Annotated in this window: 53 protein-coding genes and 1 pseudogene (2 of these 54 cut by a window edge); 22 read left to right on the top strand and 32 right to left on the bottom strand. The window is 74.2% G+C overall.

All coding sequences use genetic code 11. The features are described 5' to 3' along the window. Together SM573_RS16050 and SM573_RS16045 are read left to right on the top strand one after the other, a co-directional pair. On the top strand, positions 1–283 hold the 3' portion of the coding sequence (locus SM573_RS16050; RefSeq protein ID WP_474610191.1) for a DUF1996 domain-containing protein. 611 nt of this gene lie to the left of the window's left edge; only the last 283 of its 894 coding nucleotides appear in the window; its start codon lies beyond the left edge, outside the window; it ends in the stop codon at positions 281–283. Positions 284–355: 72 nt separating this feature from the next. Further along, positions 356–979: a DUF305 domain-containing protein gene (locus tag SM573_RS16045; protein WP_474610192.1), complete on the top strand. Its 624-nt coding sequence runs from the start codon at positions 356–358 to the stop codon at positions 977–979. A gap of 26 nt (positions 980–1,005) precedes the next feature. Here the strand turns inward: SM573_RS16045 and SM573_RS16040 are convergent, their stop codons facing one another. After that, a complete protein-coding gene (locus tag SM573_RS16040) occupies positions 1,006–1,545 on the bottom strand; it encodes a winged helix-turn-helix transcriptional regulator (RefSeq protein ID WP_474610193.1) in 540 nt (179 codons plus the stop codon). Between the two features lie 84 nt (positions 1,546–1,629). Between SM573_RS16040 and SM573_RS16035 the strand changes: the two genes are divergently transcribed. Next, entirely contained in the window at positions 1,630–3,063 is a 1,434-nt protein-coding gene (locus tag SM573_RS16035; protein ID WP_474610194.1) for an MFS transporter, read from the top strand. Between the two features lie 94 nt (positions 3,064–3,157). On the opposite strand, the gene SM573_RS16030 is transcribed toward SM573_RS16035, so the two are convergent. From SM573_RS16030 to SM573_RS15955, 16 genes are all read right to left on the bottom strand, one after another. After that, a complete protein-coding gene (locus tag SM573_RS16030; protein WP_474610195.1) occupies positions 3,158–3,979 on the bottom strand; it encodes an HpcH/HpaI aldolase/citrate lyase family protein in 822 nt (273 codons plus the stop codon). Then, entirely contained in the window at positions 3,979–5,181 is a 1,203-nt protein-coding gene (locus SM573_RS16025) for a CaiB/BaiF CoA transferase family protein (RefSeq protein ID WP_474610196.1), read from the bottom strand. The genes SM573_RS16030 and SM573_RS16025 overlap by 1 nt, the downstream gene beginning before the upstream one ends. Further along, the gene (locus SM573_RS16020; protein WP_474610197.1) at positions 5,178–7,343 is read right to left on the bottom strand and encodes an alpha/beta hydrolase-fold protein; all 2,166 of its coding nucleotides are present in this window, start codon (positions 7,341–7,343) and stop codon (positions 5,178–5,180) included. Before SM573_RS16020 ends, SM573_RS16025 begins: the two co-directional genes overlap by 4 nt. Positions 7,344–7,347: 4 nt before the next feature. Further along, the gene (locus SM573_RS16015) at positions 7,348–9,297 is read right to left on the bottom strand and encodes a formylglycine-generating enzyme family protein (RefSeq protein ID WP_474616414.1); all 1,950 of its coding nucleotides are present in this window, start codon (positions 9,295–9,297) and stop codon (positions 7,348–7,350) included. Continuing rightward, on the bottom strand, positions 9,294–10,232 hold the full coding sequence (locus tag SM573_RS16010; protein WP_474610199.1) for a ribokinase: 939 nt from the start codon (positions 10,230–10,232) through the stop codon (positions 9,294–9,296). Before SM573_RS16010 ends, SM573_RS16015 begins: the two co-directional genes overlap by 4 nt. A gap of 64 nt (positions 10,233–10,296) precedes the next feature. Beyond that, on the bottom strand, positions 10,297–11,643 hold the full coding sequence (locus SM573_RS16005; RefSeq protein ID WP_474616413.1) for an ADP-ribosylglycohydrolase family protein: 1,347 nt from the start codon (positions 11,641–11,643) through the stop codon (positions 10,297–10,299). Then, positions 11,640–12,863, bottom strand: coding sequence for an ADP-ribosylglycohydrolase family protein (locus tag SM573_RS16000; RefSeq protein WP_474610201.1), 1,224 nt, complete (start codon positions 12,861–12,863; stop codon positions 11,640–11,642). Before SM573_RS16000 ends, SM573_RS16005 begins: the two co-directional genes overlap by 4 nt. A gap of 4 nt (positions 12,864–12,867) precedes the next feature. Beyond that, on the bottom strand, positions 12,868–14,163 hold the full coding sequence (locus tag SM573_RS15995; RefSeq protein WP_474610202.1) for an ABC transporter substrate-binding protein: 1,296 nt from the start codon (positions 14,161–14,163) through the stop codon (positions 12,868–12,870). Positions 14,164–14,198: 35 nt separating this feature from the next. After that, positions 14,199–15,038, bottom strand: a complete 840-nt coding sequence (locus SM573_RS15990; RefSeq protein ID WP_474616412.1) for a carbohydrate ABC transporter permease — start codon at positions 15,036–15,038, stop codon at positions 14,199–14,201. A gap of 58 nt (positions 15,039–15,096) precedes the next feature. Further along, positions 15,097–16,032 carry a carbohydrate ABC transporter permease gene (locus tag SM573_RS15985; RefSeq protein ID WP_474610204.1) on the bottom strand — a complete coding sequence of 312 codons (936 nt, stop codon included), beginning with the start codon at positions 16,030–16,032 and terminating at the stop codon, positions 15,097–15,099. Continuing rightward, positions 16,029–17,210: a LacI family DNA-binding transcriptional regulator gene (locus SM573_RS15980; RefSeq protein ID WP_474616411.1), complete on the bottom strand. Its 1,182-nt coding sequence runs from the start codon at positions 17,208–17,210 to the stop codon at positions 16,029–16,031. Before SM573_RS15980 ends, SM573_RS15985 begins: the two co-directional genes overlap by 4 nt. A 227-nt stretch (positions 17,211–17,437) precedes the next feature. Beyond that, complete coding sequence (locus SM573_RS15975) at positions 17,438–17,626, bottom strand: hypothetical protein (RefSeq protein ID WP_474610206.1); 189 nt, start codon at positions 17,624–17,626, stop codon at positions 17,438–17,440. A gap of 51 nt (positions 17,627–17,677) precedes the next feature. Beyond that, complete coding sequence (locus SM573_RS15970) at positions 17,678–18,388, bottom strand: hypothetical protein (protein WP_474610207.1); 711 nt, start codon at positions 18,386–18,388, stop codon at positions 17,678–17,680. Between the two features lie 121 nt (positions 18,389–18,509). After that, positions 18,510–19,694, bottom strand: a complete 1,185-nt coding sequence (locus SM573_RS15965) for a snapalysin family zinc-dependent metalloprotease (RefSeq protein ID WP_474616410.1) — start codon at positions 19,692–19,694, stop codon at positions 18,510–18,512. A 180-nt stretch (positions 19,695–19,874) separates the two neighbouring features. After that, on the bottom strand, positions 19,875–20,573 hold the full coding sequence (locus SM573_RS15960; RefSeq protein ID WP_474616409.1) for a LysE family translocator: 699 nt from the start codon (positions 20,571–20,573) through the stop codon (positions 19,875–19,877). Beyond that, positions 20,570–21,316, bottom strand: coding sequence for a phosphodiesterase (locus tag SM573_RS15955; RefSeq protein WP_474616408.1), 747 nt, complete (start codon positions 21,314–21,316; stop codon positions 20,570–20,572). Before SM573_RS15955 ends, SM573_RS15960 begins: the two co-directional genes overlap by 4 nt. 97 nt (positions 21,317–21,413) lie before the next feature. Between SM573_RS15955 and SM573_RS15950 the strand changes: the two genes are divergently transcribed. From SM573_RS15950 to SM573_RS15920, 7 genes are all read left to right on the top strand, one after another. Beyond that, entirely contained in the window at positions 21,414–22,016 is a 603-nt protein-coding gene (locus SM573_RS15950; RefSeq protein ID WP_474616407.1) for a CGNR zinc finger domain-containing protein, read from the top strand. 160 nt (positions 22,017–22,176) lie between these two features. Further along, positions 22,177–22,758, top strand: coding sequence for an AMIN-like domain-containing (lipo)protein (locus tag SM573_RS15945; protein ID WP_474616406.1), 582 nt, complete (start codon positions 22,177–22,179; stop codon positions 22,756–22,758). Positions 22,759–22,853: 95 nt separating this feature from the next. Next, positions 22,854–23,534 (top strand): response regulator, encoded by a 681-nt coding sequence (locus SM573_RS15940; protein ID WP_474610213.1) that lies wholly within the window; start codon positions 22,854–22,856, stop codon positions 23,532–23,534. A 15-nt stretch (positions 23,535–23,549) separates the two neighbouring features. Further along, positions 23,550–24,980, top strand: a complete 1,431-nt coding sequence (locus SM573_RS15935) for an ATP-binding protein (protein ID WP_474616405.1) — start codon at positions 23,550–23,552, stop codon at positions 24,978–24,980. Further along, positions 24,977–25,900, top strand: a complete 924-nt coding sequence (locus tag SM573_RS15930; RefSeq protein ID WP_474616404.1) for a Gmad2 immunoglobulin-like domain-containing protein — start codon at positions 24,977–24,979, stop codon at positions 25,898–25,900. Before SM573_RS15935 ends, SM573_RS15930 begins: the two co-directional genes overlap by 4 nt. Positions 25,901–26,195: 295 nt before the next feature. Then, positions 26,196–27,686: an MFS transporter gene (locus SM573_RS15925; protein ID WP_474610216.1), complete on the top strand. Its 1,491-nt coding sequence runs from the start codon at positions 26,196–26,198 to the stop codon at positions 27,684–27,686. Positions 27,687–27,924: 238 nt separating this feature from the next. Further along, positions 27,925–28,302 carry a UBP-type zinc finger domain-containing protein gene (locus SM573_RS15920; protein ID WP_474610217.1) on the top strand — a complete coding sequence of 126 codons (378 nt, stop codon included), beginning with the start codon at positions 27,925–27,927 and terminating at the stop codon, positions 28,300–28,302. Between the two features lie 32 nt (positions 28,303–28,334). Here SM573_RS15920 and SM573_RS15915 read toward each other — a convergent pair whose 3' ends face one another. Beyond that, complete coding sequence (locus SM573_RS15915) at positions 28,335–29,375, bottom strand: hypothetical protein (RefSeq protein ID WP_474616403.1); 1,041 nt, start codon at positions 29,373–29,375, stop codon at positions 28,335–28,337. Positions 29,376–29,432: 57 nt separating this feature from the next. Between SM573_RS15915 and SM573_RS15910 the strand changes: the two genes are divergently transcribed. Further along, the gene (locus tag SM573_RS15910; protein ID WP_474616402.1) at positions 29,433–30,029 is read left to right on the top strand and encodes a TetR/AcrR family transcriptional regulator; all 597 of its coding nucleotides are present in this window, start codon (positions 29,433–29,435) and stop codon (positions 30,027–30,029) included. Between the two features lie 18 nt (positions 30,030–30,047). Here SM573_RS15910 and SM573_RS15905 read toward each other — a convergent pair whose 3' ends face one another. Then, positions 30,048–30,506 (bottom strand): DUF6223 family protein, encoded by a 459-nt coding sequence (locus SM573_RS15905; protein ID WP_474610220.1) that lies wholly within the window; start codon positions 30,504–30,506, stop codon positions 30,048–30,050. 275 nt (positions 30,507–30,781) lie between these two features. Here SM573_RS15905 and SM573_RS15900 point away from each other — a divergent pair, with 275 nt between their 5' ends. The 6 genes from SM573_RS15900 to SM573_RS15875 all read left to right on the top strand — a co-directional run bounded on the left by SM573_RS15900 (position 30,782) and on the right by SM573_RS15875 (position 36,274). Then, positions 30,782–32,023: a sensor histidine kinase gene (locus SM573_RS15900; protein WP_474610221.1), complete on the top strand. Its 1,242-nt coding sequence runs from the start codon at positions 30,782–30,784 to the stop codon at positions 32,021–32,023. Further along, positions 32,020–32,718: a response regulator transcription factor gene (locus SM573_RS15895; RefSeq protein ID WP_474610222.1), complete on the top strand. Its 699-nt coding sequence runs from the start codon at positions 32,020–32,022 to the stop codon at positions 32,716–32,718. The genes SM573_RS15900 and SM573_RS15895 overlap by 4 nt, the downstream gene beginning before the upstream one ends. A 30-nt stretch (positions 32,719–32,748) precedes the next feature. Then, a complete protein-coding gene (locus SM573_RS15890; RefSeq protein ID WP_474610223.1) occupies positions 32,749–33,171 on the top strand; it encodes a VOC family protein in 423 nt (140 codons plus the stop codon). 7 nt (positions 33,172–33,178) lie between these two features. Beyond that, a complete protein-coding gene (locus SM573_RS15885; RefSeq protein WP_474616401.1) occupies positions 33,179–34,063 on the top strand; it encodes a fructosamine kinase family protein in 885 nt (294 codons plus the stop codon). Between the two features lie 320 nt (positions 34,064–34,383). After that, a complete protein-coding gene (locus SM573_RS15880; protein WP_474616400.1) occupies positions 34,384–35,166 on the top strand; it encodes an LPXTG cell wall anchor domain-containing protein in 783 nt (260 codons plus the stop codon). A 286-nt stretch (positions 35,167–35,452) separates the two neighbouring features. Continuing rightward, positions 35,453–36,274 carry an alpha/beta hydrolase gene (locus SM573_RS15875; protein ID WP_474616399.1) on the top strand — a complete coding sequence of 274 codons (822 nt, stop codon included), beginning with the start codon at positions 35,453–35,455 and terminating at the stop codon, positions 36,272–36,274. Between the two features lie 5 nt (positions 36,275–36,279). On the opposite strand, the gene SM573_RS15870 is transcribed toward SM573_RS15875, so the two are convergent. The 6 genes from SM573_RS15870 to SM573_RS15845 form a co-directional block, all read right to left on the bottom strand. Beyond that, positions 36,280–37,182 (bottom strand): M15 family metallopeptidase, encoded by a 903-nt coding sequence (locus SM573_RS15870; RefSeq protein ID WP_474616398.1) that lies wholly within the window; start codon positions 37,180–37,182, stop codon positions 36,280–36,282. A gap of 12 nt (positions 37,183–37,194) precedes the next feature. Beyond that, a complete protein-coding gene (locus SM573_RS15865; RefSeq protein ID WP_474610228.1) occupies positions 37,195–38,193 on the bottom strand; it encodes an acetylxylan esterase in 999 nt (332 codons plus the stop codon). A 2-nt stretch (positions 38,194–38,195) separates the two neighbouring features. Further along, the gene (locus SM573_RS15860) at positions 38,196–40,568 is read right to left on the bottom strand and encodes a beta-xylosidase/alpha-l-arabinosidase (protein ID WP_474610229.1); all 2,373 of its coding nucleotides are present in this window, start codon (positions 40,566–40,568) and stop codon (positions 38,196–38,198) included. Positions 40,569–40,658: 90 nt separating this feature from the next. After that, positions 40,659–41,516: a carbohydrate ABC transporter permease gene (locus SM573_RS15855; protein WP_474610230.1), complete on the bottom strand. Its 858-nt coding sequence runs from the start codon at positions 41,514–41,516 to the stop codon at positions 40,659–40,661. Between the two features lie 2 nt (positions 41,517–41,518). Next, a complete protein-coding gene (locus tag SM573_RS15850) occupies positions 41,519–42,517 on the bottom strand; it encodes a carbohydrate ABC transporter permease (protein WP_474610231.1) in 999 nt (332 codons plus the stop codon). Then, positions 42,514–43,821 (bottom strand): ABC transporter substrate-binding protein, encoded by a 1,308-nt coding sequence (locus SM573_RS15845; RefSeq protein WP_474610232.1) that lies wholly within the window; start codon positions 43,819–43,821, stop codon positions 42,514–42,516. The genes SM573_RS15850 and SM573_RS15845 overlap by 4 nt, the downstream gene beginning before the upstream one ends. Before the next feature lie 137 nt (positions 43,822–43,958). Here SM573_RS15845 and SM573_RS15840 point away from each other — a divergent pair, with 137 nt between their 5' ends. Further along, the gene (locus SM573_RS15840) at positions 43,959–45,029 is read left to right on the top strand and encodes a LacI family DNA-binding transcriptional regulator (RefSeq protein ID WP_474610233.1); all 1,071 of its coding nucleotides are present in this window, start codon (positions 43,959–43,961) and stop codon (positions 45,027–45,029) included. Positions 45,030–45,042: 13 nt separating this feature from the next. Here the strand turns inward: SM573_RS15840 and SM573_RS15835 are convergent, their stop codons facing one another. From SM573_RS15835 to SM573_RS15820, 4 genes are all read right to left on the bottom strand, one after another. Further along, positions 45,043–45,921 (bottom strand): alpha/beta fold hydrolase, encoded by an 879-nt coding sequence (locus SM573_RS15835; RefSeq protein ID WP_474610234.1) that lies wholly within the window; start codon positions 45,919–45,921, stop codon positions 45,043–45,045. A gap of 106 nt (positions 45,922–46,027) precedes the next feature. Then, on the bottom strand, positions 46,028–46,825 hold the full coding sequence (locus tag SM573_RS15830) for a peptidylprolyl isomerase (protein WP_474610235.1): 798 nt from the start codon (positions 46,823–46,825) through the stop codon (positions 46,028–46,030). A gap of 150 nt (positions 46,826–46,975) precedes the next feature. Beyond that, complete coding sequence (locus SM573_RS15825; RefSeq protein ID WP_474616397.1) at positions 46,976–48,223, bottom strand: D-alanyl-D-alanine carboxypeptidase family protein; 1,248 nt, start codon at positions 48,221–48,223, stop codon at positions 46,976–46,978. Positions 48,224–48,565: 342 nt separating this feature from the next. Further along, on the bottom strand, positions 48,566–49,288 hold the full coding sequence (locus tag SM573_RS15820) for a MerR family DNA-binding transcriptional regulator (protein ID WP_474616396.1): 723 nt from the start codon (positions 49,286–49,288) through the stop codon (positions 48,566–48,568). A gap of 176 nt (positions 49,289–49,464) precedes the next feature. On the opposite strand from SM573_RS15820, the pseudogene SM573_RS15815 reads away from it, so the two are divergent. From SM573_RS15815 to SM573_RS15805, 3 genes and pseudogenes are all read left to right on the top strand, one after another. Beyond that, positions 49,465–51,736, top strand: a pseudogene (locus SM573_RS15815) (ATP-binding cassette domain-containing protein). An 885-nt stretch (positions 51,737–52,621) separates the two neighbouring features. Then, a complete protein-coding gene (locus SM573_RS15810) occupies positions 52,622–53,215 on the top strand; it encodes a hypothetical protein (protein WP_474616395.1) in 594 nt (197 codons plus the stop codon). Between the two features lie 492 nt (positions 53,216–53,707). Further along, entirely contained in the window at positions 53,708–54,127 is a 420-nt protein-coding gene (locus SM573_RS15805; RefSeq protein ID WP_474614209.1) for a protein-tyrosine phosphatase family protein, read from the top strand. Positions 54,128–54,278: 151 nt separating this feature from the next. On the opposite strand, the gene SM573_RS15800 is transcribed toward SM573_RS15805, so the two are convergent. Genes SM573_RS15800 through SM573_RS15790 form a run of 3 tightly spaced genes read right to left on the bottom strand, consistent with a single transcriptional unit; the run spans position 54,279 to position 56,835 of the window. Then, a complete protein-coding gene (locus SM573_RS15800) occupies positions 54,279–54,923 on the bottom strand; it encodes a response regulator (RefSeq protein ID WP_474614208.1) in 645 nt (214 codons plus the stop codon). Next, the gene (locus SM573_RS15795) at positions 54,914–56,047 is read right to left on the bottom strand and encodes a sensor histidine kinase (RefSeq protein ID WP_474616394.1); all 1,134 of its coding nucleotides are present in this window, start codon (positions 56,045–56,047) and stop codon (positions 54,914–54,916) included. The genes SM573_RS15800 and SM573_RS15795 overlap by 10 nt, the downstream gene beginning before the upstream one ends. Next, the gene (locus SM573_RS15790; RefSeq protein WP_474614206.1) at positions 56,044–56,835 is read right to left on the bottom strand and encodes a DedA family protein; all 792 of its coding nucleotides are present in this window, start codon (positions 56,833–56,835) and stop codon (positions 56,044–56,046) included. Before SM573_RS15790 ends, SM573_RS15795 begins: the two co-directional genes overlap by 4 nt. Before the next feature lie 112 nt (positions 56,836–56,947). On the opposite strand from SM573_RS15790, the gene SM573_RS15785 reads away from it, so the two are divergent. Further along, on the top strand, positions 56,948–57,203 hold the 5' end (the start) of the coding sequence (locus SM573_RS15785) for a carbon-nitrogen hydrolase family protein (RefSeq protein WP_474616393.1). 425 nt of this gene lie beyond the right edge of the window; 256 of the gene's 681 nt are visible here — the first part of the coding sequence; it begins with the start codon at positions 56,948–56,950; its stop codon lies beyond the right edge, outside the window.

Raw genomic sequence — 57,203 nt, 5'->3', positions numbered from 1 at the left:
CTGGAACGGCCGCGACCTGGACTCCCCGGACCACAAGAGCCACATGGCGTACCCGGTCAACCAGGCCTGCCCGGCGAGCCACCCGGTGCCGGTGCCGAAGCTGCGACAGGTCCTGCGCTATCCGGTCAACGGCGACCCGGCGCAGTTCCGGCTGGCCTCGGGGCCGGGCTACACGATGCACGGCGACTTCTTCAACGCGTGGCCGGTCGCGGAGATGGCCCGCCGGGTCAACGACTGCATCCGCCCGGTGGTCAAGTGCGGCCACGACGGGCGACCGCTCTGATCACTCGCCCCCGTCCGGGAGCGGGCCCACTGGCACGGGGCCCGCTCCCCCCGGGCGCGAAAGGGAGAATGCATGCGCACCGTGGTCGCACCGTCCGCCGTGCTCGCCGCGGCGCTGCTGGTCGCCGGCTGCGCCGCCGGCGACGGCGCCGCCCCGTCGCGCGCCGGCACCGCCCCCACCCCCACCGCCGCCCCGCCGGTGGGCGCGCCGCCCTCCACCGCCGGGCCGTTCAGCCCCACCGACGTGGCCTGGCTCCAACTCCACGTGGCGATGAGCGAGCGGCTGCTGCCGGTGCTCGACCTGGTGCCGGGCCGAAGCACCGATCCGGGCTGGCACGGGCTGGCCGCCCGGATCGAGGCCGCCGACGGGCGCACCCTGACCCGGTCCCGCCGGCTGCTGGTCGACGCCGGCGCGCCCGCGACCAACCCCCACGAGGGTCACGACATGCCGGGCATGGTCACCACCGACGAACTGACCGCGCTACGCGCGGCCACCGGCCCGTCGTTCCACCGGCTGGCCGGCCGGCACCTGCGGGCGCACCTCACCCAGGCCGTCCGGATCGCCCGCGCCGAGCAGGCCGCCGGCGCGCATCCCGCGGTCACCGCGCTGGCCTCCGCCGTCGTCCGGGACGGCACCGACGCCCTGGCCCGCCTCGACCGCCTCGACCGGCCGCCGGTCACCGCCCCGCGGCGGTAGCACCCGCCCCGCCTGGCGCCGCCCGGTCAGCCGCGGTCGTTGAGCAGCGGCTGGAGGAGCCGGTGCGGGCGCTGGCGCAGCGCGACGCTGACCGGGTCCTGGCGCGGCGCGGCCGGGACGCCGGGCCCGGCGAGGGTCTCGACGTCGCCCGGTGCCACGTCGAGGTTGCCGCAGGCCGGGCAGCGGCCGGCCGGGTCAAGTTCGGTGCCGCACCCGGCGTGGCGGAAGGTCCGCGTCGCGGTGCCGTCGGCGAAGTGCCGCTCACCCCAGCGCATCAGCGGGTAGATCACGGACCAGAGTTCCGCGCCCCGGTCGGTGAGCAGGTACTCGTCGCGGGGCGGGGAGTCCTGGTAGCGATGGCGAACCAGGATGCCCGCCTCGACGAGGCTGGCCAGCCGGTCGGCGAGCACGGCCCGCGGGATGTCCAGGTGGGCGAGGAAGTCGCCGTAGCGGCGTACGCCGTAGAACGCGTCGCGGACGACGAGCAGCGTCCACCGCTCGCCGACCAGTTCCAGCGCCCTGGCGAGGTAGCAGTGCTGCCCTTCGTAGCTCTTGCCGAGTGCCACGCTGTGATCCTACCCTCGGGTCGGTTCATTCAACGAACCGTCACTGCTATTGTCGGTTCATTCACTGAACCGAGAGGTTTCCGCATGTCGACATCCGCCGGTGTCACCGCACCGTCCGCCGTCCCGGCCCCGGACACGACCCGCTCCGGTTCCCGGGCCCTGTTCGCGGTCTGTGCCGCGACCCTGCTCGTCCTCATGAACTACACCGCGCCGGTGGCCGTCCTGCCGCAGACGGCGCAGAGCCTCGGGGCCGGCCTCACCACGCAGACCTGGCTGATCAACGCCATCACCCTGGGACTCGCGGCCACCCTGCTGGTGGCCGGCAGCCTCGGCGACGACTTCGGGCGGCGCCGGATCTTCCGGGCCGGCCTCGTCCTGCTGGCCGTCGGCACCGTGGGCACCGCCGTCGCCCCCGACGCCGGCACCTTCATCGCCGCCCGGGTCGTGCAGGGCGCGGCCAGCGCCGCCATCCTCGCCGCCGGGCTGGGCCTGCTCGGGCACGCCTTCCACACCCACCACGGGCGCGCCCACGCGACGGCCCGCTGGGCCTCGATGCTCGGCGCCGGCATCGCCCTGGGCCCGCTGGCCTCGGCCGGCCTGACCGCGCTCGGCAGTTGGCGCTGGCTGTACCTGGTGCTCGCCGCACTGGCCGCCGTGCTGGCGGTGTGGGGCGGCCGGCTGCTCGCCGAGTCCCGCGCCGAGCGCGCCGCCCGCGTCGACGTGCCGGGAGTGCTCACCCTGGGCGCCGGCCTGGCGCTGCTGCTCGTCGCCGTGACCGCGGGGCGCACCGGCTGGCTGCGGCCCGCCGTGCTGATCCCGCTCGTGCTCGGGGCGCTGCTGCTGGCCGCCTTCGTGGCGGTCGAGGCGCGCGGCCGCGCGCCGATGCTCGACCTCGCGCTGTTCCGGCGAACGGACTTCCGGATCGCCACCCTCGGCGCGCTCTTCACCGGGCTCGCCGCGCTCGGCCCGAGCACGGTGCTGCCCACCCTCGTGCAGCAGCTCGTCGGGGTGAGCGCGCTCGGCGCGGCCGGACTGGCCTTCGTCTGGGCGGGGTCCTCGTTCGTGGTCAGCAACCAGATGCGCCACCTCGGTACCCGCGTCTCGCCCACCCGACAGCTCGCCCTCGGTTTCGCCCTGACCGCCGCCGGCTACCTGGCGATGCTCGGCTACGCCGACGCCCACTCCTGGGCGCGCACCGTTCCCGGGCTGCTGATCTCCGGCGCCGGCAGCGGCCTGCTGAACGCGGCGCTGGCCCGGATGGCCGTCGCCAGCGTCCCGGCGGACCGGGTCGCGATGGGCTCCGGCGCGAACAACACGGCCCGCTACGTCGGCTCCGCCCTCGGCGTCGCCGCGAGCATCACCGTGGCGTCCAGCCTGCTGCCCGCCGGGCAGACCGCCGGCTTCTCGGCCCACGGCGCCGACGCCGTCCTGCTCCTCGGCGCCGTCGTGGCCCTGCTCGGCGCCGCGCTGGCCCTGGTCCGCCGGAGGGCCGCCGCGCCGGTCCCGGCCACGAGCTGAGCCGCGACCCCCGCGGCGGCGGGCCGACCGGGTCGGTCCGCCGCCGCGGGGCTGAAGCGTCCGTGCCCGGTGCGGCGTGACGGACCGCTCGCGGTCAGGCGGCGTAGCGGGCAGCCAGGTCGACGACGCGCCGGGCAGCCGCCACCATGGCCCGGTCGGCGAAGCGCCCGTCGGGCAGGACCACCGTTCCCGAGTCCCGCCGTTGCGCGTCGGCGACCGCGGCGAGCAACTCCTCGGCCCGGGCCACCTCCCGCTCGCTCGGCCGGAACGCCTCGACGATCACCGGCAGCTGGCGCGGGTGGATCGCGGCGCGGCCGAGGAAGCCGAGCCGCCGGCCCCGCGCACAGGAGGCAGCCAACCCGTCGGCGTCGGCGACGTCGGCGTACACGGACATGGCCGGCGGAGGCAGGCCCGCCGCGCGGGCCGCCACGACCACCCGGCCGCGCGCCCAGAGCAGGCCGTCCTCGTCGCTCACCCCGAGGTCCGAGCGGAGGTCGGCCTCCCCGAGCCCGATCGAGGCCACCGCCGGGTGGGCCGTGGCGACGGCGTACGCGGCCTCCAGCCCGAGCGCCGACTCGACCAGCGGGTGCAGGGGCACGTCGGCCCGGGCAGCGATCGACGCGACGGTGTCGGCCGACTCGACCTTCGGCAGCCGCAGCCCGGCCAGCCCGGGCCGGCCGGCGACCGCGGCGAGGTCGGCCGCCACGTCCGGCCCGGTCAGCTCGTTGACCCGCACCTGCACCGGCACCGGGTGCTCCTCGGCGAGGAACTCGGCGACGGCGTCACGGGCGTACGCCTTGCGCCCGGCCACCACCGCGTCCTCCAGGTCGAGGATGACCGCGTCGGCGCCCGAGGCGACCGCCTTGGCGAAGCGGTCCGGCCGGTCACCGGGCACGTAGAGCCAGGTGAGCCGCATCAGATCACGCCCCGCTCGCGCAGCGCGGCCAGCTCGTCGGCGCCGACCCCCAGCGCGCCGAACACCGCGTCGGTGTCCTGCCCGTGCCGCCGGCCGGCGTGCCGGATCTCGCCCGGGGTCCCGGAGAGCCGGAACGGCACGTTCTGCATCCGCACCTCGCCCAGCTCCTCGTCCGGCACCGTCCGCACGGTGCCGAGCGCCGCGTACTGCGGGTCGGCGAGGATGTCCCGCACGTCGTAGACCGGGGCGACGGCCGCCTGCGCCTCCTCGAACGCGGCCACCACCTCGTCCCGGTCGCGGCTGGCCACCCAGGCGCCCACGGCCGCGTCCAGCTCGTCGGCGTGCGCGGCCCGGCCGCTGCCGGTGGCGAACCACGGCTCGTCGACCAGTTCGGGCCGGCCGACCAGCCGCATCACCCGCTCGGCGATGCTCTGGGCGCTCGTGGACACCGCCACCCAACGCCCGTCGGCGCAGCGGTACGTGTTGCGCGGCGCGTTGTTGTTGGACCGGTTGCCCAGTCGCGGCTGGATGTAGCCGAGCTGGTCGTACCAGGTGATCTGCGGGCCGAGCATCGCCATGATCGGCTCGATGATGGCCAGGTCGACCACCTGACCCGCGCCGGTGAGGTCACGTGAGCGCAGGGCCAGCATCACGGCGTAGGCGGCGGCGAGCGCGGTCACCGAGTCGGCCAGCCCGAACGGGGGCAGGGTGGGCGGCCCGTCCGGCTCCCCGGTCGCCGCGGCGAAGCCGCTCATCGCCTCGGCGAGTGTGCCGAAGCCGGGGCGGCGCGCGTACGGGCCGACCTGCCCGAAGCCGCTGATCCGGGCGACCACCAGACGCGGGTTGACGGCGTGCAACTCGGCCGGGCCCAGCCCCCACCGTTCCAGGGTGCCGGGGCGGAAGTTCTCCACCAGCACGTCGGCGTCGGCGAGCAGCCGGCGCAGCAGGTCGGCGCCGGCGGGGTCGGACAGGTTGCAGGTGACGGTCCGCTTGTTGCGGCCCAGCACCTTCCACCAGAGCCCGACGCCGTCCTTCGCCGGGCCGTGCCCGCGCGACGGGTCCGGCTTCGTCGGATGCTCCACCTTGACGACGTCGGCGCCGAAGTCGCCGAGGAACGCCGCCGCGAGCGGCCCGGCGAAGAGGGTGGCCAGGTCGACCACCTTCACGCCGTCGAGCGGGCCCCGGCCCGCGCCGGCCGTCACGGCGTCCCCTTCGCCGGGTCGACCGCGGCGAGGAAGACGTCCCCGTTGCCGAGTGCGCCACCGCCCACCGGCGCTCCCGCGGTGAGCCCGCTGACCAGCAGCCGGCCGTCGGTGCCGAGGGCGGCGTAGACGTTCTCCTCTCCGAACGCGTCGGCCGCGTCGTCGCGGGCGGTGCCGTACTGGGCGACGCCCACCTGCCGGCCCCGGGAGTCGAGTCGCAGGGTCAGCACGTCGGCGCCGCCGACCGGCAATCCGAGCCGACTGCCCGTGAAGCCGACCACGGCCAGCGAGCCGTCGGGCAGCGGCACGACGTCCGCGCCCGCGTCGGTGCCGGTCCCACCGGTGACGGTCCGCCACCGCTGCCGGCCGGCCGAGGTGTACGCCACGGTCAGCACGTCGGTGCCGCCGGCGGTAGCCTCGCCGCCGGTCGATCCGGTGGCGACCACCGTCCCGTCGGCCGTCACCGCGACGCCGCCGAGCAGGTCGTCGCCGGCGCCACCGACGGCCGTCACCCAGCCGGGGGCGCCGTCGGGGCCGAACCGGGCCAGCCAACCGTCCGCGGCACCGAGCGGCGTCGCCCCGGGCAGCCCGGCCGAGGTGCTCCCGGCCACGTAGACACCCTTCGCGTCAGCCGCGACCGCGTACGCCTTGTCCTCACCGGGGCCGCCGAGCTGCCGGCTCCACACGATCCGGCCGTCCGGGGCGACCCGGGCCAGCACCGCGTCCTTGTCCCCGGCCGCGCCCTCCCCCGCGAACGAGCCGCTGGTGTAGCCGGCGACGTACGCGCCGCCGTCCGGCGCGGGGGCGAGCGCGTAGAACCGGTCGGCCTTGGCCGGGTCGCCGGCCTGCGTGAGCCAGGCCCGCTGGCCGGTGGCCGACAGCCGGGTCACGAACCCGTCGTCGGCGGGGCTGCCCGGGTGCCGTCCGTCGAGGTCACCGCGGGTGTAGCCGGCCGCGAGCACGCCGCCGTCGGCCAGCGGCACCACGCCGTGGAGGCGATCGTTCGCGCCGGTGCCGAACTGGGTCGTCCACCGCGTCGTGCCGTCCGCGGCCCGCCGGGTCAGCACCGCGTCCAGCCCGCCCGCGTACGGCTGCCCGGCCACCGGACCGGAGGCGGCGTACCCCAGGGTGGTGGTGCCGTCCGGGTGCGCCGCGACCCCACCGGCCCAGTCGGCGCCGGACGTGCCGTGCAGCGGCCCGGGCAGGCCGGCCGGCGGGGTGACGCTCAGCGTGCCGGCGAGGTGCGTCAACCCGTCCACGAAGGCCGGTCGCCACACGTCCCAGTCGTGGCCCCCGTCGAGCACCCGGAGCTCGGCGGCCACCCCGTCGGCGCGGCGCACCGTGTTGTAGAGGGTGGCGGCCTCGTAGTCGAGGTCGTGCGCGGCGTCGGCCGGGTCCGGGTTGGCCCACTCGTCGTCGCCCACCGCGATGTACAACCGCACCGGCGTCTCCGGGTCGAGCCCGGGCAGCAGGGCGGGGTAGTTCAGCCGCTGGTACACCTCGTCGGAGAACCGCTGCGCACCGACGCCGAACGCGCCGAACTCCCGCGCCGACGAGTCGGCGGGCGGCAGCGGACGGTAGACCGCCGGGCTGAGCACCAGCGCGTTGGCGAACAGATCGGAGTGGGCGAGGGCGTACCGCAGCGCGCCGGCCCCGCCCATCGAGTAGCCGCCCACCAACCGGGCGCCGCGGTGCGCGGCGGTGCGGTAGGTGGCGTCGACGTGCGCCACCAGGTCACGGGTGAGCGCCGTCTCGACGGGACGGCCCGGGTCGTCCGCCCCGGTGTAGGCGGAGTCGACGTACCAGTTGCCGCGGCTGCTCCACGGCGCGTCGGGCAGCACCGCGATCACCGGCGGCACCTCGCCGTCGGCGATCATCCGGTCCAGGTCGGCCTTCACCCGGGTCCAGGCCTGCATCGTGTCGCCGCGCCCGTGCAGCAGGTACAGCACCGGGTAGCGGGTGGCGGTCGCCTTGGCGTACCCGTATGGCAGGTAGACGGTGTAGTCGATCGTGGCGCCGAGCGCGGGGGACGGCGCGGTCGCCGTGGTCAGGGTGCCCGCGCGGGTCTTCCCCGCGTCCGCCGTGCCGGGCACGGCCCCGGCGAGGCCGAGCGCCAGGAGCACGGCGGCCACGCCGCCGCCGATCCGCCAGCGTCTGCTCATCGATTCACTCCTCGGGGGTGGGGAGGTCGGCCGCGCAGCGGAAGCCGACCTGGTCGGAGCGGGTGAGTCCGGCCCCGGTGAGCAGCAGCTTCACCGAGACCTCCGGCGGCTGCGGGCCGCCGTCGAAGTACCAGTCGGAGCCCTCGGCCCGGTACGCGGCGCCGCCCTTGAGGATCGCGAAGCGGGTGCGCCCGTCGGAGTGCTCGCTCTCGGTCAGGTTCCACACCAGCGGCTCCCGGCGGGCGAGCAGCCCCGCCTCGGCGGCCACCTGCCACTCGTCCTCGGTGGGCAGCCGCAGCCCGGCCCAGTCCGCGTACGCCCGCGCGTCGGCCAGCTCCACGCCGGTGACCGGGGCGTCGGCCGGCCCCTGACCGGCGGTGAACCGCTCGGGGCGCACCGGCCGGTAGCCGGTGGCGCGCAGGAACTCGGCGTACTGGCCGTGGGTCACCTCGTGGGTGGCGATGGCGAAGCGGCCGAGCGCGACGGTGCGGCGCAGGGTGCCCGTGTGGTGCAGGCGGGGCGGCAGTGGCTTCCACTCGTCGACGTACGGGGTCTCCCCGTACAGCCCGGTCTCCCGCACCCGGTGCCGGACCACCAGGTCCCGCCGGCCCGCGGCGACGGCCACCATGCCGGCCGGCACGGCGGCCACCGGCGCCCACGGGGTGCGGCTACGCACGGCGGCGCGGGCCGGGAAGGACGGGTCGCCGACGGGCGGCGTGTGCCGTGCGACGGCGGCGTCGGTGACGACCACCGCGGCGACGGCCCCGGCCGGCAGCGGCCCACCCACCGTCACCCGCCCGTCGCCGGCCTCGGTCACGGTCAGCTCGGCGCCGGTGACCAGGTCGACGAAGCGCCGGCCGGGTCGGGCGTCGGTGACCAGCCAGGGCCCGTCGTGGTCGCCGCCGGTGTTCGCCACCGTCCACAGCGGCTCACCGCCGTGCGTCCACCGGGACGCGTACACCTGGCCGGAGCCGGGATAGTCGGCCAGCGGCACCCAGTCCTCGGCGCGCAGCCACGCGGCGTGGCTGGCCTGCACGCGGCGCATGGCGCGCAGCACCGCCCGGTCCCGCTCGTTCCACCCCACCCAGACACCGAAGACGCTCTCCCAGACCAGCACCCCGACCCCGTTGAGCCAGGCCGAGTGCAGCTCCTGGAGGTGGTCACGGTGCCACCGGCGGGTGTGGTGCAGGACGTGGCGGCGCTCGAACCACTTGGCGCGCAGCACGCCCGGCACGTCGGAGTCGGCGAACCACTGCGCCCAGGACATGGCGTGGTCGCCGACCCGGGCCAGCGGGACGCGGCTCTCCCCCTCCAGCACCAGGCCGGGACGCACGGCGTCGAGCGCGGCGCGCAGCTCGCCGGCGCCCTCCTTGAGGGTGTCGAGGAAGACGCCGTCCACGCCGAGCTTCCCGGCCAGCGCCGCGACCTCCTCGGCGTCGGTGCCCGGCTCCCGGCGGGTGCCGGTGTCCCACGGGTTGTAGTCGACGAAGACCCGCACCCCGCGGGCCTGGAACGCCCGCACCACCTCGGGCAGCTCGGGCACGTCCCGGTACCAGTCGAACTGGTTGCGGTCGTCCAGCCCGATGACGGGGTAGGCGTGCCACAGCACGATCCCGTCGAAGCCGCCGAAGTCCCGCTGCGCGCCGTCGAGGAACTCCTCGACGGTGAAGACGCCCCGCTCGTGGTCGTAGAGCGTCTCGTCCCAGAGCCAGGCGAGGCAGACCGTGAAACAGTCGCCGGTGATCTCGTCGTAGTGGCTGCCGGTGTAGCCGATGCGCTTGCGGGCGTCGGCCCGCCAGCGGGTCAGCTGCTCCCGCCAGGCCGGCCACCGCGCCGGGTCGTCCGGCGCCGCGAAGATCTTCGCCTCGTCCAACGTGGTCAGGTCGGCGTCAGCGCCGAGCGGCACCTCGGTGGGGCGGTCGATCGGGCGGGGGACGTACGGGTTGAAGCTCACGGGTTACCTCGGTAGGTCGAGTCGTGCAGAGCGTCGATGGCGGCCCGCTCGGGCAGCGCGGTGGAGGCGCCGGGGCGCTGGGCACAGGCCGCGCCCGCGGCACACGCCCAGCGCAGGCTCGCGGTGACGGTCTCCTCGCTGATCGCGCCGCCGCGCTCGGCCCAGGCGACCGCGAGCGCGCCGGTGAACGCGTCACCGGCGGCGGTGGTGTCCACCGCCTCGATCCGCGGCGCCGGGATCTCCAGCCGCAGGCCACGCCGGTCGGCGTACACGGCGCCGCGCGCGCCGAGCGTCAGCACCACGCGGGGCACCAGCTCCAGCAGGGCGTCGAGCAGCACGGCCGGCTCGTCGGCGAAGACCCCGCCGACGATCGCCGCCTCGTGCTCGTTGACCACCAGCACGTCGACCAGGTCCAGCAGCTCCACCGGGAGCGCGGCGGCCGGCGCGGCGTTGAGCACGACCGTCGTGCCCTCGGCCCGGGCCCAGTCGGCCGCCCGCACGACCGTGGGCAGCGGCACCTCCAACTGGAGCAGCAGCACATCGGCCGCCCCGATGGCGGCCCGGTCCTCGGTGCCGAGGTCGGTGAGCGCGCTGTTGGCGCCGGGTGCCACCACGATGAAGTTCTCCGCCGCCCGGTCCACCGCGATCAGCGCGACGCCGGACGGGCCGGGCACGGTACGCAGCCGGCCCACGTCCACACCGGCGCCGACCAGGCTCGCCCTGAGCTGCGCGCCGAAGTCGTCGTCACCGACGGCGCCCACGAAGCCGCAGGCCGCCCCGGCCCGGGCGGCGGCGACCGCCTGGTTGGCGCCCTTGCCGCCGGGCACGGTGCGGAAGTCCTCGCCGAGCACCGTCTCGCCGGGGCGGGGCAGCTGCGGCGCCGTGACCACCAGGTCCAGGTTGGTGCTGCCCACCACCACCACGCGTGCACTCATCCCCTGCTCCCTTCCGCGCCCGCCGCCCCGGGCGTCCTGGCCGGGACCGGCCGGCGCCGCCCCCTCATGACCCGGCACCGACCAGCGCGCGCGTGCGCTCCGCCAGCTCGTCGAAGCCGATCCCGTCGAAGCCGGCGATGCTGCTCGCCAGCCGGTTGCGCAGCGGGGCGACCCACCGGGCGGGCAGCCCGGACGCGCCGCCGAGCGCGCCGGTGACCGCCCCGACGGTCGCGCCGTTCGAGTCGGTGTCCCAGCCGCCGCTGACCACCGCGCAGATCGACCGCTCCAGGTCACCCCGCCCGTACGCGAGCGCGGCGGCCACCAGGGCGGCGTTGTTGCGCACGTGCACCCAGTGCAGGTGGCCGTGCCGCGCGTACAGCTCGTCGACCACGCCCTCCCAGTCGGTGGCGCCGTCGCCGAGCGCCCGCGCCTCCCGCACCGCGACCGCGAAGCGGCTGCGGGGCGGGAGCACCGCCTCGGCGGCGTCGAGCACCTCGTCCACGGTGGCCGCGACAGGTGCGGCGGCGGCGAGGGCGGCCGCCCACAGCGCGCCGTGCGTGCCGCCGCGCACGTGGCTGACCGTGGCGTCCCGGAACGCCAGTTCCGCGGCGCGGTCCGGCCGGCCCGGGTTGACCCAGCCGTACACGTCGGTGCGGATCTGCGCGCCGATCCACTCCCGGAACGGGTTGTGCCGGCGGGCGCTCCGCGGTGGCGCGAACCCGAGTAGCAGGTTGCGGTACGCCACCCGCTCGGCGGTGAACACCCGACCGCCGGGCAGCCAGTCCAGCCAGGACTGCGCCACGTCGGCGCTGGTGAAATCCCGCCCGTGGGTCTCCAGCACCCGCAGCGCCAGCAGCGGGTAGTTCAGGTCGTCGTCCTCGGGCATGCCGTCGATGTTCTCGGCGAGGCTGGTCGGGGCGCTGCGCCGGTTCCACGGCCAGCGGGCCGCCACGTCGGCCGGCAGCCCCTTCGCGGTGAACCAGTCGGCGAGCGGCCAGCGGCCCGTCGCGGTCAGGATCTCCCGGATGCCCTCCCGGGGGATCTTCTCCACCGGCTTGCCGAGCAGGCAGCCGGCGGCCCGGCCGAGCCAGGCGCCGTGCAGCCGGTCGTAGGTCACGTCGGTCGGCAGCGACCAGCTCTGCGGCCAGGTCGCCCGGATGGCGGCGAGGTCGTCCGGCTCGTCGGCGGCGGCGACGGCCGGCAGCGCGTCGGCGGCGTCCAGCAGCTCGACGGCGAGGGCCCGCAGGTGCGGTGCGGCCGGGGTCGGCGAGGCGCCGCTGACCGGCGGGGTGAGGTCCCCGCCGGCCGCGGCCCACCGCTGCGCCAGGGCGGTGACGTCCCGCCCCTCGTCCCGGCTCGCCGCCAGCTCGTGCGGCAGCAGATCCTCCGGCTGCACCCAGGTGATCCTCACCGGGCCGGCTCCCCCTCGCCGGCCTGCCCCGCGAGGCCGGCGGACGTCTCGGGCGCCCGGGGCGGGCCGGCGGGCTGCCCCGGGCCGCCGGCCAGCCCGGCGAACCGCTCGGCCCGCCGGGTGAAGCGGGCGCGGTCGCGCTCGAAGACCTCACCGGCCACCGCGGCGAGCACCCGGCCGGGCTCGACGAGGTCGGTCCGGGAGGCGGTGGCGACGGTCTCGGCCCACTCGGCCGGCACCGCCCCGGGACCGCCCAGGGCACCGGCGATCGCGCCGGCCATGGTCGCGGTGGAGTCGGCGTCCCGGCCGTAGTTCACGGCGCCGAGCACCGCGGGGCGGTACTCGCCGCCGGCCACCACGAGCATGCCGATGGCCACCGGCAGCTCCTCGATGGCGTGCAGCCGGCTCGGCCGCCGCGCGCCCAGGCCGGGGCTGCGGTACTCCTCCCCGACCGTGTCGTACGGGGCCACGGCGGCGCGCAGCGCCGGGATCGCGGCCTTCCAGTCGTGGTGCGCCCGGGCCTCCTTCACCACCGCGTCGATGGCCGCCCGGGTGCCGTCGCGGGCCAGGTCGAGCGCCGCGGTGACGACGTCCTCGACGGTCGCGCCGGGGGTGGCCGCCGCGGCGACCGCGGCGGCGAACACCGCCGCGGCCTCCCGCCCGTAGCTGTGCTGGTGCGCCCCGGCGATCTCCACCGCCTCGGCGTACGCCCCGGCCGGATCGCCGGCGTTGACGATGCCGACCGGGGCCATGTACATGGCCGCGCCGCAGTTGACGATGTTGCCCACCCCGGCCTCGCGCGGGTCCGCGTGCGCGTGGTGCAGGCGGGTGACCAGCCACCGCTCCGCGGCCGCGAGACGGTGGAAGGTCACCCCCTCCCGCTCCAGGTCCGGGATGTAGACCACCCGCTCGATCAGGTCGGGGACCAGGAGCTCCACCACGTCGTACGCGTCGAGGTGGTCGCGCTTGGCCGCGTAGGCGCGGACCAGGGCGTGGGTCATCAACGTGTCGTCGGTGATGTGTCCGTCGCCCTTGTGGTACGGCGCGAGCGGCCGCGCGGTGGCCCAGTCGGCGTGGTACGGGGGCACGATGCCCTCGACCCAGCCGCCGAACCGCGCGCGGATCTGCTCCGGTAGGGCCGTCTCGGTCGCGCCTCCGAGAGCGTCGCCGACGGCCGCGCCGACCAGGCATCCGACCGATGTGTCGAGCAAGAGTGACATTGTCTTACCTCAGAACCTGCTTGCCACCGTCGACCAGCTGCGTGGCGAGCTGGTCCAGGGTGATCTTGTTGGCGAAGTACTGCTGGAGGGCCGGGGTGGCGTACTTGGTCTTCCACTCCGGGTAGCCGTCGGCCATCTGGAACGGGGCGACGGTCAGGTCGGCGGCGCTGTCGGCGGCGACGTCCCAGCCCTGCTTGCCACCGGTGAGCTTCACCAGCTCCTCGTTGGCCTGCTTGCCGGTCGGCACCAGCCAGTCGCCCTTGGCCAGCGCGGCCATGTTGGTCGGGTTGAGGAAGTACTCGAGGAACTGCGCGGCCTGCTTCTTGTGCGCGGAGTCCTCGGAGATGGACAGCGTCTGCGGGTTGGCCGCCTGCTTGCTGGACAGCCCCTTGACCGGCGGGAGGGTGACCCACTCGAAGTCGGCGGGCGCCTGCTCGACCATCTGCTGGCGCAGCGACACCGAGCCGGGCAGCATCGCGTACTTGCCGCCGAAGAAGCCGGGCAGGGTGTCCGCGCCGCTCATGCCGAGCGCCTCCGGGGAGGCGGACTTCGTGCCGTAGATCATGTCGTGGATCCGCCTGGGGATCTCCTTCTCCGCGTCGCCGACCTTCACCTCGGTGCGGCCGCCGTCGTCGTAGAAGAACTTGCCGTCGAAGTTGAGCGCCAGGTTCAGCACCCGGTTGGTCGGCGACTTGAGCGCCCAGGCCACGCCGTACTGGCCGGGCTTGGTGAGCTTCTGCGCGTTGGCCTGGAACTCGTCCCAGGTCCAGCCGCCGTCGGCCGGCGGCACCGCGATGCCGGCGGCGTCGAGCAGCTTCTTGTTGGCGATGACGACCTGGGACTCCAGCAGGAACGGCACGCCGGTGACCTTGTCGTCGTAGGTGACGGTGTCCCAGACGCCCTGGTCGATCTGGCCCTTCAGGTCGTCGGAGAGCAGCCCGGAGAGGTCGGCAAGGTAGCCCTGCTTGCTGAACTCGCCGATGGCGGACGCCTCGTAGTGGACGATGTCCGGCGCGTCGCCGCCCTCGAACGAGGTCAGCAGCTGGTCGTGGACGGAGTTCCAGTCACCCTGGACGTACTCGACCTGGATGTCGGGGTGCTCGGCGTTCCACTTGGCGACCAGGTCCTTGTTGGCCTGCAGCGACTCCTTCTGCCAGGCGAGGCTGAGGAAGCGCAGCTTGACCGGGCCGGATGTGGCCTCGTCGTCGCCGCCGTCACCGCACGCGGCGAGGGCGCCGAGGCCGACGACCGCGACCGCGGCGGCCGCGGCGAGTCGACGGAACCGGGTAGTGCGGAGCATGGGGGTGTACCTCCTTGGTGGTGGTGGGGGACGGATCAGCCCTTGACCGCGCCGGCGAGCGACCCGGACGAGAGCCGGCGTTGCATGAACGCGAAGAAGATCAGGCTGGGTAGCGTGGCCAGCAGCGAACCGGCGGCGAGGGGCCCGAGCCGCGCCGTGCCCTCGATGCCGACGAACCGGGCCAGCGCGACCGGCAGGGTGGCCAGCTCGGGCGTCTTGATGAGCACCAGGGCGAAGAAGAACTCGTTCCACGCCGAGATGAAGGAGAACAGCGCCGTCGCCACGAGGCCGGGAGCGAGTAGCGGGAAGACCACCCGGCGCAGGATCTGCGGCCGGGTCGCGCCGTCGACGGAGGCGGCTTCCTCCAGGTCGCGCGGGATGTTGCGGACGAAGCCCTGCAGCATCCAGAGCGCGAACGGCAGCGCCCAGACCACGTAGATCAGCACCAGCCCGGCGTGCGTGTTGGCCAGCCCGACCTGCCGCAGCACCAGGAAGATCGGGATGATCAGCAGCACGAACGGGAACAGCTGGGACAGCAGCACCCAGCCCAGCGCCGCGGTGCCGAGCTTCGAGCGGAACCGGGCCAGCGCGTACGCCGCCGGCATGGCGACCAGCACGGTCAGCACCGCCGAGGCGAGCGAGACCTGGAGGCTGTTAAGCGCGGCGCGCCCCAGCTCCTGCTCGGTGAAGGCCTGGACGAAGTTCTGCACCGTCGGGTTGCTGGGGATCAGGGTCGGGTGCAGCTGCACCAGCTCCCGCGGCGGCTTGAACGCCGTCGAGAGGAGCCAGACCAACGGGAACCCGAGGAAGACCAGGTAGCCGGCGAGGGCCAGGTACTGCATGACCCGGCCGGTGCGGCTCGGTTTGCCGATCATTGCCGTCCTCCGATCGGGGCTGCGGGGCGGGCGGGCTCACTCCACACGCTGGTCACGACTAGTTCGCCTCCCTCAGTCGGCGGCGGAGGTAGACGGCGAGCAGCACCACGATGATCACGACCATGGCGTTGCCGAGGGCCGCCGCGTAGCCGTAGTTGCCGTAGCGGAACGCCTCCTCGTACGCGAAGAGCATCGGCAGCATCGTCTTGCCGCCCGGCCCGCCCGCGGTGAGCACGTAGACCAGGCCGAACGAGTTGAAGTTCCAGATGAAGTCCAGCGACGTGATGGCGACGATGACCGGCGCCAGCGCGGGCAGCGTCACGTGCCGGAACCGGTGCCAGCTGCTGGCGCCGTCGACGGCGGCCGCCTCGTGCAGCTCGCGGCCGACGCCCTGCAGGCCGGCGAGCAGGACGACGGTCGTCTGCGGCATGCCGGCCCAGACCCCGACGATGATGACGGCGGGCAGCGCGGTGCTGAAGTCACCGAGCCAGTTGGCCCGCAGGCCGTCGGCGCCGATGCGGTGGAAGAACTCGTTGAGCAGGCCGGCGTCCGGGTGGTAGACGAGCTTCCAGAGGATGCCGACCACGACGGGCGGCATCGCCCACGGCACCACCGCGAGCACCCGCGCCACTCCCCGGAACCGCAGCTGCTGGTTGAGCAGCAGGGCGAGCCCGAGGGCGAGCAGGAACTGGAGCACGGTCACGCCGAACGCCCAGAACAGACCGATCTTGAAGGAGTTCCAGAACAGCTCGTCGCCGAGGAGCTGGCGGTAGTTCTCCAGGCCGGTGAAGGTGACCTCGACGTTGCGTCCGGCGCGGGCGTCGGTGAAGCCGAGGTACATGCCGCGCAGCAGCGGGAAGACCGACAGCACCAGGATCGGCAGCAGCGACGGCAGCAACAGCAGGTAGATGGTGGTGCGGTCGGATCGCGACCGGCCCGGACGGTGGGAGCGCCCGCGACGGCCGACGTCCGGACGTTCGGCCAGCGTGGTCATGAGGTCCCCCCTTCACTGGACGGGTGGGAGGGCGCGGGCCGCCCCGACCCGGAGGTCGGGTCGGTCGGCCCGGCAGGCGGGTGGGTGGAGAGGTCGTCCCCGTCCACGTGGGACCGGGGAGACGGGTCGACGGCCGGACGGGGGCCCGGCAGCGGCACGCCGCTGGAGGCGCGGACCGCGAGGCTGGGGGGCACCTGCTCGCGCCGTGGCGGCAGGGCGGGGTCGGCGATGCGTTGCAGGAGCAGTTCCGCGGCGCGCCGCCCCCGCTCGGCCGACCCGAGCGACACGCTGGAGAGCTGGGGAAACATCATCTGGGCCAGTTCCGTGTCGTCCATGCCGACCAGCGCGACGTCGTCGGGCACCCGTCGCCCCGCGGCCAGCAGGGCGTGCAGGGCGCCGACCGCGATCAGGTCGTTCGCGCAGAGGAGCGCGTCCGGCCGGGCCCGGGCGAGCAGCCGCTCGGCGGCGGCGCGGCCGGCCGCGTACTGGAAGTCGCCGACCTCGACCAGCTGCTCGTCGAGGCCGATGCCGTGGCCGGCGAGCGCGGCCCGGAAGCCGGCGTCGCGGGCGGCGCCCGGAACGGTGTCGAGTGGGCCGTTGACGAAGCCGATCCGGCGCCGGCCGGTGGCGAGGAGGTGGTCGACGGCCAGCGCGACGCCGTGCCGGGAGTCGGTCCGGACGTTGTCGACCGGGGCGTCCGCGCCGAGCTGCCCGACCACGACCACCGGGACCGGGCTGTCCACCAGGGCGGCGAGGTGGTCGTCGGTGACCCGGATCGGCGAGATGATCATGCCGTCGACGTAGCGGTTGGCGAGCCGTCGCAGCAGGGCGGTCTCGTTGTCGATGCGCCCGCCCGTGGCGTGCACCAGCAGTTGGCGGCCCGAGGAGGCCACGACGGACTCGATGGCGCGCATCATCGCCACGTACACCGGGTTGCCGATGTCCTCGACGGCGAGCGCCACGAGACCGGTGCGCTGCGACTGCAGGGAGCGGGCGATCGCGTTCGGTACGTAGCCCACCTCGGCCGCCGCGGCGCGCACCTTGCGCACGGTCTCCGGGCTGCCGCCGACGCCGTTGAGGACGCGGGAGGCGGAGGCGATGGAGACGCCGGCGCGGGCGGCCACGGTGTGCACGGTGGGACGACCGTCGGACGGCTCCTGTAAACGTTTACGAGCCACGCCCCGCACCTCCACTCGAATTCCTGTAAACGTTTCCGGGGAGTCTGCGCCGCGCTCCGGCGAGAGGTCAAGGGCTCGTTACGAAAACGTTTCCAACCTCCACCGGGCAGGCAGCCGGCCCGCGAACCCGACGGTCACCGGAGGGCTCACGCGCCGCCCGCTGCCGGCCGATGGACGCGTCGGGACAACGGCACGGGCACGGACCAGCCGGCAGTGGCGCGCCGCCGTCACCGGCCCCGGATGGCCGCCTCGATGCGCAGGCCGAGGCCGGTCAGGACGAGGAGGGCCGCGATGACGTGCGGGTCGGGCCGCGCCACGTCCGCCGAGACGGTGACCAGCGAGGTGAGCAGGCCGGCGACCAGCGCGACGGTGCCGACGAGACGGAGGGTGCCGATCCGCTGCGACCGAATGTCCACCGCCGGACCCTATCCGGGGCGTCGCCGCCGTGGTCGCCCGCGGGCACGCGGTCAGGACTTGCGCTCGCGCTCCTGGGCGAGCCGCTCGTCGAGTCGGCCCAGCTCGTAGATCGCGTTCAGGTTCGTCGGCAGGCGGGTCACGTTGCCGGACGTGTCGTCGGGTCCGGGCGGGACCGCGCCGTCACCGGTCGCCACGGGCGCCGGAGCGGGTGCCGGGGCGGCGGGGGCGGGACGTCGGCGGAAGAGCAGGGCCGCCGCCACGCCCAGGACGCCGATGGCGAGCAGCAGCACGGACCACCGCAGCAGCGGGTCGCTCTGCGCGACGGGGGGCGCGGCGAGCTGGTCACCGGTGGACGGCGCCACGCCGGGAGCGCCGCCGGGCTGCGGCACGACGGTCACCACGACGACGGGGCTACCGTTTCCACCGCGCGGGGTGACCTGCCCCGGGGTGCCCGCGGGGACGCTCGTCGACCCGCTCGGCGCGGTCGTCGCCCCGCTGGGCGGGACCGGCGGCACCGCGGCGGACGGGACGCCCGTTCCGGGTGCGGGCACCGAGGTGGCCGACGGGCTCGGCGTCGGCGGCGCGACGGTCGGGGACGGCGTCGGGGTGCCGCCGCCACCCGCGCCGAGCAGGCCGTCGACGAGACCACCGAGACCGCCGACCAGGCCACCCACGAGGCCCGGGTTGGCCGTCGCGGACGGCGACGGGTCGGGCGCGGGCGCCAGTGCGAGCGTCAGGGCGAGCGCGGCCACGACAGCCATGGGTCACCTCGGAAAGGGGTCGATATGTGAGGCACGGTACCGCACGAGGCCCTCGACCGGGGTGACGCCCACGCCGGAGCGGGAGAGACGGTCGCCTCTCCCGCTCCGGCGTACCGTCCGGTCAGGACGGCAGGCCACCGACCTGGGTGTTGATCCAGGACCGGATCGAGGGCAGGTCGCCGTAGATCGACGGGCCGGTCGCGCAGGTCGAGTTGTTGTTGCCGGCGCGGCTGGTGGCGCCGATCAGGTTCCACACGCCGTTGACCCGCCGCACCTGCGGGCCGCCCGAGTCGCCGTAGCAGGCGCCCGAGTTGCCGTTCGTGTTGTTGGTGCAGATCTCGTACGGGCCGTTGATGCCCAGGCAGCGGCTGTCCGAGACGATCGAGGTGTCCAGTTCGTACGCCACGGTCGGCGCGGACCCGCAGCCCCGGGTCGGGCAGGTCTGGCCCCAGCCGATGATCCGGGTCGCCGTGCCGACCGCGCCCGAGGTGCTCGGGATCGGCGCCGGGGCGTGGCTCACGGAGCTGGCCAGCTGCAACAGCTTGACGTCGATGCTCGGGTGGTTCACCGCCCGCGTCACCCGGACGACCGTGCCACCGCTGGTGCGGTTGGTGCTGCCGACGCGCACCGAGGAGGGGGTCGGGCAGTGCTTGGCGGTGACCGCCCAGTTCGCCTTGATAAGCGAGCCGGTGCAGCCGGAGAGGTAGACGAGGAACGAGTAGTTCTCGCTGGCCGGCCGCCCGCCGACGACGAGCGGGCTCACGTCACCGTCACCGCTCCACGTGTACGTCCGGGCGGCCGTGGACGCGACCAGGGCACCGGCGAAGAGCTGGTTGACCCGAGCCGCCTCGGTCGAGTTGGGGTACGCGTTGGTGCAGGACACCGGGGCGCTGCTGCCGGACATCAGGTCCGCGCAGAGCCCCGTGCGGCGGTCGGGCAGGCCCAGGATGTGGCCGAACTCGTGGGTCGCGATCCGGGTGCGGTGGTAGCCCTGGTTGACCGCGGTGCGGCCCATCCAGATCCGACCGGAGCCGAGGCCGGTCACCTGCGCCCGCGGCCAGCCGTCGTCGACGTGGATGGTGACGCTGGCCGGGGTGCCCGGCAGCAGGCGCACGGTGCTGACCCGGCTGTTCCAGATCTGCGCGGCCTGGTCGAAGTTGGTCCGGAACTCGCCCGTGCGGCTGGCGTCGTAGTAGACGGTCCGTACCGCGGAGGCCCCCGCGCCGGTGGCGACCTGCACCCCGGCCACGGCGAGGACCCCCACCAGCACGGATACCGCCGTGCGCAGCAGCTGTCGTCGGAACATCACGCACTCCCCTGGTTCCTGGGCGGCCACACCGCCACACATCGATGTACGTGAATGTTAGAGGGACGTTCGTCGATGTCCGTCATAACGGATCCGTCATAACGGGCCGGCGCGACCGGGGGCGGCGTGCCGGACGATCGGATCGGAGCAGGCAAGCCCCGGCCGGGCGGACCGCCCCGCTCAGGCCACCGCGCTCCGCACGCCGAGACCGACCAGGATCACACCGGCCAGGCGGTCGAGCACGCGTCGGGCGGCGGGCGTACGCAGCAACGCGGCGGCGGCGCCGGAGAGCACCGTCCACCCGGCCAACCAGCAGGTGTGCAGGGCGGCGTGCCCGGTGGCGAGCAGCAGCATCGGCCCGAGCACCGGCCGGTCCGGGTCGAGGAACTGCGGCGCGAGGGTTAGGTACACGGCGGCGGCCTTGGGGTTCAGCACGTTGCCGAGCAGCCCTTGCAGGTAGGGGTGGCCCACCCGCCACGGCGACCGGGGCAGGCGGTCGCGGGCCGAGGGGGGCGCGGGCGTGACGTCCACCGGTGAAGCCGACCGGCGGCGCCGGTGACGCACCCACCGGGTGCCACCCGGGCGACGGGTGGCGGGCCGGAGCAGCCACAGCCCGAGCCCCACCAGGTACGCGGCGCCGACCAGCTTGACCGCCCAGAACGCGCGGGAGGAGGCGAGCACCAGGGCGGCGAGCCCCACCGCGGCCAGGGTCGCGTGCAGGTAGAGCCCCGTCACCGTGCCCAGGATGACCCACCAGCCCTGCCGCCGCCCGCCCGCGGTGACCCGCGAGACGACCAGGGTCAGGCTCGCCCCGGGCGTCGCGGTGATCGGCGCGACGGCCACGACGAACCCGAGCAGGGCGACACCGTGGACGCTCACCCCACCACCCGGAAGTGGGTCGTGAGCAGCCCCGTGTCGTCGTACACGTGGAACGCGACCCCGGGCGGCTGGGCCTGGGTGGTCAACCGCCCCGGCCCCTCCCAGGGCATTCGCAGGGTCGAGACGACGCCGGGCGCGATGCGCAGCGGGCGGCCGGCGAAGGTGCTCGCCGCCGGGGTGTGGAAGTGGCCGGTCAGCACGGCGACGACCTGCGGGTGGGCGGCGACCAGGTCGGCCAGGGGCTCGGCCGGGAGCAGCCGGGTCGGGTCGATGGCCGGGTGGTGCAGCGCCACCGGCGGATGGTGGAAGGCGATGAACGCGGGGGTGTCGGCCGGCACGGAGGCCAGCTCGGCGGCGAGCCACCCCAGGGTCTCCTCGTCGAGCCGGCCGTCGTCCTCGCCGGGGACGGTGGAGTCGGCGAGGAGGAAGACCGCACCGGCCACGTCGTGCCGGGCGTTGACCGGCCCGGTCGCGCCGGAGTCGTCACCGAGCAGCCCCTTGCGGTACGCGGCGCGCACGTCGTGGTTGCCGGGGCAGAGCAGGACCGGCGTCGGGGAGGCGAGGAGTCTCGCCGCGAGCTCGTACTCCGCCACCTCGCCGTGGTCGGCGATGTCACCGGTCACGAGGATCACGTCGACCGGCCGCGGCAGGCCGTTCAGGTGGTCCATCACCCGGGCGGTCCGCTCGGCCGACCGCGGGTGGCTGTCGAGGTGAGTGTCACTGAGGTGGGCGATGACCAGCACCGGGCCGCTCCCTAATGGTTGTTCGCGTTTCAAGCGTTAGGGACGCTACAGTTGATCTCGCTGCCGGCGCAAGCCGGTTCCCGGAGGGAGGCGAAGCATGGAACAGCACCTCGCGCTGGCCCTGGCCGGCACGATCCGGCACGACGGCAACGGCGGGGTCGCCGACGACCTCGACGACGTCGCCGGCCTGGCGGCGTGGCTGCGCGACCAGACCCGATCGCTGCGGCCGTACGTCGGCGACCTCGACGGCCTCGACACCGCCGACGAGCGCACCCGACGCGACGTCGTGGCGCTGCGCCGCGCGCTCCGCACGCTCTTCGCGGAGGCCGTGCGACCGGGCCCGCCGAGCCGGGCCGACTCCGCGTCCCTCCTCTCCCCCCGGGAGGCCGTCGACCGGCTCAACGAGGCCGCCGCGGCGGTGCCGGTGTCGCCGGTGCTCACCTGGGCGCCCGACACCCCGCCGACACTCGGGTGGCGAGCCGGTGCGGCCGACGCCCGGCTGCGGCTCGTCGCCGGGCTCGCCCGGGCCGTCGTCGAGTTCCTCACCAGCCCGGCTCGCGAACGGCTGCGGGCCTGCCCGGCCCCCCGCTGCGTGCGCTACTTCGTGAAGGACCACCCGCGTCAGGAGTGGTGCAAGCCCTCCTGCGGCAACCGCGCCCGGGTCGCCCGCCACTACCTGCGCCACACCGCCGAGCGTTAGGCGATCCGGCCGGCCCGCTACCCCACGGGCCGCGGTAACCCGGCTGTTACGGCACGGCGAAGCTGCCGTGGCGGTGCCGGTCCACCGTCGACGTCGAGGCCGCGACACCGGCGACGGAGCCGGCGACGGGCGGCCGAGGAGGCGGCGAGGGGAGACGACGATGAGGATCAGGAGCGCACTGGCGACGCTGGCCGTCCTGGCGGCCGGGCTGGTGGCGGGCGCGGGCACCGGCACCGCGGCCACGACGAGCCGCGCGGCGGCCACCGCGGCGCCGTACTGCGGGATCACCTGGGGCAGCGGCGGGAAGGAGGCCGGCGCGCTCAGCACCCGACCGCTGATCGAGGTCCGCACCGGCCGCCACGACTGCTTCGACCGGGTGGTGTTCGAGTTCGCCGGGCCGGTGAACGGCTACTCGGTCGGCTACGGCGAGACGTGGACGGAGGGTGAGGGGCTCGCGCTGTCGCCGTACACCGCCGGCGGCGCGCTGCTTCGGGTGTCCCTGCGGGCGCCGGCCTACGACGACGAGCGCGCCGCCACCGTTCCCTACCGGGTCGGTGGGCACGCGGCGAACGCGCTGCGCCACCAGACGTTGCGCGACGTCGTCTTCGGCGGCAGCTTCGAGGGCTACACGACCTTCGCGGTCGGGGTGCGGGCCCGGTTGCCGTTCCGGGTGTTCATCCTGGACGGTCCCGGCGGCCACAGCCGCATCGTGCTCGACGTGGCCCACCAGTGGCAGCAGTGACCGGTCCGCACGGTGGAGGGCCCGGCCCCGGCCGGACCCTCCACATCGTCCGTCGGCGGGTTCTTCGCGGCCCACCCCGGGGCTACGCTCGGATGATGGAGGGCCGCCTGCTGGTGGTCGAGGACGATGCCTCCATCCGGGAGGTCACCGCCCTCGGACTCCGCCGGGCCGGGTTCCGGGTCACCACGGCCGTCGACGGCCACGAGGCGCTCGCCGCCTGGCGGGCGCAGCCCGTCGACCTGATCGTGCTGGACGTCATGCTGCCCGGTCTCGACGGCCTCGAGGTCTGCCGGGAGGTCCGCCGCACCAGCGCGGTGCCGATCCTCATGCTCACCGCCCGCACCGACACGATCGACGTGGTCGTCGGCCTGGAGTGCGGCGCCGACGACTACCTCCGCAAGCCGTTCGACCTGCCCGAGCTGGTGGCGCGCGTCCGGTCGGTGCTGCGCCGGGCCACCGCGCCGTCCGAACCGACCCTCCTCACCGTCGGCGGCCTGGAGATCGACCCCGCCGGCTTCGTCGCCCGCAAGGCCGGGCGGGAGCTGTCGCTCACCACGACCGAGTTCCGCCTGCTGCTGGAGCTGGCCCGCCGCCCCGGTCAGGTCTTCACCCGCGAACTCCTGCTCGACCGGGTGTGGAACCACAGCTATCTCGGCGACTCCCGCCTCGTCGACGTGGCCGTGCAGCGACTGCGCGCCAAGATCGAGGACGATCCCGCCCACCCCCGGCTGGTCCGCACCGTACGCGGCGCCGGCTACAAGCTGTCGACGGCGTGACCGGGGGCGGGCGCGATGGCCGCGGAGCGCGTACGCCCGGCTCGGCTCCGGCGCCGGCTGACCGTCGCGTTCGTCCTCGTGGCCGGGCTCTCCGCCGGGTCGCTCGCCGGCGGCTCGTACCTCCTGCTGCGGCAGGCCCGGCTGGACGCCTCCGTGCAGCAGGCCGCGGCCGACGCCCGCTACCAGCTCGTCCTCGCCGGCCAGTTCCCGCCCCTGACCGCGCAGCGCCGTGCCGAGCTGCTGCGCAGCTTCGAGGGCAGCGGCCGGCACGTGCTGCTGGCCGCCGACGGCGACGTGCAGGCCTCCAACCCCTCGGTCACACCGGCGCTCGGCCCGGCGCTGCGTGCCACCGTCGCCGCCGGGCAGGTGGGGTACGAGCGCTCCGCGCCGTCGGCCCGGCCGCGGCTGCTCGTGGTCGGCGGCCGGATACCCGGCGCCACCGACGAGCTGTACGTGGTCACCGACGAGGAGGAGCTGCACCGCGACCTCGACCAGCTCCGCACGGCGCTGCTGGCCGGCTGGGCGCTGGTGGTGCTGACCGCCGCCGGGATCGGGCACGCGCTGGCCCGGCGCACCCTGGAACCGGTCGGTCGGGCCAGTCGGGCCGCGCGGGCGGTCGCCGAGGGGCTGCTCGCCACCCGGCTGCCGGTCGAGGGCCGGGACGAGTTCAGCGCCTGGGCGGCGTCGTTCAACCGGATGGCGGAGGCGCTGGAGGCGAAGATCGAGGCGCTCTCCCGGGCGCAGGACCGGGAGCGGCGGTTCACGGCGGACGTGGCGCACGAGCTGCGTACCCCCGTGACCGCGCTGGTGGCCGCGGCCTCGCTGCTGCGCGAGCACACCGACCGTCTCCCCGGCGACGGGCGCCGCGCCGCCGAGCTGCTGGTGGCCGACGTGTTCCGGCTGCGCCGCCTGGTCGAGGACCTCATGGAGATCTCCCGCCTGGACGCCGGTCAGGAGCCCGTGGTGCCGCGACCGGTCGACCCGCTCGCCCTGCTGCACGCCCTCGTCTCGGCGCGGGGATGGCAGGACCGGGTGGTGGTCGCGGGCACCCCCGTGCCGCTGCACACCGACCCGCGCCGGATGGAGCGGGTCCTCGCCAACCTGGTGGGCAACGCGGTCGAACACGGCGGCGGCGAGATCCGCGCCACCGTGGCACGGGAGGGCCCCGACGTGGTCTTCGACGTCACCGACCGGGGGCCGGGCATCCCCGCGGCGCACCTGTCCCGCCTCTTCGACCGATTCCACAAGGTCGATCCCGCCCGCTCGGGCGCGGGCAGCGGCCTCGGCCTGGCGATCGCGTGGGAGAACGCCCGACTGCTCGGCGGTCGCCTGACGGTCCGCAGCGAGCCCGGCCTCGGCACCCGCTTCCGGCTCGCGCTCCCGGCGCCTCGTCCGTGGGCCGAGCCCGAGCCGGCCGGGGCGAGCACCCGCGAGGAGCCGTCATGACGCCCACCGTCCCGTTCCCCGGTCGCCGTGCGCTGGCCGGGCTGCTGGTCACCGCGCTGCTGGCCGGCTGCGCCCCGCCGCGGTCCGGGTCGCTCGGCCCCGCCCCCACCGCCGCGTCCCCGTCGGCCCCCACGCGCACCCCGTCCTCCCCCGCCGTCGCGCCGCCCGGCCCCACCTCGACGCCGAGCGCGACCGGCCCGTCCCGGCCGGGCGCGCCCCCGAGAAACGCGACGCCGCCGGCCGACACGCTCACCGTCGAGCTCTGGTTCGTGCGGGACGGGCGGCTGGTCCCGACCCGACGCGCCCGGCCCGGCACCCCCGCCACCTCCCGGTTGGCGCTGGCCGAACTGGTCGCCGGGCCGACCCGCGCCGAGGCCGCCACCGGGATGACCACGCTCCTGACCGCCGGTGCCGTACCGCTCGGGATCACCGACGGCGTCGCGACCGTCCGGCTCCCCGCCACCGGGGGCGACCCGGCGACCGAACGGCTGCGGCGGGCCCAGGTGATCTGGACACTCACCCAGTTCCCCTCGGTGCGGCGGGTGCGCTTCGACCCGCCGCCCGCCGCCTCCGACGGCCCGGAAGGCCGGGCCGACCACGCCGACCTGCTCCCGCCGATCGTGGTCACCGGGCCGGTCGTCGGCCAGCGGGTCACCAGCCCGCTCACCGTGGCGGGGACCGCCGACGTGTACGAGGCCACGGTGAGCCTGCGGGTCCTCGACGCGGCCGGCCGGGAGATCGCCACCACCTTCACCACGGCCAGCTGCGGCACCGGCTGCCGGGGCGACTACCGGGCCGTGGTGACGTGGCGGGTCTCCCGGGAGCAGCCCGGCACGGTCGAGGTGTACGAGGTCTCCGCCGCCGACGGAAGCCGGGTCGACGTCGTCCGCGTGCCGGTGACGCTCGCGCCCGCCCGGTGACGCGGGCGGGCGGTGAGGCTCGTGCCCGCCCGGGCCCGACCGGTGCTGCTCGGGCGGTGCGGCGCGTGCACGGGAGGCGGTGATCCGACCGGGGACGGATCTCCGAAGCCGCTGCGCGGACCGGATCACCCCGGCTAGCGTCGGACGCGACGATGTTTCGCGTAGGGCGGGGCAGGCCGGAGCCGACAGCCGGATGCGGGCCCATGAGGGCCCGGCGGTGACCGCCGCCGGTTGCCCGGCGCGCGACCGTCCCGACGCGCACGGCCGGCACCGAGTCCGCACGGAAGGCTTCGCCATGCCCGGAACGACCTCGACCAGCCCTGGCACGCCCGGCGCCGGGACGCAGACCGCGGGCCACCCTCGGCGCTGGGCGGCCCTGGGCGTCATCGCGATCGCCCAGCTGGTGGTCGTGCTCGACGCCACCATCGTGAACATCGCGCTGCCCCACGCCCAGGCCGATCTGCGCATCACCGACGCGGACCGGCAGTGGGTGGTGACCGCGTACACCCTCACGTTCGGCGGCCTGCTGCTGCTCGGCGGCCGCATCGCCGACTACTGGGGGCGCAAGCGCGCCTTCCTGGTCGGCATGATCGGCTTCGCGCTGGCCTCCGCCGTGGGGGGTCTCGCCGAGAACGGCGCGATGCTCTTCGGCGCCCGCGCGTTGCAGGGCGCGTTCGGCGCGCTGCTGGCCCCCGCCTCGCTGGCGCTGCTGACCGTGCTCTTCACCGAGACGAGGGAGCGGGCCCGCGCCTTCGCGGTGTACGGGGCGATCGCCGGCGGCGGGTCGGCCGTCGGTCTCCTCCTCGGTGGCGTGCTCACCGAGTACGCGAGCTGGCGATGGTGCCTGCTGGTCAACATCCCGGTGGCCGCCGTGGCGCTGGCCGCCGCGCTTCCGCTGGTGCCGGAGAGCCGCGCGCACGGCAACACCCGCTACGACGTGCCCGGCGCGCTGGTCGTCACCGCCGGGCTCGTGAGCCTGGTGTACGGCTTCACCCGGGCCGCCGAGGACGGCTGGACCGCCGCGCCGACGCTGACGTTCATCCTGGTCGGCGTGGCGCTGCTCGTGCTGTTCGTGTTGATCGAGCTGCGCTCCAGCCACCCGCTGCTGCCGATGCGGATCCTGCTGGACCGCAACCGCGGCGGCGCGTACCTCGCCTCCACCCTGATCGGCGCGGGCCTGTTCGGCGCGTTCCTCTTCCTGACCTTCTACCTCCAGACGGTGCTCCGGTACACACCGCTGGAGGCCGGGCTGGCGTCGCTGCCGGTCACCGTCGGCGTGCTGATCGCCGCGGGCAGCGCCAGCCAACTGCTGCCCCGCCTGGGTGCGAAGCCCCTGATGCTGGCCGGCGCGGTGCTCGCCGCGGCGGGCATGGTGGTGCTCACCCAGGTCGACGTCGACACCTCGTTCGCCACCCACCTGCTGCCCGCCCAGGTCGTCCTCGGCCTGGGACTCGGCTTCACCTTCGTGCCGCTGTCCAGCCTCGCCCTGTACGGGGTGCCCGAGCACGACGCCGGCGCGGCGAGCGCGACCCTGAACGCCACCCAGCAGGTCGGCGGCTCGCTCGGCACGGCGCTGCTCAACACGATGTACACCAGCGCCGTCACCGGGTACCTGGCGACCCGGGCGCCCGACCCCGCCACCCAGGTCAAGGCGCTGATCACCGGCTACTCCGTGGCGTTCGCCTGGGGCGCCGGCCTGATCCTGATCTCGGGCCTGACCACGCTGCTGCTGATCCGGGTACGTCGTGAGGACGTCCCCACCGGCACTCCCGCGCACCTGGGCTGAGCCGCCGTCGATGGCCGGGTGACGCACTCGTCGGGGCCGCCGATGCGGATCCGCCCGTCCCACCGGACACGCGCGCGCGGCCCCCGCCACCGGCACCGCCGGCACCGTAGCCGCGGCCACCTCCAGCCGGCCCCCGGCGCGTGCCGGAGGGCACGAGTGCCAGACTGCGGGTCGGGGCTGCCCGACCGGCGGTCCCCGAGACCGACGACAGCGGCCGCGAGCCGGGAAGGACGACCTGATGAGCAGCTCACACCCCGACCGGGACCCGGCCGGGACGTCGGCGATCAATCCGGAGATGCCACCGAGCGGCCCGGGCTGCGTGGAGTGCGAGTCGTCCGGCGGGTGGTGGGTCCACCTGCGCCGCTGCGCGGCCTGCGGGCACGTCGGCTGCTGCGACTCCTCCCCGAGCCAGCACGCGAGGGCGCACGCCGCCACGGTCGGCCACCCGGTGATCCAGAGCTACGAGCCCGGCGAGTCGTGGTTCTGGGACTACGCCGACGAGCGGTTCATCGAGGACGGGCCGGAGCTGGCCGCCCCGCACTCACGCCCGCTCGACCAGCCGGTCCCGGGTCCGCAGGGGCGCGTGCCCGCGGACTGGCGCACCCAGCTGCACTGATCCGGCTCCACCGCAGCGTGACCGTCCGCGCGTCACACCGCGGACGCGCTCGCCCGGGCGCGGCCGTACTCGGCCAGCGCGTAGAAGGCGGCCTTGGGCTCCCAGGGCATGCCGGGGTAGGCGGTCCCGGTGCGGCCGGGCGGAAGGACCTTCACGATGCCGAAGCTGCCCAGGTCGAAGTCCCGCGCGGGGTCCGCCGAGGTGGGCAGGTGCCGGGAGGCGAAGGTGTAGACGAAGGCGGTGTCCACGCCGCCGGAGTCGAAGACGTCGAGGAGATCCCGCAGGTAGGCGGCCTGTTCGGCTTCGTCGCGCTCGACGGTCTCGGTGAGCCGGGCGGCGCGCCCGGTGTCCTCGTCGTACCCGATGATGTCGCTGCGGCTGCCGCGGTCCGCGGCACCGGTGAAGGGCGCGCAGCCGAACTCGGTGACGGCGAAGGGCTTGCCCTGTGAGGTCATCGTGGCGAGGTTCCCGGGTAGGGCAGCGGCGTTGCCGGCGTCGCGGTAACCGGCGTCGGTCGCGATGAAGTCGAACGGCGTCCAGTCCACCGCCTCCATGGGAAGCGACGCGTACCCGATGGGGCCGCCGAACCGCTCCCGGGCGCCCGTGACGGCCCGGACCAGGAGGGCGTTGGTCTCCCGCTGCACGCGCGGAAGGACCTCGCGGACCCGAGCCGGGTCGGCGAGGACGGCCGCCCGCTCGGCCAGGGTGTCGCCGGGCATGAGTCCGGTCGTCGTCATGCTGATCTCCGAGCCGGTGAGGAAGCGGATGTTCGCCCCGTCCCGCCGGATCCGCTCGGCGCGCTCGGCGGCGTCCAGCAGGAACGCCAGGAGCTGGTCGGTGGTCAGGTTGTTGGTGAACGGGCAGTACCAGACCTCCAGGCCGGCGGCGGCCGCGTGCCGGGCGGCGATCTCCAGACGGTCCGCGACCCCGCCGGTGATCCGCACGGCGTCGGCGTGCAGCTCGTCGCGGATGACCCGCATGTCCCTGGCGACGATGTCAGGGTCGAAGGGTTCGTGGGTGGTGGTTCCCCGATTGGTGAAGCCGGTGTCGTAGGTGACGCCCCAGGCACGCATCGCGACCTCCTTAAGGTACGGGCCGTACCGTACCACGATTAGCGTACGATGCGTACCGTGGCGGCGGGTCAGCGGCGGCGAGGCGCGGAGCTGGAGCAGGCGATCCTGCGCGCGGCCGCCGAGGAGCTGACCGCCTCCGGATACGCCGGCATGACCATGGACAAGGTCGCCCAGCGCGCCGGCACGAACAAGAACGCGATCTACCGGCGCTGGCCGCAGCGCGCCGCGCTCGGCATCGCCGCCTACGCGTACCTGGCCGATGCCCGCACCCCGACGCCGGACACCGGCAGCCTCCGGGGCGACACGTTGGAGTTGCTGCGGCAGGCCAACGCGACCTGGTCCTCACCCCGCGGGGCGATCCTGCGCGACCTGCTGGCGGCGGCCGCCGACGAACCGGCCCTGCTGGATCTCCTGCGCGAGCAGGCCGGCGGCAGCGCGATGAACGCCGCCTGGTTCACCCTTCTGCGCCGCGCGGTGACCCGTGGTGAGGCCCCGCCCGAGGCGGTCCATCCGCGCGTGGCGGCGCTGCCGCTGGTGCTGCTGCGTGGCGAGTACGCCCTGCGCGGCGTCCCGGCCGTGCCCGACGAGGTTCTGGTTGAGATCGTCGACGAGGTCTTCCTGCCGTTGGTCCGCGGCCGGGGCGTGACCGGCTGACCACCGGTCGGCCTTCGCTCAGCGGGCGCGGCGGAGGCGGGCCGTGGCCAGCGCGCCGAGTCCCAGGCTGATCAGCCCCACCACCAGGGCCACGACGCCGCCGACTATCCCGTAGCCGGTACCGGGGCCGCCCTCGGCGGCGGCCACCACGTAACCGCCGAGGGCCAGGCCGACCAGCCCCGCCGCCAGGGCGATGGCCGCTCCGAGTCGCCCTGCGCCGAGGCGACTGCCGGGCCGGGTCAGAGCCAGCCCGCCGACGACCACGCCGGCCAGCGCGGCGAGCGCGCCCACCATGGACACGAGTCGCCCGGTGGTCAGTTCGTAGGCGTCGATGGCGGCGGCCGGTCCGTCCGCGGCCGCCGGCCCGCCGATCCCGGAGGCCCCCAGCAGTACGGCGAGCGCGACGCCTCCGATCAGGACCGCCGCGGCCACGGTGAGCACCCGCCGGGTCTGCGCCGAGGTTCTCGAGGAACTCATCTGCCTTCTCCCATTCGTCAAGCCCGTCGTGGGCGGTCGCGCGGCGGTCACGGGACCCGGGACGCCGCGCGTCAGACGGGGCACGCTCCTCGGGTGGCGGTGACCGCTCCTGGCCGACATCGTCGCGCCGGTGCGGGGGCCGTGACCTCCGGCGCCGGATGGCAGCGGCTACGTGATGGCGCGTGGCTGGTTCGCGGCTCGCTACGCCCGTCGTCGTAGGTGGTCGCGCGTTTGAGCGGAGCGTCGGCAGATCCCGCGAACGGTAGGGTCACGGCATGGAACACCGTGCCGGGTCACTCCCCCTTCGCGCGGTGACGCGGGACGTGGCGCTCGCGCTGTTCGTCACCGTGATGCAGGTGCAGGGCACGGTCGCCCGCGTCGCCACGGAGGGGGCGGAGCGTCCGCTCACCGACCTCGGCAACCTCGGCTACGCACTGCTGGCGGTCAGCGGCCTGGTCGTGGCCGTCCGCCGCCGGTGGCCGGTTCCGGTGTTCGTCACGGCCGCGCTCGCCAGCCTGGTGTACTACGGTCTCGACTTTCCGGACGGGCCCGGCTGGATAGGGCTCTTCGTCGCCCTCTACACCCTCGCCGCCTACGGCGACGGGCGCCGGTCCCTGCTGATCGCCGGCGTGGGCACCTCGGTGCTCGCCGTCGGGTGGCTCGTCGCGGCGGCCGACATCGAGCCGCGCGCCGCCGTCGGCTGGGTGTTCTTCCGGATCGGTGCCTCGGTCATGAGCGCGGCCCTCGGCGAGTCCGTCCGATCCCGACGCGTCATCGCGGCCGATGCGCAGGAGCGTGCGGAGCTGGCTGAACGGACTCGTGAGGAGGAGGCGCGGGCGCGGGTCGACGCGGAACGGCTGCGGATCGCGCGCGAGGTCCACGACACGGTCGCGCACGCCATTGCGGTCATCAACGTCCAGTCCGGGGTGACCGCGCACGTGCTCGACAAGAGACCGGACGTGGCACGCGAGGCGCTGCGCGCCATCGAGCAGACCAGTTCCCGCGCGCTGCGGGAGATGCGGGCCATCCTCGGGGTGCTCCGTGACGACAGCGACGGGCGCACGCCACACCCGGGGCTCGACCAGGTCGACGAACTCGCCGCCAAGGCACGCGAGGCCGGGCTCGACATCACCGTCGAGCGGCCCTCGCCCGCGGCGCCGCTGCCGAGCGCGGTGGGGAGCGCCGCCTACCGGATCCTGCAGGAGGCGATCACCAACGTGATCCGCCACGTCGGCCCCACCCGGGTCACCGTGGAGCTGAGCCACCGGGTCGATGCCCTGGAGATCCGCGTGGCGGACGAGGGCCCTCGCGCCTCGGCCGGCGACCACGCCGGCCCGCACCTACCGGCCCAGCACCCGCCCCGCACCGGCGGTCCGGCCGAGCCCGGCCACGGAATCCGCGGAATGCGGGAGCGCTGCCAGGTGCTGGGCGGAGAGCTCGACGCCGGACCGACTCCGCGCGGAGGGTTCGAAGTCACGGCACGCCTTCCGCTCGTACCGGCGGAGTCGCGCCGGTGAACGCCGCCGGGTCACCGCTCACCGACTCTCCCGTCACGGTGCTGCTCGCCGACGACGAAGGGCTGGTGCGATCCGGGTTCAAGGTCCTGCTCGACCTGGAGGACGACATCGCGGTCGTGGGAGAGGCGACCAACGGCGCCGAGGCCGTCGAGCGGGCCCGCGCCACCCGCCCCGACGTCGTCCTCATGGACATCCGCATGCCGAAGCTGGACGGGATCCAAGCCACCGCCCGGATCACCGCGACGCGCGGGTTGGAGCAGGTCCGAGTCCTCATCCTCACCACCTACGACACCGACGAGCACGTCTTCGAGGCACTGCAGGCCGGCGCCAGCGGGTTCCTGCTCAAGGACGCCGGACCGGCCGAACTCCTGCACGCCATCCGGGTGGTCGCCGCCGGAGACGCGCTGCTCGCGCCGCGCATCACCCGACGCCTCATCGGCCAGTTCACCGCCCGGCGAGCGGCCGCCCAGGCCGCGGAGGACCGGCTCGCGGTGCTGACCCAGCGCGAGCGCGAGGTGCTGGCCCTGGTGGGGAGGGGTCTGAACAACACCGAGATCGGCGCCGAGTTGTTCCTCAGCCCGGCCACGGCACGCACCCACGTGAGCCACGCGATGGCGAAACTGGGTGCCCGCGACCGGGCGCAGCTGGTCGTCATCGCCTACGAGACAGGACTGGTCAGCCCGCACCACGCGTGAGAGGGTCCCTGACCCGACCGGCAGGCCAAGGTGTTCGTCGCGGAAGCCCTGGCACCGGCCGGTGTGTTGCCAACCGAAGGGGGTGGCAACGAAGATCGCCGTATGGCAGTCAGCAGGATCGTTCCGGACCTCGAGAGCATGTCACTGGAGGCAGCCACGGCCTTCTACACCCAGGTCCTGGGACTGCGGGTGGTCATGGACCATGGCTGGATCGTGACGTTGGCGGATCCGGCGCGTCCCCATGTGCAGATGAGTCTCATGACCCATGACGCGACGGCTCCCGTCGTCCCGGTCGCCTCGATCCAGGTCGACGACGTGGAGGCGAGCTACCAGGCCGCCCGGGCAGCGGGAGCCGAGATCGTGCACGAGTTGACCGAAGAACCGTGGGGTGTGCGGCGATTCTTCGTCAGGGATCCCGACGGCCACGTGATCAATGTCCTCGCGCACGACTGAGCCGAGAATGCGTAACCCGGCGACGCTCCTGCGGGAACGCCTGCGCACCGCGGGAATGCACGATGTCGTCGCGGTGGAGCCCGCCGCGGGGGGCCTGGCGGCGCTCGCCGGCATCGCCACCCGCGAGGACGGGCCGCCGGTGTTCGTGAAGGCCTTCGTCGACGCGCCGGCCGGCGACGTGTTCGTCGCCGAGGCCGAGGGGCTGGCCGCCCTGCGCCGGCTCGGCGGCGTCACGACACCCGAGGTGATCCTGGCCGGCCGGGAACTGCTCGTGCTGTCGGTGCTGGAGCCGAGGCCGCCCGGCGAGAGCTTCTGGGAGCAGTTCGCGCACATGCTCGCCCACCTGCACGGAAGCACGACCCATCCTCGCTTCGGCTGGCACCGCGACAACTGGTTGGGCCGCCGCCGCCAGGTCAACACGTGGGAGGAGGACGGCTTCGCCTTCTTCGCACAGCACCGGCTGCTCCGCTGGCTCGGGCAGCCCCGGGTCGAGGCGGCCCTCGACCGCGCGGACCGGGCGGCGCTGGAGCGCCTCTGTGCCCGGCTGCCCGACCTGCTGCCCGACCGGCCGGCATGCCTGACGCACGGGGACCTGTGGGCACAGAATCTCCTGGCCACCGCGGACGGGCGGCCCGCGCTGATCGACCCGGCGGTGTCCTACATGTGGGCGGAGGTCGACCTCGCCCACGTGTGGTCCACCTCGCCTCCGCCGGAGGCACGACGGTTCTTCGAGGTCTACGCGGAGCTGACCGCCCTCGACAGCGACTGGCGCGCCCGCATGCCGATCCTCCAGCTGCGCCAGCACCTCGCCGTGCTGGCCCAGTTCGACGACGACTGGGGCGCGGCGGACCAGATCCGTGCCACCCTCGCCCCGTTCCGGGCCCGTACCTGACCGGTGGGCCCGGCGGTTCATCGGCTCCGTCGACCTCACCGTGACGCAGGCGGCTCGGCGTGATCGTCTCCGAGATCAACTCCACGGGCTCGCCGGGCACCACCGCCGCGCCTCCTGGTGGGACGACGTGCCCGGCATCGGGGACGGGGGGCGGGCGCCGAGAGGCCCTTCTTCGTTACGTCGACACGCCTTGAAAGTGGCCCGGATTTCGCCCTCATCCGGGCCGTCTTCGCAGCTCAAGGCGGTCGTCCGAGCTGGACGGAAGCGAGCTGACGTGTGATCATGTGCCGTCCCCCTCTCCCGATTTCGGAGGATTCCTCATGCGACAGCGTCGGTACGTGGCGCGCGCCGCCCTCACCGCAGCCGCCGCCACGGCCCTGCTCGGGCTTGCCGCCCCGGCCTGGGCCACCGGCAACCCGCACAACCCGCCCGGCGACAACGGCACCGTCAAGATCGACGGCGCCCCGTTCTCCGACAAGGTGGACAATCAGCCCCACGTCACCTGTGACTTCGAGTTGGAGTTCTTCAACTTCGACAAGGACCAGAAGGCCGACATCACACTCTGGGCGCAGGCGCCGTCCGCCAGCCCCAAGGACACGGTCGTCTGGTCGAAGCGCGGCGTGCTGATCAGCGACGACCCGGCCTCGGGCGCGGAGAACGACCACGACGCGGTCATCAGGCTCTCCGCCAACGATCTTGACCTCAACGGGCTGAAGCTGCACCCGAAGCAGGGCTACCACCTCAAGCTCGACGTGGACCTCACCGACGGCAAGTCGTCGGACGCCAAGCACAAGGTGTTCTGGCTGACGCCGTGCGAGTCGCCGGAGAATCCCGCGACGCCGACCCCGTCCACGCCGGACGGGGCGACCCCGACCCCGGCGCCGGGTGACTCGGCGAACCCGTCCGGGAACCCGTCGGGCACTCCGGCGCCCGGCACCTCGGTCGGCGGCGGCCAGGCCGGCGGCGGCGGCACCGAGGGTGGCCTGCCGCTCACCGGCGTGGCCGCGACCAGCATCTCGCTCACCGGTCTCGCGCTGATCGGCGGCGGCGCCCTGCTGATGATGCTGCGGCGCCGCCGGGACCGGATCACCTTCACGAGCTGAGCCGGCTCGGCCACCGGCCGTCGGACCTCGGTCCGGCGGCCGGTGGTGGGGTGCAGCCCGCACAGGGCCGCGAGCCTGGACCTACATCGTCAACACTGCCGGCATCGGCGGCTGGATCCGGGACGACCGGCTGAACGACGGCGGATCCCGGGTGTGGTGCCCGAACCAGACGGTCTGACGCGCGCGGCGCGGGCTCGCGCAGCGGTACGCCGCCGTCGGCACGGAGCCGGCACCACCCCCGGCCCGTGCGCCACGGCGGCCGCCGCGCCCGCTACCGTCGACGGTCGTGGCCCTGATGCGTGTCGACTTCTACTCCGAGGTGCTCACCCTCAGCACCTCGATGACCGTGATCCTGCCCCAGCGCACGTCGTCCCAGATCGGCATGGCGGGCGGCGCCACCGCCGGAGATCCGCCCGTGCTGTACCTGCTGCACGGCCTCACCGACGACGACACCATCTGGCTGCGCCGCACCGCGATCGAGCGGTACGTGGCCCCGCTCGGGCTGGCCGTGGTGATGCCGCAGGTCGGGCGGAGCTTCTACACCGACGAGGCGCACGGCAACCGGTACTGGACATTCCTCAGCGCGGAGCTGCCGCAGCTGTGCCGCTCGTTCTTCCGCATCTCCGACCGGCGGGAGGACACGTTCGTCGCCGGGCTGTCCATGGGTGGCTACGGGGCGATGAAGTGGGCGCTGCGCGAACCGGGCCGCTTCGCGGCGGCGGCCAGCCTCTCCGGCGCGCTGGACGTGACCCACCGGCGGCAGCACGCGACCCACCCGATCGACCCGGCGGTCTGGCACACCGTCTTCGGCGGACGGCCGGTCGCGGGCACGGACGACGACACCATCGCGCTGCTGGACCGGGTGGGCTCGGGCGTCGACCGGCCGGCGCTCTACGTGGCCTGCGGCACCGAGGACTTCCTGTACGAGGACAACCAGCGCTTCGTGGCGGCCGCCCGGGAGCGGGGGGTGCCACTCACCGTGGACTTCTCCCCCGGCGCGCACGACTGGGCGTACTGGGACGCGAAGATCCAGGACGTGCTGGCCTGGCTGCCCCTGCCGACGGCCGACACCGGCGGCACGCCGGCCGGTGGCGGTGCGGCGGGCTGAGGCGGCTACCCGACAGACGAGCGGGCCACCGGGGCGTCGAAGTAGGTGTCCGGGTACGGCTCGTCCCGGAACCGGTAGTGCCACCACTCGCGGTCGTAGTTCACGAACCCCGCGTCGGTCATCAGCCGTTGCAGCAGCCGGCGGTTCGCCCGCTGGACGCCGGTGACCTCCGGTGCGGCCGTGTGCGCCAACACGTCGAAGCAGTCGAAGCCGGTGCCCATGTCGATGCTGTTGTCCGGGAAGCGCTGGGCGCGCGGCGCCGTGCACGACACCAGCGGCTGGCCGGGCATGAACGGCGGTTGGCTGGCCGCCGGCACGTCGACCAGGGTGAGGTCGAGGGTGCTGCCCCGGCTGTGGGCGGTCGGCGCGCCGATGTAGCCGTCCGGGAAGAGCCGCGACTTGGCCACGTGCGGGAAGAACTCCCCCTTCATCTGCTGCTCGGCGGGGCGCCGGGCCCACTCGACGAAGTCGTTCGCGGCCGGCACCGGGCGGTAGCAGTCGTACACCTTCAGGCTGTGCCCGCCGGCCAGGGCCGCGTCCTGCGCGCGGCGCAGCGCCTCCGCCGCCTGCCGGGTGAGCAGGCAAAGCGGTTCCGGGTAGCCGGTGACCGGCCGGCCCACGAAGTTGTGGGACGTCGCGTACCGGATGTCGGTGAGGATGCGCGGATCCACGTCGCCGAGCACCACGAAACCCGGCAGGCGCGGCTTGGTCGCCGTCGACGCCGACGGGGTGGGGCCGACCTGGCTGGGCGGCGGTGCGGGCGGGGTCGGGGCGGGTCGGGGTTCCGGCCGCGAGCAGCCGCATGCCAGCACGCCGGCCGCCAGCAGCGTGGCGGCGACCCGGAGCACCCGCCGGGCTGGGCCGGGGCAGGCCGGGGCGGCGCCGGAACCCACCCCTGACCTGCGCACCCGTCCTGTCTATCAGCCTCCGCCCGCCCCGGGTGCCGGGTCGGGGGCACCGGCCAGGTGCGCGGCGAGGAACCGCAGCGCCGCCTCGTCGTCGTCGATCCCGCCCGCCTCGTGGCCGTTGTAGCGCCACACCGACAGCTCGGTCGGCCCGGCGTGCGCGTTCCGGGCGGCGAAGACCGTCGACGGCGGCACGATCTCGTCCATCAGCGCCACCGAGTAGAGCGCGGGCAGGTGGCAGCGTCGGGCGAAGTTCACCCCGTCGACGTACGCGAGGGTGGTCAGCACCTGCTCCTCGGCGTCCCGGTGGATCGCCAGATAGTCACGGACCTCCCGGTACGGGCGGGCGTCGGTGACCACGACGGCGCGCGGAATGTCGCAGAGGAACGGCACCCCGGCGACCACGGCCCGCAGGTCGGGCACCAGCGCGCCGACCGCGAGCGCGAGCCCGCCGCCCTGGCTCTGCCCGAGCACCGCGACCCGGGCCGGGTCGACCGCCGGCAGGGCCCGGGCGGCGTCGACCGCCCGGACCGCGTCGGTGATGAGCCGCCGGTAGTAGTAGGTGCGCGGGTCCCTGATGCCCCGGGTCATCACACCGGGCGCCTCCGGCCCGGCCGCAGCGGGGTCGGGCGTGTCGCCCCGGCTCCACCCCGAGCCCTGCCCACGGGTGTCCATCTGCAGGTGCGCGTACCCGGCCGCGGCCCAGAGCAGGTTTTCCAGCGGGTGCCCGCGGCCCCCGCCGTAGCCGGCGTACTGCACCACGGTGGGCAGCGGCTGGCCGACGCCCCGCGGCACCCGCAGCCACCCGCGTACCGGCTGTCCGGCGTACCCGGGGAACGTCACGTCGTACACGTCGATGCCGGCCAGGCCGACCTCCACGAGCCGGGCCTGGACCGCCGTCTCGGCGGCCCGGGCCTCGGCCAGCGTGGCGGCCCAGAACCCGTCGAAGTCCGCCGGGTCCCGCACGCCGCTGTGGTACGCGCGCAGCTGCTCCTCGGGCAGGTCGGTGTACACGGTCAGTTCGGGTCCACGACGAACCGCGGGTGCAGGCGCCGGGTGTGGTCGACGTGCCGCGCGGGCCCGCGCAGCTCGACCGGCGCGGTGAGCCGCGTGTCGCTGCTCGACGCCGCCAGCCGCAGCTCCAGCGCGCCCGGTTCGACGACCCGCCGCCCGTCCCTGCCGGTGAACGAGAACAGGTCGGCGGGCACGGTCACCTCGATCCGGCAGGAGGCGCCCGGGTGCAGCGGCACCCGCTGGTACCCGATGAGCCGCTGCACCGGCTGCACCACCGAGGCCACCGGGTCGTGGGCGTAGAGCTGCACGACCTCGCTGCCCCACCGGTCACCGGCGTTGCGCAGCGTGAACGCCAGCCGCAGCTCGCCGTCGGTCTCCGCCACGGGCTGTTCGACCGTCAGCTCCGTCCAGTCGAAGCGGGTGTAGCTGAGCCCGTGCCCGAACCCGTACGCCGGGGTGGGGTCGAGGTTGGAGACGTCGGTGGCCTGCCCGAGCCGGGCGGTGAGGTAGGTGCCCGGCTGGCCGCCCGGCCGCCGGGGCACGCTGACCGGCAGCCGCCCCTGCGGTTCGACCCGACCGCTGAGCACGCCGGCGATCGCCGAGGTTCCCTCCTCACCGGGGAAGAAGGACTGCACGATGGCCGCGGCCTCGTCGACCGCCCGACCCAGCGCGTACGGGCGGCCGGCGACGAGGGTCACCACGACCGGCGTGCCGGTGGCGAGCAGCGCGTCGAGCAGTTGCTGCTGCACGCCCGGCAGAGCCAGCGACTCGGCGTCGCAGCCCTCGCCGCTCGTGCCGCGCCCGAACAGCCCGGCCCGGTCGCCGAGGGCGGCGATCACGACGTCGGCGTCCCGGGCCGCCTCGACGGCCGCCGCGAAGCCGTCGGTCTCCGGGCCGTCGACGGTGGCGCCGGCGGCGACCACCACCTCGCTGGTGGGGAACTCGGCGCGCAGCGCCGTGGCCAGCGTGGGCAGCTCGATCCCGAGCGGCACCTCCGGGTGCTGGGAGCCGACGTGCACCGGGAACGAGTAGCAGCCGAGCACGGCCAGGGGGTTGTCGGCCTGCGGTCCGACCACGGCGATGCGCGCCGGTGCGGCGAGCGGCAGGACGCCCTCGTTGCGCAGCAGGACGACAGCCTCCTCGGCGACCTGCCGGGCCAGCGCCCGGTTGGCCGGCGAGTCCAGGTCGACGCGGCCGCGGAGCGTCTCCGGGTCGCCCAGGTCGGCGCCGTCGAGCGCTGGGGGGACCGGGCTCCAGCCGGCGTCCAGCAGCCCGAGCTCGGCCTTCTGCAACAGCACCCGGCGCACCGCCCGGTCGACGAGCGCCTCGGGCACCGTGCCGGCGGCGATCGCCGCCCGCAGCGGCTCGCCGAAGGTCTTCACGGTGGGCAGCTCGACGTCCACGCCGGCGGCGAGGGCCGCGCCCGCCGCCTCGCCGAAGCTGCCGGCCACCCCGTGGAGGGTGTGCAGGAACGCGACGCCGAAGTAGTCGGCGACCACGGTGCCGGTGAACCCCCAGGTGTCGCGGAGCAGCCCGGTGAGCAGTTCCCCGTCGGCCGCCGACGGCACCCCATCGGTGTCGGTGTAGGCGTGCATGACCGAGCGCACGCCGCTCTCGCGCACGGCCATCTCGAACGGCGGCAGCATGACGTCGGCCCGCTCCCGGGGGCCCATGCCCACGGGGGCGTGGTTGCGCCCGGCCCGGGAGGCGGAGTAGCCCACGAAGTGCTTGAGAGTGGCGATCACCCCCTCGGACTCCAACCCCTGGATGTACGCGGTGGCGACCGTCCCCACCAGGTAGGGGTCCTCGCCGATGGTCTCCTCGACCCGCCCCCAGCGGGCGTCGCGGACCACGTCGAGCACCGGCGCGAGGCCCTGGTGCACACCGAGGCGACGCATGTCGGCGCCGATGGCGGTGGCCATGCGCCGGATGAGCGCCGGGTCGAAGGTGGCGCCCCAGGACAGCGGCACCGGGTAGGCGGTGGCTCCCCAGGTGGCGAAGCCGGCGAGGCACTCCTCGTGGGCCAGGGCCGGGATGCCGAACCGGTTCGCCGCCACGATCCGCTGCTGGCTGCGCAGCAGCGACAGGGCGCCGAGCGCCGGGTCCACCGGCGCGGTGCCGAACGGCCGGGTCAGCTGACCGAGGCCGGTCTCCAGCAGCGCGTCGAGGTCGACCGGCTCCTCCATCTCGTGCTGGTACGGCGCGACCTCACCGCCGTCGGCGGAGGCGCCGACCCAGACGCCGTAGAGCTGGGCGATCTTCTCGGGCAGGGTCATCGCGGCGACCAGGGCGTCGACGCGGGTGGGAAGGTCGTACGAGGGGTCGTTCCAGATGGCGGTGCTCGGTTCGATGTCCACGGTCACGTTGGTGGTCACTTTCCTCCGACGCGCGGGAGCCCCGGCGACAGGGCCCCGCGGGCGAACAGGTGGTCGGTCATGCTGTGCTGCCCTCTCCGCGTGCGCCGGTCAGCCCTTCACGGCGCCCTGCAGGCCGCCGACGATCTGCTTCTCGGCGAAGGTGAAGAAGAGCAGTGCCGGCAGCATCGCCAGCGAGGTGAAGGCGAGGATTCCCGCCGTGTCGGTGGTGTACTGGCTCGAGAAGTTCTGGACGCCCAGTGGCAGGGTGTGCAGGTTGACGTCGCCGAGCACGAGCAGCGGCAGCAGGAACGCGTTCCAGCTCGCCACGAACGCGAGGACCCCGACGGTGACGAGCGCGGGCCGGGACAGCGGCAGCAGGATGCGCCAGAGGAAACCGAGCCGGCTCGCGCCGTCGATGGCCGCGGCGTCCTCCAGCTCCCGGGGGACGGCCGACAGGAACGGACGCAGGATCACGATCGTCAGCGGCAGCGAGAAGGCGACCTGCGGGAGGATCACGGCGTAGTAGGAGTTGACGAGATTCAGGTCGCGGAGCATGAGGTAGAGCGGCAGGATCGCCGCCCCGGCCGGGAAGAGCAGGCCGAGGGTGAAGAAGGTGTAGAGCGCCTCACGCCCCCGGAAGGTGTAGCGGGCGAGCACGAACGCGGCGCAGACGCCGAGCACCACGACGCCGAGCGTGGTGCCCAGGGCGATCACCGCGCTGTTGAACGCCTGCTTCCAGAAGTCGCTCTGCGTCAGCACCCGGGCGTAGTTGTCCCACACCCAGGGGTCGGGCAGTCCGGCCGGGTCGGCGACGATCTGCGGGGTGGTGCGGAAGCCGCCGACGATCACGTAGACCACCGGGGCAATCGACACGGCGGCCACCGCGAGCGCCAGCCCGTACGTCAGGGGGCTGCTCCACGAGAACGGACGGCGTGGGGTGGACGGGGACACGGTCTCGGTGGCCACGGTCAGTTCCTCCTTCCGGTGACGGCGCCCTCGATGTCGCGGCGGAGGAGGAAGCGCTGGAACAGCAGCGCCGCGATGAACGAGATGACGAAGAGGATCACGGCCACCGCGTTGCCGTAGCCCCACAGCCGGGCGAAGAAGCCGTTGTCCACCATGTAGGTGGCCATGGTGGCCGAGGCTCCGAGCGACCGGACCGCGGGCACCGAGGTCACCCAGATCACGTCGAAGACCTGCAACGAACCGATCATGGAGAGGAACATCCAGATCCGGATCGTCGGGCCGAGCAGCGGGAGCGTGACGTGGCGCTGCGTCTGCCACCAGCCGGCGCCGTCGATCGCGGCGGCCTCGGTCAGTTCCCGCGGCACGTTCGACAGGCCGGCGAGCAGCAGGATGATGGCGAAGCCGACGTACTTCCAGGTGAGCACCACGAGCATCGTCCAGATGACGACGTCGAGGTCGGCGAGCCAGGGCTGCACCAGGCCGCCCAGCCCGAACCGCCGCATGAGCTCGTCGACGGTGCCGCCGTCGGTGAGCAGCAGCTTCCACATGATGCCGACGGTGACCTCGGCGAGCACGTAGGGCACGAAGACGAGCAGGCGGAACACGCCACGTCCGCGGAACCGGCGGTTGAGCAGCAGCGCGACGGCCAGCGCGATGGGGCCCTGCGCGACCAGCGACCCGACCACGATGATCGCGTTGTTGCGCAGCGCGTCGAGGAAGATCGGGTCCTGGAACGCGAGGACGTAGTTGTCGAGGCCGACGAAGTCGGTCGGCGGCCCGACCCCGCGCCAGCGGAAGAGGCTGTAGTAGAGCGCGAACCCCATCGGGACGAGCACGAACATCACGTAGACGACGATCGCCGGCGTGGTGAGCCCGATGATCTCGTACCACTTGCGTCGGGTCTCGGCCGCGCGGGCGGACGAGCGCCGGACGGGCCGGGGGCCCGCCGGCGGCGCGTCCGCGCCGCCGACGGGGTTCAGGGTCGGGTTGGTGGAGGTCACTTCTTCGCGGCCGCCTTCATGGCGTCCACGACCTGCTGGGGCGTGCCGTTGCCGGCGAAGATGGCCACGATCGAGTCGTTCATCGCGTTGCCGACGGTGCTGCCGAACGCCGTGTCCAGCCAGAGCTGCACGTAGGTCGCGCCGGAGGTGGCCTCCAGGATGGACTTCAGCGAGGAGTCGGTGATGGCGGCCTCGGCGCCCTTGGTGACGGGCAGGCCCGTGCCGGTCTCGGCGTAGCCCTTCTGCACCTCGGGGCTGACGATGTACTTGAGGAACTCGACGCACTCCGCCGGGGCGTTCTTGGCGCAGGCGAAGCCGTCGCCGCCGCCGAGGGCCGCCTTCGGGTCACCGGCGGAGCCGGTGATCGCCGGCACCGGGAACCAGCCGAGGAACTTCTTCAGCGCCTCCTTGTCCGCGGCGACGGTCTCCAGGGTGCCGCGGTTCCAGTCGCCCATGAGCTCCATCGCCGCCTTGCCGTTGGCGAGCAGACCGTTGGCGCTGGTCGGGTCGTTCTGGCCGGGGGTGGCGATGTAGTTGGCCTGGAACGGGTTGGTGGCGATGAAGGTCTTGAGGTCCTCGCCGGCCTTGACGAAGCAGGCGTCGTCGAAGACGAGGTCGGTGGAGGCCTTCTTCAGGGTGTCGACCGAGCAGGCGCGCAGCGCGAAGTTGTACCACCAGTGCGCGGCGGGCCACTTGTCACCGGCGCCGAGGGCGATCGGGATGACGTTGATGGCCTTGAGCTTGGTGACCGCCTCGTTGAGCTCCTCCATCGTCGTCGGCGGCGCCGTGATGCCCGCCTTGGCGAACATGTCCTTGTTGTACCAGATGCCTTCGACGCCCATCCGGAACGGCAGTCCGTACTGCTTGCCGTCCACCTGCCAGATCTCGGCGGCGCTGCCGCTGTTGGCGACCTCCGTCTTGACCTGGTCGGTCAGGTCCTTCAGGTAGTCGGCCTCCACCTGCTCGCGCATCTCGCCGCCGCCCCAGACCATGAAGATGTCCGGCGGGTCGTTGCTCAGCAGCGCGGCGGGGAGCCGGGTGCGCTGGAGCTGGTTGGTCTCGATCGCCTCGATCTGGATCGTGACGGTCGGGTGAAGCGTGGAGAAGTCCTTGGCGACCTTCTCCCAGTAGGTCTTGCCAGGCCCGTCCTGGGAGGCGTTGTGCCACCAGGTCAGGGTCACCGGGTTCTTGTAGAGCTCGTTGTCGGCGGGGGTTTCGCTCTCGCCGCCGTTACACCCGGCGACGAGCAGTGCGGTGGTCACGAACAGCGCCAGGGCGGCGCCCGCGCGGTGCTTCATCGCCATCGACACGTCTCCTCGACTAGCAGTGGCGGAATCAGGTGCGGCGAGTTTTACAGTCCCGTAACGGGGTGTCAACCGTTGTCGATAACGGTTTCGAAACCCCGGCGACGCGCTCCCGGGAGCCCTCTATCATCGTCGGCGTGACCTTCCCCGAGCGTGTCAAGATGTCGGACGTGGCCCGTACGGCCGGCGTCTCGGTGGCCACCGTGTCGAAGGTCGTCAACGGTCGCTACGGCGTGGCGCAGGCGACCGTGGAACGGGTCCGGCAGGTCATCCACCAGCTCGGCTACGAGGCCAGCCTGGGCGCGCAGAGCCTGCGCAGCCACCGCACCAACGTCCTCGGCATCCTGGTCGCCGAGTTCGAGCCGTTCTCGACCGAGCTGCTCAAGGGTGCGTCGAAGCAGGTCGCCGGCACCGGCTACCAGTTGCTGGCGTACTCCGGCGGCGACGGCGACAGCGCCGCCGTCGGCTGGGAACGGCGCTCGCTGGCACGCCTGTCCGGCACCCTCATCGACGGGGCCGTGATCGTCACCCCGACCGTGGTCGAGACCAAGCAGGGCTTCCACGTCGTGGCCGTCGACCCGCACACCGGCCCGTCCGGCCTGCCCACCGTCGACTCGGACAACTTCGCCGGCGCCGTGCTCGCCACCAACTACCTGCTGTCCCTGGGCCACCGCCGCATCGGGCACATCAGCGGACGCGCCGACCTCGAATCGGCCCGACTGCGTGAGGCGGGCTTCCGCAGGGCGATGGCCGACGCCGGCGTGGCGGTGGACGAACGGCTCGTACGCGTCGGCGGGTTCCGCGTCGAGAGCGCCGCCGCCACGGCAGCGGAGCTGCTCGCGCTCCCCGACCGGCCGACCGCCGTCTTCGCGGGAAACGACCTCTCCGCCATCTCCACCGTGGACGTCGCCCGGAGCATGGGCCTCACCGTGCCCGACGACCTGTCCGTCATCGGCTTCGACAACGTCCCCGAGTCGGCGCTGGTCAACCCACCGCTCACGACGATCGCGCAACCCCTGCAGCGCATGGGCGCGGAGGCGTTGCGGCTGCTCATCGACCTCATCGGGGGCGTCGAGCGCGACCCGCACGTCCGGCTGCCGACCGAGCTCGTGGTCCGCGCGTCCTGCGGCCCGGCACCCACCCTCCTCCGGCCGGCCCGCCCCGTGTCGTCCGAGCCGGTCACGCCCGCACCCGGCGACCGGGGGTGAGCCCGGTCCCGGCTCAGCCGGGCGGGTGGACGCGGCCGAGGAAGTCCCCCGTCAGGGCGACGATCTCGTCGAGGTTGGTCTCCAACGCCCAGTGCCCGCCGTCGAGCAGGTGCAGCTCGGCGTCGGGCAGGTCGCGCAGGTAGGCGCGCGCGGCGTCGGCCGGCATGTAACCGTCGTGCGGCCCCCAGACGACGAGGGTGGGCGGCTGGTGCTCCCGCAGGTACGCCTGGATGCGCGGCAGGTCGGCGAGGGTGTTGGCCTGGTCGGCGAACAGTCCCACGATGATCTCGGGCCGCGGCGGCGTACGCAGCTGCGCCCAGGAGAGCGTCCACAGGTCCGGGCTGACCCGGTCGACGAGCCGGTCGGGCAGCTCGCCCACGAACTCGTCCCGGAACCCCTCCTCGCTGACGTTGCCGGCCAGCTCCGCGCGTCCCTGCGGAGTCGGGTCCGCCCAGTACCGCCGCAACGGCGCGTACTTCGGGCCGAACTCGTCGGCGTAGATGTCGCCGTTCTGCACGACGAGGGCGGCCACCCGCTCGGGCGCCGACATGGCGACGCGGAAGCCGTGCTGTGAGCCGTAGTCGTGCAGGTAGATCGCGTAGCGGCGCAGGCCCAGCGTGTCCACGAACCGGCGCAGGAACCGGCCGTAGCCGGCGAAGGTGTAGTCGAAGCGCGACGGGTCGGGGGTGGCGCTGTAGCCGAAGCCGGGCAGGTCCGGGGCGACCAGCCGCCATCGGTCCCCGAGCGCGGCCATGAGGTTGCGGTACTGGAACGACGAGCAGGGGTAGCCGTGCGGCAGCAGCACGACCGGGGCGGCGTGCGGCCCGGCTTCCCGGTAGAACACGTCGACGCCGTCGACCAGGACCCGCCGGTGCCGGACGTACGCGCTCATCGTCCACCTCCTCCGCCGTGACCAGGGTGATCCCCGCTCCCGCCCCGGTCATGCCGCCGGCGCCGCCTTCCGCGCTCGCGGCGGGCGGCGCCGGCCGCGATACGGATCAGTGGTGGTGCCGCTGCGCCTTGTGGATGTGGACCGGGAGGGCGGGCGCGCCGTCGACCGGCGCCGGGTCCTCCTCGGTCGGGGCGATCCCCCCGGCCGCGATCCGGTCGAGGGTGGCCAGCCCGGCCGCGTCCACCGAGCCGAAGATCGTGTAGTTCGGGCGCAGCGCCGAATCGGCGTAGACCAGGAAGAACTGGCTGCCGTTGGTGTCCGGGCCGGCGTTGGCCATGGCGAGCGTGCCGCGGGCGTAGACCCGCCGCTCGCCGGTCGGGTCGGTGGGCGCCGGAGGAAGGTCGGTCGGCAGTTCGTCCCGGTAGCGGTAGCCCGGCCCGCCGGAGCCGGTCCCGGACGGGTCGCCGCACTGGAGGACGCTCAGCGTCGGGTACGCGGTCAGCCGGTGGCACGACGTCCGGTCGTAGAAGCGGTGCCGGGTCAGGTGCAGGAAGCTCTGCACCGTGCAGGGCGCCGCCGCCCGGTCCAGGCTCAACCCGATGGGCCCGTGGTTCGTCCGCAGGGTCACCCGCACCCGGCCCCGGTCCGGCGTACGGCGCGGGTCGGGCGGCAGCGGCACCGGCCGGGCGGCCGGCTCCTCCGGCGTCGCGGTGTAGCCGCACGGGCCGGGCGTGGTGCGCGGGTGGTGGGCCGCGGCGGCGGGCGCGGCGGAGGCGGCGGGCGCGGCGAGGCCGCCGACGGCGACCAGCGCACCGGCGAACAGGGCCGCGGCGGCGACGCGGGGCAGCGCACGCCGGGGGCGACGCGGGGCGGGAGCGGGCTGCGGTCGGGGTTCTCGCGACACGGGCATCCTCCTGGACTCGTGGTACCGGAGCGACCGGAGTCTATGGATCCCGTCGGCCGTTGTCGATCCGTGCCGCCGTCCCTCCGCGACGCGACCAGGCCCTGCGGCGCCACCGGGGACGGCCGGAGGCCCCGGATCACCCCGAGGCGGTCAGGACCGGCCGCGGCGGGCGGCCCGCCGCCAGAACAGCGCGCCCAGGAGCAGCACGACCGCCGCGGCGACCAGAGCCGCGACCGACCAGGAGGCGGTCGTCGCTCCGCCGACCGGGCCGCTCGCGGCGGCCGGTCGCGCCTGCTCGACGGCGGGCGGGCTGGGCTCGACGGTCGGGCTCGCGAGCAGCTCGCCCGGTTCGACGAGCCGGCCGACCGTGGCCGACCGGGGCAACGAGAAGCCCCAGTCCAGCAATGCCGCACCCTGCTCCCAGCCGCGCATCGGTTGCGGCTCCGCGCCGAGCAGCGTGGCGACCAGGCGCCGGCCGTCCCGCTCGGCGGCGCCGACGTACGTGTGCCGGGCGAGGTCGGTGAACCCGGTCTTGCCGCCCAGCGCCCCGGGGTACTGATAGATCAGCTGGTTCTCGTTCTGGATTTGGAAGCCCTTGGTCCGCTGTGCCCGCTGGGCGGGGATCTGCGTCCGCTCGGTCAGCGCGTAGCGGCGGAAGGTGGCATCGGCGAAGCACGCCCGGGCGATCAGGGCCAGGTCGTACGCGCTGGTGAACTGGCCTGGCCCGTCCAGGCCGGACGGGGTGACCGCGTGCGTCTGCAGCGCGCCGAGCCGGTGCGCGTACTCGTTCATGGCGCGCACCCCGCCGGCCGCGCCCTCGCCGCCCCCGCCGAGCCGGGCGAGCACGTTGGCCGCCTCGTTGCCGGAGTTGAGCAGCAGCCCGAGCCAGACGGTCTCGACGGTGTACCGGCCACCCTCGACGAGGCCCACCGCCGAGGATCCGGGCTCGATGTCCATGTCCTCGGCGGTGACCGTGACGACCTGCTCCGGATCCAGCTTCGGCAGCAACGTGGCGGCGAGCAGCAACTTCTGCACGCTCGCCGGGGTGCCGTGCTCGTGCGGGCCACAGCCGCCGAGCACCTGGCCGGTGTCGAGGTCGGCGACGAGCCAGGAGGTGGCGGTGATCTTCGGCGGGGCGGGCACCCCGGGCGGCACCACGAGGCCGGCCGTGGCGAGCGCCTCGCCGCCCACGGCCCGCTCCTCCGGCACCGCCGGTGGCGGCGACGGCCGTGGAGGTCGGGAGGCCTTCGGCGCGACCGCCCGGGGGCACGGCACTGTCGGGGTGTGGGCCATCCGCCCGGAGCGGTGCGCGGCGGACGGCGACGCCGACACCGGGACGGCGACGCCGGCCGCGAGCAGGACGGCGATCGCCCCGGTGGCCAGCAGGCGGTGTCTCATTCCAGCACCCTAATCCGGGTGCGGACGCCGCCGGGGCCGGACGAGACGCTACCGCCGCCGCGGCCCGGGAGACCGCCGTGAGACTGGTGCGGTGTACGGGTCGACGACGTGGGGCCGGCGACGTCCACGCGGGAGCGCGCCGCGCATCGCCCGCTACGGGCCGCTGACGCCGTCGCCCTTCCGCTGCGCGACTCGACGATGGACGCCGCCGGGATGTCCACGGTGATCCACACATCGCCGGTCTGGCGCGGCTGCGGGCCGCCGCCCGCGAGGACCGCGGGCCGGTCGTCGACCACCTCGATCTGTTCGTGCTGCGCTGAGCCCCGACGCGGGACGAGCGGGTCACCGCTCCGGGTGGGACTCCCGGTCCCGCAGGTAGTCGTACAGCGCCGCGGAGGCACGCAGCCGGCGCATGCTGCGCAGGTGCAGCTCCTGCTCGCGGCGGGCCAGCTCGGCCCGGACCCGCTCGGGGCTGCCGGTGGAGCGCATCTCGGCCAGCACGGCGGCGATGATGTCGAACGGGTACGCGCCCTGCCGCAGCACGGCGACGACCTGGGCCGCCCGCTGCTCGGCGTCGTCGTACACCCGGTAGCCGGTGGCGCGGTCGCGGACCGGACGCAGCAGCCCGCGCGCCTCCCAGAGCCGCAGCTGGGACGTGCGGATCCCGAGCAGGGCGGCGACCTCCCCGATGCGGGACGGGCGACGGGGCGCGGGCACCGCCCGACCGGCGAGCACCGTCTCGAACGCGCCGATGGCACGCCGGATGTCGGCCCGTTCGCGGTCCAGCTCGGCGTGGCCGGCGTCGAGCGCCGCGAGCGCCGCCGGCAGCTCACCCCGGTGCACCGCGGCCATCACCTCGCGGGTACGCGCCCAGCCGTGCCCCTCGGCCATCCGCCGCACGACCACGAGCGCCCGGGCGTGCGCGGTCGTGAAGATCCGGTAACCGCTCTCGGTGCGCCGCACCGGAGGGAGCACGCCGAGGTCGACGTAGTTGCGGACCTGCTGCACCGAGATGCCGGCGCCGGCCGCGAGGTCGACGGCGCGCAGCCGCTCACCCGTTCCCACACCGATCACCGTACCCGTTGACGTTCGTTTGAGACTTTCCCGGTCATTTCGCTACCGATCCCGCGCCCTTGTTCGTGAAAGTCTCCACAAGCTCGTGAATGAGACAATTTAATCCGTCAGACCCCGGTGCCAGGGTGCTCGGGCACCCGCCTGCCCACGATCCGCGAAGGGTTCGCATGCCGCAGCCAACACGGCCCACCGCCGACAGCCACGACATGATCGAGGTACGGGGGGCGCGGGAACAATCTCGCCTCCGTATCGGTCGACATCCCCAAGCGCCGCCTCACCGTCTTCACCGGTGTCTCCGGCTCCGGAAAGTCCTCGCTCGTCTTCGGCACCATCGCCGCCGAGTCGCAGCGCCTCATCAACGAGACCTACAGCGCCTTCCTCCAGTCGTTCATGCCGAGCCAGGGCCGCCCCGACGTGGACTCGCTGCGCAACCTGAGCGCCGCCATCGTGGTCGACCAGGAGCGCCTCGGCGTCAACTCACGCTCCACCGTGGGCACCGCCACCGACGCGTACGCCATGCTGCGCATCGTGTTCAGCCGGCTCGGCGTCCCGCAGGTCGGCGGGGCCGGCGCGTTCAGCTTCAACCTGGCCGAGGGCATGTGCCCGACGTGCGAAGGGCTGGGCAGGGTCTCCGACCTCGACGTGCACGAGCTCGTGGACGTCGAGCGCTCCCTAAACGACGGCGCCATCAAGGTGCCCAACTTCGCCGTCGACTCCTGGTACTGGCAGACCATCGTCGGCTCGGGCCTGTTCGACCCGGACGCGAAGCTGCAGGACTACACCCCACAGCAGTGGGAGGACTTCCTGCACAAGCCGGCCACGAAGATCAAGATGGGCAGCAACAACTGGACGTATGAGGGCCTGGTCGTGAAGGTCAAGCGCCTCTTCCTCGGCAAGGACCGCGAGTCCATGCAGCCGCACATCCGGACCTTCGTCGACCGTGCGGTCACGTTCACCACCTGCGCCGCCTGCGACGGGACCCGGCTCAACGAGGCCGCCCTCTCCTCCCGCATCGCCGGGCGCAACATCGCCGAGTGCTCCGCGATGCAGATCAGCGACCTCGCGGAGTTCCTCCGCGGCATCGACGACCCCACGGTGGCTCCGCTCGTCGCCAACCTGCGTGACCTGCTCGACTCGCTGGTCGAGATCGGCCTCGGTTACCTCAGCCTCGACCGGGAGAGCAGCACGCTCTCCGGTGGCGAGGCCCAGCGGGTGAAGATGGTCCGGCACCTCGGCTCCAGCCTCTCCGACGTCACGTACGTCTTCGACGAGCCCACCGTCGGCCTGCACCCGCACGACATCGCCCGCATGAACGGCCTGCTGCTGCGGCTGCGCGACAAGGGCAACACGGTGTTGGTGGTCGAGCACAAACCGGAGACCATCGCGATCGCCGACCACGTCGTCGACCTCGGGCCCGGCGCCGGTGCCGCCGGCGGCCGGATCTGCTACACCGGTGACGTCGCGGGCCTGCGCCGCTCCGGCACGCTGACCGGCCGGCACCTCGACCACCGGGTGGCCCTGCGCGCCGACGTACGCCGTCCGACCGGGCACCTGCCGATCCGCAACGCCGACCTGCACAACCTGCGCGACGTGAGCGTCGACATCCCGCTCGGTGTGCTGACCGTGGTCACCGGGGTCGCCGGCTCGGGCAAGAGCTCCCTGATCCACGGCTCCCTCCAGCGGCGCGACGGGGTGGTCGTCGTCGACCAGTCCCCCATCCGCGGCTCCCGGCGCAGCAACCCGGCCACCTACAGCGGGCTGCTCGACCCCGTCCGCACGGCGTTCGCCAAGGCCAACGGGGTCAGGGCCGCCCTGTTCAGCGCGAACTCCGAGGGCGCCTGCCCGGCCTGCAAGGGCATCGGCCTGATCTACACCGACCTGGCCATGATGGCCGGCGTGGCCACCGTCTGCGAGCAGTGCGAGGGGCGCCGGTTCACCCCCGAGGTGCTCACCTACACGCTGCGCGGCAAGAACATCAGCGAGGTTCTCGCCATGTCGGTCACCGAGGCGCACGAGTTCTTCCCCAGCGGGCCGGCGCACGTCATCCTCGGCCGGCTGGCCGACGTCGGGCTCGGCTACCTCAGCCTGGGCCAGCCACTCACCACGCTCTCCGGCGGGGAGCGGCAACGGCTCAAGCTCGCCATCCACATGGCCGAGAAGACCAGCACGTACGTCCTCGACGAGCCCACCACCGGCCTGCACCTCGCCGACGTCGACCAGCTGCTCGCGCTCCTCGACCGGCTCGTCGACGCGGGCAACACGGTGATCGTGATCGAACACCACCAGGCGGTGATGGCGCACGCGGACTGGTTGATCGACCTCGGCCCCGGCGCCGGCCACGACGGCGGGCGGGTGGTGTTCACCGGCACGCCGGCCGACCTGGTGGCGAATGGCGACACGCTGACCGCCCGGCACCTGCGCGAGTACGTCGCCGCCTGACCCCGGACCGACCGCCGGGTGCCGTTGCTCGCAGCGCCGAGGTCGCGCAACCACCGGGAAGGTGTTGTCTCACCACCCATCCGAGGCGACAACATCCCCGAAGTAGTGCGATCTCGGCGCGGCCACGACGGCGTCCGGCGCCGTGCCGTCTGGCGCGGATGCCCGGACCCGACTGTCGTGTCGCGCAACCACGAGCTGTTGTGACCTCACCGCCCACTGCCCGACGGCGTTGTCGGCGGACGCGCGTGCCCGGCTCGGCTGTCCTCTAGACCGAAGCCCTCCGCATCCCTGCCGCCCCCCGGCCGAGGCCCGTCGCGTCGCACAACGGAGATGGCACAACTATCGGGAAGTTGTGGCCTCACCACCCGCCCGAGGCCACACCATCCCGGAAGTAGCGCGATCTTGTGGTCTGTGACGTGTGTCCGGTTCGGGATCGGGCAGCCGATACCCGGGTGGCCCGGTCTGGGCGGTTCGGGGTGTGACCGGCGGCATGCGGGGGGTGGAATCGGTGGCGGGGTGGGGGCGTTGAACACCCCTGACGATCGAGGTAGCAGCCCCCTACGACCGGCCAGCGAGGTCGGCGCAACGGGTTGACGGGCTCCGGAATGATGCCGGGCCCCCGGTCGTTGCACACCAACCCCGGCGCGGTCCCGGGCCATCGAGCCTGACGGCCGGACCACCCCGGGAATGACGGCCGGCCCCCGGTCGTTGCACACCATCCCGGCGCGGTGACCCCCCCTTCCCCGCCGAACCCCGGGCAGACGCGAACACCCCCCGATTCGCGCACCCAACACCCCGAGTCTTTGAGCGCCTGATGAGGTGCCGCATCCGTCACGCCACCCCCTCTTGTGGTGTGTGGGTGCCTGACCCCCAAGGAGCTTTCCCATGAACACGATCATGCGTAAGAGCGTCCTCGGTATCGCTGGTCTCGCCTTCGCCGGTGGCATCATCGGCGGCCCGGTCGCCGCCCACGCCGCCACCCCCACCCCCGAGGTGAAGCCCGTCGCGGTGGTGCAGGCCGACAAGCCGGGCGTGGACACCACCAAGCTGATCCCCCACGGCACCCAGGGCGCGCAGTCGCACATCGACCTCAACGACGAGCAGATCGCGAACGTCAAGGCGATCATCGCGGCGACGAAGAAGTCCGGCCTGGACGAGCGGGCCGCGGTCATCTCCATCGCCACCAGCCTGCAGGAGTCGAAGCTGGAGAACCTCGGCCACCTCGGTGACCGTAACGACCACGACTCGCTGGGCCTGTTCCAGCAGCGGCCGTCCTCGGGTTGGGGCACGCCGGAGCAGATCACCGATCCGGAGTACTCCACGATGGCGTTCCTGAAGGGTCTGAAGCAGGTCGACGGGTGGCAGGACATGCCGCTGACCGACGCCGCGCAGACGGTGCAGGTGTCGGCGTACCCGGACGCCTACGCCCAGTGGGAGCAGCAGGCCGCCGACCTCGTCGCCCAGCACTGGAACAGCTGACAACCCCCACAACCGAACCCGGCACCACCCACAGACATCACACACAAGGGGGAAAAACCGCTGGCCGGCACCCACCAGGGTGCCGGCCAGCGGCACTCTCCGCGGAAGCACCGGAGCCCCGCCCGTCGACCCTTTGCCGAACGCCAGGTTCGCGTCGCACGGCGCGCCGGGCGCCCATTCCGAGAGGCGTCCGGAGGTGGGAACAAGGGCGGGTGCGGGTAGGTTGTATGGGGTGTCGGTGTGTCCAGTGTCCCCGGGCCTCACCTCATAAATGCCTTCGCGGAATACCGTTCGGCTGGAGCCGCGTCGCGCCACTCGCCGAGAGGCGACCTGCACACCGGCACCCCAGCGCTGCCCCCGGCCATCCGGCCGGGGGCAGCGCTGTCTCTGCCGCCGACGGTCGGACGTCTCCACGGTGAGCCGGCGAGTAGCGGCGGAGGAACCGCCACACCCGGGCAGCGCGCGCCGCGCGAAACCCGGCAGAATGCCGGAATGAGTGTCGAGTCGTCCTGGGCGGAGCAGCCGGGCGTGGTGGTCCTGCCGAGCGGGGCCGCGGTGCGCGGGCGGCGTATCGGCGATCCGGCGTCCCCTGCTGACTTCGCGCTGCTGCTCGCGCCCGGCCCGGCCCCGGCGTGGCCGCACCGGCGGATCCGGTGGCCGGATTTCTGGATCCCCGTCGACCGCGCCGACGCCCTGGACGCCCTGCGGGAGGCGCTGGGTCGTGCTCAGGCCGGTGAGCGGGTGGAGGTGGCCTGCCGCGGCGGCCAGGGGCGTACGGGCACCGCGCTCGCCGCGCTGGCCGTGCTCGACGGGATGCCGGCCGAGCAGGTGGTGGACTGGGTACGCGCCGCCTACCGGCCCAAGGCGGTGGAGACGCCCTGGCAGCGCCGGTGGCTACGCCGCCTGGTGTGACGGGCCGTCCCCGGCGCACCCGGACGACCCGCTACCCGCGCAGAGGGGTCGCAATCCGCACGGAGTAGCCCGCAAATGCGCACGGCGCGGCCCGCAATCCCCGCAGAGGGGCGCCATCCGCGCAGAGCGGCCTGCGCCGCGGCCGGCGTGGTCAGGTGGAGAGGTAGCGGAGGATGGCCAGCACCCGCCGGCTGTAGCCGGTCACCTCCGACAGGTCGAGCTTGTCGAAGATCGCGTTGACGTGTTTCTCCACGGCGCTCAGCGACACGTGCAGTCGTTCGGCGATGGCGGCGTTGGTGTGGCCCTGGGCCATGTGGTGCAGGACCTCCCCTTCACGGGGGGTGAGCCGGGTGAGCGGGTCGGCGCGGTCGGAGCCGGCGACCACCTGCCGTACCACCTCCGGGTCGAGCGCGGTCGCGCCGGCCGCGACCCGGTCCAGCGCGTCGAGGAAGTCGTCGACCTGGGCGACCCGGTCCTTGAGCAGGTAACCGACGCCCTCCGGCCGGTCGGCGAGCAGGCGGCTCGCGTAGCGCTTCTCGACGTACTGGGAGAGCACCAGCACGGCCGTCTCTGGCCAGCGGCGGCGGATCTCCAGCGCGGCGCGCAGGCCGTCGTCGGTGTGGGTGGGTGGCATCCGGACGTCGGTGACCACGACGTCGGGTCGCTCGCGGTCGACGGCGGTGACCAGCTCGTCGGCGCTGCCGACGGTCGCGACCACCTCGTGGCCCTCCTCGGCGAGCAGCCGAGCCAGCCCTTCCCGGAGCAGCGTGGAGTCCTCGGCGAGGGTCACGCGCACGGCAGTTCCGCCAGCACCGTCGTGGGCCCGCCGGCCGGGCTCTCCACGCGCAGCCGCCCGTCGAGCGCGGCGACCCGGCGGGCCAGCCCGGACAGGCCCCGCCCGGAGGGATCGGCCCCGCCCGTGCCGTCGTCGCGCACGCGCATCCGGACCGTCCCCTCCCGCGCCTCGATGTCGATCGTGACCAGGGTAGCGGCGGCGTGTTTCACCGCGTTGGTGAGCGCCTCGCAGGCCACGAAGTAGAGCACGGTCTCGACCTGGCGGTCGGGGCGCACGGGCAGGTCGCAGCGGATCCGCACGGGCACGGCGGAGCGCTGCGCCACCATGCCGAGCACCTCACCCAGGTCGTTCTCCTCCAGCGCCGCGGGGTAGACCCGCCAGGCCACCTCCCGTAGCTCCCCGAGCGCCCGCTGGAGATCCTCGTGGGCCTGCGCGACGAGGGCGGCGGTCCGCTCCGTGTCCCGGCTGCGGCGGGCCCGGCCGAGCAGCACACCGAGCGCGACGAGCCGCTGTTGCAGCCCGTCGTGCAGGTCGCGTTCGATGCGCTGGCGTTCGGCGTCCACGGCGGCGATCACGCCGGCCCGGGTGCTGGCCAGTTCGCGGACCCGCTCCTCCAGCGCCTCCCGGGTGCCCCGGTCGAGCAGCCGCCGGGCGAGCCGGACGTCCAGCGCGCCCACGCTGGCGACGGCCTGCGTGTTGAGCAGCAGGAGCACCGTGCCGATGACGACCTGGAGCAGGAAGTCGCCCACCGTGAGCTCACCGCGGGCGGCGGCGACCAGCAGGATCCAGGCCAGCACCGCACCGATGGCCAGCAGCGCGAACGCCAGCGCCCCGAGCAGGCCGGGCAGCAGCCGCGCCGCCAGGTAGCCGACCTCCCGCCAGCCGGCCGTCCGGGTCGGCGGCAGGTCGTCCCCCGCGCCGAGCAGCCCGGCGAGCCGACGGCGTTCGAGGCGTACCAGCGTGGTGGCGTACCGCGGGATCAGCGCGTCGACCCGGCGGCGGGCCGGCGGCACGGCCGCGGACGCCAGCCCGGCGACGACGGCGACCAGGAGGAAGATCAGCTCCCCGGCGGCGGTCAGCACGCCGGCGGCGACGCCGAGCGCGACCCGGCCGGCCTGCGTCAACGCGCTCCGCCGTGCCCGTCGTCACCCCAGCCGACGCTGCGGTAGAGGGTGCCGCGGCCGCTGGGGTCGGGGACGCCGATGCCCGGCGTGGGCGCGGCGACCGGCTCCGGCTCGCGGGCCGCGCGGCGGGACCGGCGCACCCGCGAGACCACGAACCAGCCGACCGCCACCGCGCAGACCACGATGACGACGTTCTGGAGTACGCCGACGTACCCCTCGACCAGGTGCCAGTTGTCGCCGAGCAGGTAGCCGGCGAGGATGAACGCGCTGTTCCAGATGAGGCTGCCCAGTGTGGTGTAGAGCGCGAAGACGCCGATGGGCATCCGCTCCACGCCGGCCGGGATGGAGATCAGGCTCCGGAAGATCGGGATCATCCGCCCGAAGAAGACGGCCTTGACGCCGTGCCGCAGGAACCACGCCTCGGTCCGGTCCACGTCGCTGAGCTTCACCAGCGGCAGCCGTGCCGCCACGGCCCGGATCCGGTCCCGGCCGAGGGCGGCGCCGATCCCGTAGAGGGCCAGGGCGCCGACGAGCGACCCGAGGGTGGTCCAGAAGATCGCGCCGAGCACGCTCATCCGCCCCTGGCCGGCGACGAAGCCGGCCAGCGGCAGGATCACCTCGCTCGGGATCGGCGGGAAGAGGTTCTCCAGCGCCACGGCGAGGCCGGCGCCCGGCCCGCCGAGCCGTTCCACGAGGTCCGTGACGTAGCCGACCAGTCCGTCCTGTGGCGGTTCCGCGTCCGCCGCGAGGCTTCCGGTAGCCAGCAGGACGTGCGAGGTTCGAATCATGGCTCCACGCTACGAACCGATCCTGAGAGACGGCCATGGGGCTTGCCTCCCGACCGCGCCGCGTGACCGCACCCCGGTAGGTGCGGAAAACCGGACCCCGCTGCGTCTGGCGGTGGCGCAGCCGCCGTGCGTGGCCGGGGACGTCGCGGCGAACGCGCGGGCCCACGCCGACGCGGTCCGGTCGGCGCGGACCAGGGTGGTCGTCTTTCCCGAGCTGTCGCTGACCGGGTACGAGCTGGACGCTCCCGCCGTGGACGCGGCGGATCCTCGGCTGGCGCCGCTCGTGCGGGCCTGCGCCGAGACCGGCACGCTGGCGCTGGCCGGCGCGCCGGTGCCGGGGGAGCACATCGGGGTGCTCGCCGTCGACG

The organism is Micromonospora xinjiangensis (assembly GCF_056150165.1).
Note: the sequence above shows the minus strand (reverse complement) of the source record. Positions and strands in the feature narration are given on the sequence as shown.

Bases quoted from the DNA above. Each gene is read 5' to 3' on its own strand.
- SM573_RS15985 (WP_474610204.1), bottom strand. From the start codon at position 16,032: ATGACCACGCTGGCCGAACGTCCGGACGTCGGCCGTCGCGGGCGCTCC.
- SM573_RS15825 (WP_474616397.1), bottom strand. From the start codon at position 48,223: ATGAGACACCGCCTGCTGGCCACCGGGGCGATCGCCGTCCTGCTCGCG.
- SM573_RS15990 (WP_474616412.1), bottom strand. From the start codon at position 15,038: ATGATCGGCAAACCGAGCCGCACCGGCCGGGTCATGCAGTACCTGGCC.
- SM573_RS15925 (WP_474610216.1), top strand. From the start codon at position 26,196: ATGCCCGGAACGACCTCGACCAGCCCTGGCACGCCCGGCGCCGGGACG.
- SM573_RS16030 (WP_474610195.1), bottom strand. From the start codon at position 3,979: ATGCGGCTCACCTGGCTCTACGTGCCCGGTGACCGGCCGGACCGCTTC.
- SM573_RS15790 (WP_474614206.1), bottom strand. From the start codon at position 56,835: ATGATTCGAACCTCGCACGTCCTGCTGGCTACCGGAAGCCTCGCGGCG.
- SM573_RS15900 (WP_474610221.1), top strand. From the start codon at position 30,782: ATGGAACACCGTGCCGGGTCACTCCCCCTTCGCGCGGTGACGCGGGAC.
- SM573_RS15845 (WP_474610232.1), bottom strand. From the start codon at position 43,821: ATGGCGATGAAGCACCGCGCGGGCGCCGCCCTGGCGCTGTTCGTGACC.
- SM573_RS15880 (WP_474616400.1), top strand. From the start codon at position 34,384: ATGCGACAGCGTCGGTACGTGGCGCGCGCCGCCCTCACCGCAGCCGCC.
- SM573_RS15945 (WP_474616406.1), top strand. From the start codon at position 22,177: ATGAGGATCAGGAGCGCACTGGCGACGCTGGCCGTCCTGGCGGCCGGG.
- SM573_RS15935 (WP_474616405.1), top strand. From the start codon at position 23,550: ATGGCCGCGGAGCGCGTACGCCCGGCTCGGCTCCGGCGCCGGCTGACC.
- SM573_RS15905 (WP_474610220.1), bottom strand. From the start codon at position 30,506: ATGAGTTCCTCGAGAACCTCGGCGCAGACCCGGCGGGTGCTCACCGTG.
- SM573_RS15940 (WP_474610213.1), top strand. From the start codon at position 22,854: ATGGAGGGCCGCCTGCTGGTGGTCGAGGACGATGCCTCCATCCGGGAG.
- SM573_RS16035 (WP_474610194.1), top strand. From the start codon at position 1,630: ATGTCGACATCCGCCGGTGTCACCGCACCGTCCGCCGTCCCGGCCCCG.
- SM573_RS16010 (WP_474610199.1), bottom strand. From the start codon at position 10,232: ATGAGTGCACGCGTGGTGGTGGTGGGCAGCACCAACCTGGACCTGGTG.
- SM573_RS15930 (WP_474616404.1), top strand. From the start codon at position 24,977: ATGACGCCCACCGTCCCGTTCCCCGGTCGCCGTGCGCTGGCCGGGCTG.
- SM573_RS15950 (WP_474616407.1), top strand. From the start codon at position 21,414: ATGGAACAGCACCTCGCGCTGGCCCTGGCCGGCACGATCCGGCACGAC.
- SM573_RS16045 (WP_474610192.1), top strand. From the start codon at position 356: ATGCGCACCGTGGTCGCACCGTCCGCCGTGCTCGCCGCGGCGCTGCTG.
- SM573_RS15810 (WP_474616395.1), top strand. From the start codon at position 52,622: ATGAACACGATCATGCGTAAGAGCGTCCTCGGTATCGCTGGTCTCGCC.
- SM573_RS15970 (WP_474610207.1), bottom strand. From the start codon at position 18,388: ATGGCTGTCGTGGCCGCGCTCGCCCTGACGCTCGCACTGGCGCCCGCG.
- SM573_RS16020 (WP_474610197.1), bottom strand. From the start codon at position 7,343: ATGAGCAGACGCTGGCGGATCGGCGGCGGCGTGGCCGCCGTGCTCCTG.
- SM573_RS15885 (WP_474616401.1), top strand. From the start codon at position 33,179: ATGCGTAACCCGGCGACGCTCCTGCGGGAACGCCTGCGCACCGCGGGA.
- SM573_RS15920 (WP_474610217.1), top strand. From the start codon at position 27,925: ATGAGCAGCTCACACCCCGACCGGGACCCGGCCGGGACGTCGGCGATC.
- SM573_RS15835 (WP_474610234.1), bottom strand. From the start codon at position 45,921: ATGAGCGCGTACGTCCGGCACCGGCGGGTCCTGGTCGACGGCGTCGAC.
- SM573_RS15965 (WP_474616410.1), bottom strand. From the start codon at position 19,694: ATGTTCCGACGACAGCTGCTGCGCACGGCGGTATCCGTGCTGGTGGGG.
- SM573_RS15915 (WP_474616403.1), bottom strand. From the start codon at position 29,375: ATGCGTGCCTGGGGCGTCACCTACGACACCGGCTTCACCAATCGGGGA.
- SM573_RS15995 (WP_474610202.1), bottom strand. From the start codon at position 14,163: ATGCTCCGCACTACCCGGTTCCGTCGACTCGCCGCGGCCGCCGCGGTC.
- SM573_RS15805 (WP_474614209.1), top strand. From the start codon at position 53,708: ATGAGTGTCGAGTCGTCCTGGGCGGAGCAGCCGGGCGTGGTGGTCCTG.
- SM573_RS16000 (WP_474610201.1), bottom strand. From the start codon at position 12,863: ATGTCACTCTTGCTCGACACATCGGTCGGATGCCTGGTCGGCGCGGCC.